Genomic DNA, 56,358 nt, shown 5'->3' on the forward strand with positions numbered 1-56,358 from the left:
GGCGTGGCGGCGCTCACCACGGTGTTCGTCTCAGTCACGGCGGTCAGCGGTGAAACCGGCGGTGTGGCAGCCGCGGTGCTCGGCGGCGCCGTGTTCGTGACCATCGCCTTCGTGCTCTTCGCCCTCTGGGGCAGCAGGGTGCCGCAGGGCCCGTCGGGAGAGGATGCCCAGGCGCCGGTCGCGCACTGAGCGCACCGCGCCGCACTTCGGGAGTGCACCCGAACGCCGTCTGCCTCGGCAGACCTGGTCGTTCGGGTGCACTCCCGCTTTTGTGCTCGGGGGCTTTTGTGCTCGGGGCGCGGTGTTGATGGTCCGGGTGCGGTGCAGGTGCACGACGCGGCGGCTGCCGAGAGTCGCAGGCGACGGGTTTCGGGAATGCCGGAGCGCAATATGCGTTTGCATAGGCAGTAGGCAGCGCCGCCGCGTTCCGATCAACCATCGAGGGTCGAGTGCGCGCGGGCATCCGTCGGCGCGTCGGCTCTCACCGTCCCAGAGGAGAGCAATGTCCATTTCGCTCGCGTCAGACCGCATCGCAAACACCAGCGCCCCCATCCACCCCGTACTCGCCGAGCGATTCAGCCCCCGCGCCTACGACCCCACCGCCGAGGTGGAGGAGACGAAGCTGACCGCGGCGCTCGAGGCGGCTCGCTGGTCGCCGTCGGCCGCCAACACCCAGCCGTGGCGCTTTATCGTCGCTCGCCGCGGAACGGCCGCGTTCGAGTCGATCGTCGCCAACCTCGCCGGCTTCAACCAGCACTGGGCGGCGAACGCCGGAGTGCTCGTCGTGGGCCTCACGCAGCGCTTCGACGCGAATGGACAGCCGATGAAGTGGGCCCAGTACGACCTCGGTCAGGCGCTCGCTCACTTCAGCGTGCAGGCGCACGCCGACGGACTGCACGTGCACCAGATGGGTGGACTCGACGAGGCCGGCCTGCGCGCGGCCTTCGGGGTCGACGAGGGTTACGACATCCTGAGCGTCACAGCGGTCGGCGTGCTCGGCGACGTCGACGACCTTCCCGAGAACACTCGGGAGCGCGAGCGTGCACCTCGCACGCGCCTTCCGCTCGAGGACCTGCTGCTCGTCAACGCCTGAGCTGTCGCGCTTTCGGCGACAGCGCTGCACACCAACGCGTGAGTCCGGGAGGGCGCGTCAGCGCCCTCCCGCCACACGCAGCGTCGTCGCCGTGACGTAAGAGGCCTCGGCCGACAGCAACCATTCGACTGCCGCCGCGATCTCGTCGGGCTCGGCTGCACGCTGCAGCGGGATGCCGGCCGCCATGCGCTGCGCCCGCGTCGCGTCGCCGGTGCGCGCGTGAAGGTCGGTATCCACCAGCCCAGGCGCGACACCTGCGACGCGGATGCCGAGCGGGCCGACCTCCTTGCCGAGGCCCATCGTGAACGCGTCGACGGCCGCCTTCGCCGCCGCGTAGTGCACGTACTCACCCGGGCTGCCGATGGTCGCCGCGCCCGACGACATCGTGACGATCACTCCGGGCGTGCCCCTGCGAGTGAACTCCCGCACGGCACGGCGTGCAGTGAGCACAGTCGCCGTGAAGTCCACGTCGATCGTCTGCCGGATCTCCTCGACCGGCGTCTCGACCAGACCGGCGTACCTCGTCGTCAGACCCGCATTCGCCACGACCGCGTCGAGCCGGCCGAAGCGCGAGATCGCGACGTCGAACGGGGCGTCGATGCCGGCATCCGTCGCGAGGTCCGCCTGCACGGTGACGATCTGTGCGCCGGCTTCGCGCGCGGATGCCGCCACCCGGCCGGCGGCATCCGCCTCCGTTCTGAACGTCGTCACGATGTCGTAGCCGGCCCGCGCCAGCCTCAGCACGATGGCCGCACCGATGCCGCGCGAACCCCCGGTCACGATGGCGACCGGCCGGGATTCCGTGGGCGCGCCGGCCTCACGGATCGCGCTCGGGTCGGTCTCGGACATGGTTCGAGCGTACGGTGCCGAGCGCCGCGCCGAAGCGCGGAGCCAACCAGCCCCGCCGGTTCAGTCGCCGTCGAGCACGCGCTGCGCGAAGGCATCCACGTGCCCACGCAGTGCGGAGATGCGCTCGGCGCGGGCGGCCTCGACGTCGAACCCGGGATACGGGGCAGGATGCCTGCGCCGCACGTTCGCCGAGCACTCGAAGTGCTCGCACACGAGGGTACCGACGGTGTCGCCGTTGCGCCCTGCCTTGCCTGCGAGCTTGGCGCCGTAGAACACGACGTCGTTCGACAGATACACGTCTTCGCACCACGAGCACTGAGTCATGCGCCGGCTGCGCGCCTCGGCCTGGCGGAGCAGGATGCCGACCGGTCCCTGCTGGTGCGGCACGATCACGTAGGCGATCCCGTCGTACTTGCGATCACGCCAGCCCAGGTAATCGATGGCGTCCCAGTCGATGCCGGCGAAGTCGTTCGGCAAGTTGAGGTTGTTGCGTTCGCGGAGAGTGGCGTTGACGAGGCACGCGCGGATCTCCCGCTCGGTCACGGGGTACATGGATGTTCCTTCTGCTTTCGTCGGCATCACCGGGCAGGCTTTGCCCGGCGGGACAGGCATCCGCTGGGGATGCCTGTGCCGATGTTTCGTTCGGTGGAGGCGGCCGAGCCGCCGCGGCGCTGGCGCGTAGCGCGTAGCGAGAGTGAGCGCACGCCCGACCGGCGTGCGCGCGCCGCTATCTGCCGCCGGCGCGAACGCCGGCGACCTCCCCACGCCCCGAGGGCGGAACGAAAACCACAGAATGCATCGCGGTCGAGTGTACCCGCCCTGTGCGGCGCGGGGCGGTGCAGTGCGGGCTCGACTACCGCACCGCGCGGAGCGGGCCGGATGCGACACGCCGACATGCGTCGAAAAAGTGCGCGGCAGCATCCGGTCGCCTCTTCCGTCGGCCGCTGGTGCGTCCTAAGGTGTCACCCAGACTCTGTGAACGACGCTGGGGGAGCGACGACATGGCGAGAAGAAACCCGGGGGGTGCGCGCGCTGTCACGCGGCGCACGGTGATCGTGGCTGGGGTGCCGCAATACGCGGGCGTTGCGATGGCGACGGGGGTGGTGCCGGCAGTGGCGCAGGCATCCGTGCCCGCCATCGATGCGTATGCAAGCTCCGTCGGACGCCGGTTCGAAGCGGTCGGCGAGTACGGGAGCTACGAACTCACGCTCTCGTCGGTCGAGCCCTTGGCAGACGGCACTGATGCTCGCACCCGCTTCGGACTCATGTTCACGGCAGCGCCCGCAACGCCTCCAGCCGGTGTCTATCGGCTCACGTCCGGCGCGCACTGCGAGATGCAGGATGCCCAGCTCTTCGTGGCCGGCTCGGTGCACTCCAGGCGAGCACCGGCGCGCCGCCTCCCGTCGTCTCGCATCACGGGCCGACGTCCGTGATCGCGGCGGCCGAGCTGCGCTACCGTCCCACGATCGACACCGACGGTCCCGCGCTCTTCAGACTCTTCCAGCAGCTGCACTCTGCCGAGATCGCGACGCTCGCCGCCGACGCGACGACGCGCGCGGCGCTGGCCAGCATGCAGTACGTCGAGCAGCGGGTGCGCACGTGTGCCGAGTTCCCGGATGCCGTCGACATCGCCATCGAGCGCGGCGGTGCACTCTGCGGCCGCATGGTGACGGTGATGCGCGATGGGGGCATCCAGCTGATCCAGCTCGGGGTGCTCGTCGAGCACAGGGGCCACGGCATCGGCACGCTTGCCATGCATCGCATAGCTCGGATCGCCGAGGAGCACGGATGCCCCATCTGGCTTCGCGCGGATGCCACGAGCGGCGAGTGCCGGGGCTTCCTCGAGCGAGTCGGCTACAGCGTCACCGGACACGGCGGCCGCCTGCACGTTGAACCGCTGCGAGCCGTCGCCGCAGCCTAGTCGGCACGGCACTGGGTTTCGACTGCAGAAGTGGTTCCAAACCCGGTCGTTTAGAACCACTTCTGCAGTTCAAACCCACGGTGGCGCGCGCAGCGCGCCTACTCGACCGGGGACACCTCGAGGTGGTCCCCGTCGGCGGCGAGGTCGACGCGCACGATGCTGCCGTCGCGGATGCGTCCCTCCAGCAGAGCGGTCGCGAGCCGGTCGTCGATCTCGTGCTGCATGAGACGACGCAACGGACGCGCGCCATATATGGGGTCGTAGCCGCGCTCGGCGAGCCAGGCGCGGGCATCCGGTGTCACCCCGAGGTCGAGCCGGCGCTCGTGCAGGCGGGCCTGCAGCCGGTCGATGTAGAGCGAGACGATCTCTCCCAGCTCTTCTTCGCTCAGGGCCGAGAACACGACGATGTCGTCGAGCCGGTTCACGAACTCGGGCTTGAACGCCTGGCGCACCAGCGCCTGCACCTGCTCCTCCTTCTCGTTCCACGTGAGCGTTGGGTCGATCAGGATGGGCGAGCCGAGGTTCGACGTCAGGATGAGGATCGTGTTGCGGAAGTCCACCGTGCGGCCCTGACCATCGGTCAGACGACCGTCGTCGAGCACCTGCAGCAGGATGTCGAACACCTCCGGATGCGCCTTCTCCACCTCGTCGAGAAGGATCACGCCGTACGGGCGCCGTCGCACCGCCTCGGTCAGCTGACCGCCCTGCTCGTAGCCGATGTAGCCGGGAGGTGCACCGACCAGGCGAGAGACCGTGTGCTTCTCGCCGTACTCGCTCATGTCGATGCGCACCATGGCGTGCTCGTCGTCGAACAGGAACTCGGCGAGCGCCTTCGCCAACTCGGTCTTGCCGACGCCCGTCGGACCGAGGAACAGGAACGAACCGGTCGGACGATTCGGGTCGCTGATTCCCGCGCGCGACCTGCGAACGGCATCCGCGACCGCGTGCACGGCACGCTTCTGCCCGATAAGCCGCTTGCCCAGCTCGGTCTCCAGGTGCAGCAGCTTCTCGGTCTCGCCCTGCATCAGCCGCCCGAGCGGGATGCCCGTCCACGCCGAGATCACGGCGGCGATGTCTTCCTCGGTGACCTGCTCGTTCACCATGCGCGGCTCATCAGGGGCGTCCTCAGCGCGTTCGGCCTCGGCCAGGTCGCGCTGCAGCTGCTTGATGGTCTCGTACTCGAGTTTGGATGCCCGCGCATAGTCGGCCTCGCGCAGCGCGCGGTCACGCTCCGTGACCGCCTCGTCGAGCTTCTTCTTCAGCTCGCCCACGCGGTTGAGACCCATGCGCTCGCGCTCCCACCGCGCCTCGAGCTCAGCGAGTTCGCGTTCGCGCTGCACGAGGTCGTCGCGCAGCTTCGCAAGACGCTCCTTGGATGCCTCGTCCTTCTCCTTCTTGAGCGCCAGCTCTTCGAGCTTCATGCGGTCCACCTGCCGCTTGAGCTGATCGATCTCGACGGGAGACGAGTCGATCTCCATCTTGAGCCGGCTCATCGCCTCGTCGATGAGGTCGATCGCCTTGTCGGGCAGCTGTCTGGCCGTGATGTATCGGTTCGAAAGCGATGCGGCAGCGACCAGGGCGGCATCCGAGATGGTCACACCGTGGTGCGCCTCGTAGCGCCCCTTCAGGCCGCGGAGGATGGCGATGGTGTCTTCGACGCTCGGCTCGCCCACGTAGACCTGCTGAAAGCGGCGCTCGAGCGCGGCATCCTTCTCGATGTACTCGCGGTACTCGTCGAGCGTCGTGGCTCCGATCAGGCGCAGCTCACCACGCGCGAGCATGGGCTTGAGCATGTTCGATGCCGCGACCGACCCTTCGCCGCCGCCAGCACCCATCAAGAGGTGCAGCTCGTCGACGAAGGTGATGACCTGTCCGCCCGCCTCGTTGATCTCCTTGAGCACGCTCTTCAGCCGCTCCTCGAACTGTCCGCGATACATGGCGCCTGCGACCAGGGCGGAGATGTCGAGCGAGACGAGCCGCTTGTTCTTCAGCGACTCGGCGACATCGCCGGCCACGATGCGCTGCGCGAGGCCCTCGACGACAGCCGTCTTGCCCACGCCGGGCTCGCCGATCAGCACCGGATTGTTCTTGGTGCGCCTCGTGAGCACCTGGCTGACCCGGCGGATCTCCGAGTCCCGACCGATCACAGGGTCGAGCTTGCCGGCTTTGGCGAGTTCGGTGAGATCGACGCCGTACTGTTCCAGCGCGCTCTTCTGCTCTTCCTGGCTGGATGGTGCACCCTGCATGTTCGCCATCTACTTCTCCCCTTACGGTGGCGCGGCATCCGTGCATGGAATCGTGTCGGATGAGCACGATTCTGCGCCGACCGGATGCCCGTACAAACTTGAGTCTATACGGCTCAACTTTGGCATGGGGCTGATTATTCCTGCAGGGTGCTCCCGGGAGACGGTAAGCACGTCCGGACGGGCAGCAGTACCTTCGGAGCCTTAGCCGGCGAGCGCATCCTCCTCGACGATGCTCCCCTTCCACGACCAGGGGAAGTCGATCCAGAGGCTCGTCTCGCGCCAGGAGTAGTCCGGCATCGCGATCGATCCGGGTTTCGTGTAGATCGTCGCGGAGCGCACATCCGCCCCCTGCTCTTCGAGTAGTCGAACTGCCAGGGCGAGGGTGTGGCCGCTGTCGGCGACGTCATCCACCAGTAGCACCCGACGGCCGGACAGGAACTCGAGGTCGAGCTCGGGCGGGAGCACCGTCGGCGCTGCAAGCACGGTGCCGATGCCGGTGTAGAACTCGACGTTGAGTGCCCCGCAGCTCTTCACGCCCAGCCCGTAAGCGACGGCGCCGGCGGGAAGCAGACCGCCGCGCGCAATGGCGACCACGACCTCGGGAAGGAATCCATCGGCGAGGATGCTTCGAGCAAGTTCGCGGGTCGCGTCGCCGAACCGGTCCCAGCTCAGGTGCTCTCGCTCGGGCGTCGCCTCGTCCACGCTTCCTCCGCTCGTCAGGATCCAGCGTACGGGCGCCTCGTGCCTGTGCCACGGCTCCAAGGCGTCATAGATAGGCGGAGGCGAGGCGATCCCACTCGCCGTCTCGCAGCGGCAGGACCACCCCGTGCTTGGTTCCGGCCGGCAGGCTGAAGTCACCATCTGCGAGAGGCGTCCAGGTTCCCGACGCCAGATCGTCGGAGACGAGCGGGATGTAGCCCTGCGGCCTCACGGAGTACTGATCCACCCAGAGGTGCCACTTGCCCGTCACGTGATCTCGGAAGATCAGCGGGCCCTCGACGTCGGCGAACTGGTCATCGGCGATCCGCCTGGCGACGATCGAGAAGTCGTCTGAAGTGATGCCGGATCCCACCTCCTGGAACACCTTGTCCGAGTCCGGCAGGTCGCCGTCATCCTTCGAGAACCGATGCACCCGCCCTTCGTGGTGCACAAGCGTCGTGTCGATGACGGAGTGTCCGCGATCGATCATGACCGACGGTGCACTGAACGAGCGGAAGTCCTTGGTGCCCGAGACGAGCACGCGGCTGTACGAGTCCCCACGATGTCCCGGATCGTCTTCGGAATAGAGGTGAGACGACCAGTAGACGTGGAAGATCTTGGTCTCGGGGTCGAACATCGCTTCCGGCGCCCACGCCATTCCCGCTGTCGGCGGTGCCACCTCCGCCAGCCACGGTTCGGACCAGTGAACCAGGTCCTCGGAGCGCCAGACGACCAGGCTCCGGCTTGCGACGCGGGTCCATTCGGACCAGCCAAGGTCGTCGCCGCCGACGACCCGCAGATCCGTGGCGATGAGATAGAACTCTCCGTCGCCCCGTACCAGATAGGGATCGCGTACGCCCGTCGTGCCCAAGCGGGATTCCAGGATCGGCTCGCCGTGATTCATCCGTGTCCAGAGCAGCGGCGTGTCCCCGTCGCTCAGACTGAAGTAGATGCGCTCGCCGTGGCCCACCGGATTGTCGATGAAATGCACCAGCAGGTATCCGTAAGGCCTCGCGGCCTGTTCCCCGTCGACGACGTGATCGCTGTTCATTGGGTCTCCTCGAATTCAAGAACGGTGAACGAATAGGGCGGGATCGAAAAGGGCGATCCGAAGGGTGGCGCCTCGGTCTCTAGCGGCTCGAACGGCGCCGGCTCGAAGGCCCTCCCCGCGTCCGGATCGGGACCAGCGAGTTCCGTGCGTCGCACGGGGCGGAGAGGGTGCTGTCCCGTGCGACGCAGCAGGATGACCTGCTCGCCCGGGAGCGCGTTCACCAACCTCACGAACACTCGCTTCCCGCTCGAGTTACGGACGGCGGAGGCGACGAACCTGTTCTCGGCAGGATGGCCGCTCACGTAGTCGAAGATCTCCTCGCCGTCCAGCAGGCACGTGACGCGGTTGCCGGCATCCCGGACCCGGATCACGACGTCGAGCTCGTCGCCCTCTGCGACACTGAACGGAATGCGGTCGACCACGTCGTGCCGGAACCCGTCGCTGTTCGACAGCAGGGCGAGGCTGCCCCACGAGCCGATGCTCCAGTCGAACCATTCACCCGCCGCCTGGTCGCCGAAGCTCACCACGAAACCGGTCGCCCCTTCTCTGACGGTGAAGTGCCCAGCGATGTCGTAGTCGGCCGTATCGTTCCGGTTCCCGATCTCGTGCACTTCGCCGGCCAGCAGCTCGAGGCTCTGTGGCGGCATGCCCGTCACCGCGAGCGACGACACGTCGACGCTCCCCGTTTCGGTGCGGAGGCTCACGCGCACGCCCCCTCGAGGCGGCCTCGCGAATCGGGACGGCGCGTCGACGACATCCACAGGGAGTGACGCGTCGCCGCTCGTTGCCGCGTACATGCGCTGCACGTGGTGGTTGAGGGTGAGCATGATCCGGCGATTGTCGAAGTAGACGAGGTCGGGAACCCACTGGGTCCGGCCGGTCTTCGCCAGTAGCGGTGCGTAGGAAGCCAGGCGGACGATGTCGCCGTTCCGCTCCAGGCCCGACATGAATGCGGCCTCCGAGAGTGCGTTGAGCAGGGTGTTCCCCTGGCTCGCATACTCACCGAGGTAGACCCCACGACCCTCGCGAGGATACGAGTCGTAGCGATGGACGTTCTCGAAGAACCATCTCGGCGATGGGTACATATGCTCGTCGACGAGTTCGATGCCCTGGCTTCTGGCGAAGGCCCAGCCGTCGTCGAAGTCCTTGCCGAACGGGCTCGGTCCCGAGGTGCCGACGATGCGGATGTCCGGGTGCGCCGCGCGCACGGCCTTGGCGATTCTGTCGAATCGGTTTCGGAAAAGCGCGGTTTGCGCGTCCTCGTTACCGATTCCGAGGTATTCGAGTCCGAACGGCTCCGGATGCCCGTCTCGCGCGCGAACGGATCCCCACCGACTGTCGGCGCCGCCGTTCGCCCATTCGATCAGGTCGAGCACGTCCTGAATGTAGGCGTCCATCTCCGCTTCGGGTACGGCGTGCTGGCCACCCGGCGAGTTCTGGCAGCACACCCCGGCGGCCACTACGGGGAGCGGCTTCGCCCCGATGTCTTCGCAAAACTCGAAGTACTCGAGATACCCGAGTCCCATGCTCTGGTGATAACCCCAGATGTTGAACTGCTCTTCGCGGTCTTCGACCGGGCCGATCGTCGACTTCCAGCGGTACATGTTGCGCAGTCCGTAACCATGCGCCAGGCATCCACCGGGGAATCGCAGGAACCGAGGGCGAAGCACTTCGATCGCTTCAGCGAGGTCCTTCCTTAGGCCGTTGCGCCGGCCCCTGAAGGTGTCGATGGGGAAGAGCGAGACGAAGCGCAACTCGATCGCCCCTGGCTCTGCGAGCGCGATCCCGAGGCTCCCGTCGGCGGTCGCCGGCGCCATGAGCTCGCCCTCGAGCGAGCGCCACGAGGCGTCGAACGTGCCGGCTTCGCATTCCACCTGCACGGATGCCCCGGCGAGAAGCGAGATCCTGACGCGATGCCGTCGGCCGTCCACGGCGCGCGCGATCAAGCGATAGCGATAGCCGGCGCCCGCGGTAAACGGAATGCCGTCGAAGCCGTCGTTGAGCAATCGAGCATCGGCGGCAGACGTCGCGAAGACGGCCGAGGCCCCTGACGACCGCTGGGTGAGTGTGGAGTCCTCCGGGCTATCCAGCCGCCAGTGGGAGAGGGCGTCCCAGAACTCTCCCTCCGCGTACGGCAGCGGGTTGGCCGCATAGCGAAAGCAACGGTTCTGAATGAGTTCGGCGTAGAGGCCTCCGTCCGCCGTGTGGTTGAGGTCTTCGATGAACGCACCCCACAGGTCGGCGCTGATCGGTGTTCCGCTCGTCGAATCGTCGATCACGATCGTGGTCATGTGCGCTCCCTCACCTTCTTCGCGCCTCGTGCGGACGGTCGATCCTCGCCTTCCTTCGGCGCCGATGCGGTCAGGGGCGTCAGTGCAAGCGGGGTGGCGACGTCCCGGTTCGCGTGGAGCGTTCCGTCGATGACGCTCAACGCCGCCACCTGGATCGCACTGACTCGTTTGTCGTGGTCAGCGTCTTCTCGCGGCTCGCCGTTCGGATGGCTGAAGTAGAAGAGGACGGCCGTGTCGCGTTCCGGGTCATCGGCTTCGAGCACGACGACATCGGCGTGGTGGCCGACCGATCTGTCGAGCGGATGAAGGCCCGGCCGGTCCAGGATCAGCCCGTCGCGGTGCACCTGACGCCTCCAGTCGACACCGTCGGGGGAGCGGTAGACGCCCAAGCCGCGCCACTCGTCGACTATGAGCCAGAACCAGCCGGCAAGCTCGAACACGTTCGGTCCCTCGTGAGCGGGAGCAGGGGGGATCGCGCGGCCCTCCACCCGCCAATGGTCCAGATCACTGCTGACCGCCGACCAGGTCGTCGAACCGTCGTGTTCGTTCTTGTACCACAGCCGCCAGTTGCCGTCGGCGCAGGACGCGACAGCCGCATCGATGACCCGTTCCGATCCGAGGTCGATCGCCCCGATGCGTCGCCATCTCTCGAGGTCGCGGCTGCGGAACTCGACGATGCGCGCCCGGGGCCCCGCCCAACGATCGGGCACACCGTCGACGACTGTCAGATACATGCGGTAGCCGTCGGGAGCGGCGACTACCTCGGGAGCCCAGAGGGTATCGCCCGAACCGAGCCCCTCCACGATCCCCCGGTACGCCCAGGATCGGCCGTCGTCTTGCGACACGGCCGCACCGATCTCGGTGCCGTGCACCCATCGATGGCCAGGTGACCGGTCCGTCGTACGGCGCTGCGTGTAGAACATCCACCACACGCCGGTCTCGAGGTTCTTCACCACGGTCGGGTCTGTCGCCCCGTCGTACACGGGGTCGCGGTAGATCGGCGCGCTCACCTGTTCCTCTTTCCTGCGACGACGCGTCTCCGAGCCGTCGGTGTATCGTTATAAACTTCCCAAGGGGCGGGCGCTGCAGCGGCTGGAAGGGAGTCGTCGATGGTCACGATTCGCGATATCGCCAAGGCTGCAGGGGTATCACCCATGACGGTGTCGAACGTGCTGAACAGCCGCCCCCACGTCAAAGAGTCGACGCGGGCCAAGGTTCTCCAGACCATCGACGACCTCGACTACCGCGTCAACGTCGCCGCTCGCAACCTCCGTCGCGGTCGAACCCACACGATCGGGCTCGCCGTTCCAGAAGTGGACAGGCCGTACTTCGGCCAACTGGGTGCCGCGGTCATCGAGCAGGGACAGCGGCACGGACTCCACGTGGTGATGGAGCAGACCGGGCGTTCGAGAGAGAACGAGCTCAACGCCCTGGCACTTTCTCGACTCCGCATGTACGACGGCCTCATCCTGAGCGCTGTCGGTCTGGGCGAAGCGGATGTCGACCTGCTGCGCGTCGACTTCCCCATCGTCATCCTCGGTGAGCGCATCTTCCAGGGTCCCGTCGATCACGTCGCGATGCCGAACGTCGAGGGCGCCCGCGCGGCCGTGAGGCACCTCATCGAGCGCGGATGCCGCCGCATCGTCGCGCTTCACGGCGCACTGGGCGCCGCAACCGACGTGTCGACGCTTCGTCACGAGGGCTACCGGTTGGCACTTGAAGATGCGGGGCTGCCTGCCGACCCTGAACTCACCGTGATCGTCGAAGACTTCTCCCTCGAGCGCGCCGCAGCCGCGACGAGGAGAATCGCCGACGAGGGCCTGCGCTTCGACGGCTTGTTCTGCGTCACCGACTATGTCGCGCTGGGCGCCATACGCGGGCTCAGAGACGCCGGACTGGCCGTTCCAAGCGATGTCAAGGTGATCGGGTTCGATGATGTCGACATCAGCCGCTATCAGACGCCCTCGCTCTCCAGCATCAATCCTTCCCATGAGGAGATGGCGATCAAGGCCGTCGATCTCCTGGTTCGCAGGATCGAAGGGGACACCCGTGCTCCTGAGGAATACACGAGCCCGTACACGGTGATGGAGCGCGAATCGACCGCAGCAGAGTGAACGGCGGTGGCCCGCGTCGCGCGCACCCGTCATCCCTTCACACTGCCGTTGACCAGTCCTGACACGATCTGGCGCTGGGCGACGATGAAGAACACGATCATCGGAATCAGCACGATGACGGTCAGCGTCATGAACGTCGGCCAATCCGTCGTGAACTGTCCTACGGCCGTATAGACCTGCAGCACGAGCGTCTGCTTGTCGGGCGAGTTGATGAAGACGTTCGGCGTGATGAAGTCGTTCCAGACCCACATGGTCTGGAAGACGCCGACCGTGACCAGGATCGGCCGGATCAGCGGAAGAGCCACCGACCAGAACACTCGAAAGGCTCCCGCGCCGTCGATCCGCGCCGCCTCGAACAGCTCGCCGGGGATCGTGCGCATGTACCCGAGGATCAGGAAGTAGCAGAAGATCGACCCTGCGGCGTACATCACGATGAGTCCGTTGAGCGAGTCGACGAGCTGCACGCCCGCGAGCATCCGGTATAGCGGGATGAGCGTTGCCTGCCCCGGCACGACGAACGCAATGACGAGGATGACGCCGAGCACGGACGCGAATCTGGCCTTGCCCATCAGCACTCCGAACGCCGCCATCGACCCCACCAGGAGCATCACGACGATCGAGATCACGGTGACGTAGAGCGTGTTGAAGAACGCCTGCACGATCGGAAGCGTCTGGAACACCCTGACGTAGTTCTCGAAGTCCAGGCTGGTCGGCAGTCCGAGCGGACTGGCCGTCGTCTCCGGCTGGGTCTTCAGCGTGTTGACGATGATGTAGTAGAACGGCACGGCCACGATGCACGCGAGCGGGATCATGACGATGCTCAGTACGAGACCACGGCTCTGTCTCATGAGAAACGCTCCTCGAGTCGGCGCGAGATGAACAGCTGCAGGAGGATGACGAGGCCGACCGCGAGAAGGAAGAGCACGCTCAGAGCGGATGCCTTGCCTACTTGCGACTGCGCGATTCCGTTCTCGATGATCGCCTGTGTCAGCGACCTGGTCGCGAAGCCCGGTCCGCCATGGGTGAGCGTGTAAGGAAGGTCGTAGACCTTGATGCCCCCGGTCAAGAGCAAGAGGCTGCTCACCGAGATCGCCGGCGTCAGCATCGGGAGTGTGAGGAACCGGAATTCCTGCCACCTGCCGGCGCCGTCGATGCGCGCCGCCTCGAACATGTCCTTCGGGATCGACTGGAGATATGCCAGATAGAGCATGGCGTGCCACCCGGTCTGCGCCCAGACGGCCACGACGATGACACACAGCTGTGCGAGGGTCTCGTTCGCCAGCCACGGCACCGCAGGGATCCCGAACCAGCCGAGCACCGAGTTGACGACCCCGGAGCCGAGCGGACTGAAGATGAATGTCCAGACCAGCCCGAGGATCGCCACGCTGGGCACTGCTGGGAAGAAGAAGACGCTGCGCACGAAGCCGCGGCCGAAGAACCGGTTGTTCAGGATGACGGCCAACGGTATCGCGAAGAGAGTCACCAGCAAGGTGGTGCTGATCGCGTAGAACAGCGTGAATCCGAGCGCAGACAGCATGGACGGATCGGCCCAGATCGACAGGTAGTTCTTGAGCCCGACGAAGGTCACCTGGTCGGAGTACCCGTTGTAGTTCGTGAAGCTCCAGTACAGCGACTGGGCGAGCGGAACCACGTAGAGCGCCACGAAGACGACGAGGATCGGAAGCACGAACCAGTACGCGGCGAACCCGTCGCGATTACGCCGTCGGCGGGGTCGCGTCAGCTGTTGGACTGCAGATCGCACGTCGGGCGGTGCGAGAACGGTGGTGTCGGCCACGACGCCCTCCTTTCTTCTGTTGGAGACCCGAGGCCGCTCGTCTGACGAACGGCCCCGGGTCGACCCGAATCACTTCACGGACTGGAGCTCCGTGTCCATGCCCTTCGCGAACTCTTCGGGGGTGATCTTGCCGAGGATGTTCTGCTGCAACAGCGAGACCGACGTCGTGCTCAGCACGTCGGAATTCGTCGGCCAGCTCACGGCGGGAAGGTAGAAGTCGCCGTCTCGCACCGGCGTGATCATCTGCTTCAGAGATGGGTCGACGGTGGGAGTGAAGTCCTTCGTCGTCATGATCGTGCCGGTTGCCTTGTTGTACATCTGGGCCGCCTTCTTCGACTGCAGGAATTCGACCCACTTCTCCGCAGCCTGCGGGTCCTTGGCCTTGGCGTTGATCGCGTAGCCAGGCGACACGGCCCCGGCCCAGTACCCCTTTCCTGTGGCACCTGGCACGGGCCAGAACTCGAACTTCAGGCTGGGAGCCGCTTGGCGAATGCCTCCCGGGGTCCACGAACCGGTGCCGATCATCGCGACCTTGCCCTGGTTGAACTCCTGCTGCACCTGGTCACCTGTCAGGCCCGCGACCGAGCGCGATTCCAGGCCCTGGTCGAACAGCTCGTTCCAGGTCTTGAGCGCGGGCGTCCAGGACTTGGCGAACGTGGACTTCCCGGCCCAGATGTTCGCGTCCATCTTTCCGCCGTCCGCCTGGTTCTGGAGTCCGAGCAGCGCGGCGAGGGTGACCGGGATGCCGTCACCCGCCTCGTAGAACGGCGTGATGCCTGCGTCCTTGAGCTTTTTGCACAGGTCGAGGAACTCCTGCCACGTCTTCGGCTCGCCCGTGTACCCGACCTTGGCCAGGAGATCCTGGTTCACCAGCAAGCCACCGCCCCACGATGATGTGGCCGCGCCGTAGACCTTGCCGTCCTTGGTGTAGGTGGCCTTGGCCGCCGTCGCGATGTTCGAGATCCAGGACTCGTTCGACAGATCCTTCGCGAAGTGGCCCTGCATGATCTGCGACTTGTTCTCTGCCGTGATGATGAACACATCGGGGGCGGTGCCTGAGCCCAACTCCGTCTGCAGCTTCTGGATGTACCCGGTCACCGGCTGCGCGAACGAGAACTTCACCTTGTAGCCGGCGTTCTCCTTCTCGAACTCGTCGATCAGCGGCTGCATGGTGGTCTTGTTGTCCCAGGAGAGGAACGTGACCGTCTTCGATCCGGCGGCTCCTCCCTGGCCTGCGCATCCGGTGAGTGCGGAGCCGGCAAGGGCGGCTGCGACGGCGACGGCCGCCACTCTGGCCATCGTCCTCTTCCGAAGGGGACGCTCGAGGCGTGATTTCAGCGACATTGCTCTTTTCCTTCTCTGTGTGTTGGGTGGATTGCTCAGCTGCGGGGAAGCACCGGCGCAGCATCCGGGGTGATCTGCTGCAGGTCGCCCTGCGGGAGGTGGTGCAAAGGCTGGATCACGAGCTCACGATGGAACCCGTCTCCCTCAGGCAGGGCGAACCGGTGATAGGCGATCAGCCAGTCGTCTGTGCCGGGGATCTGAAGGATGGAGTGGTGCCCGGTGCCGGCCACGCCGAGTTCGGCGTCCTGCTCGACGAGCACGCCGCGAACATCCCACGGTCCGAACGGGCTGCTGCCTACCGCCCAGCGCACCCGGTACTCGGGATCACGCGTGTCGTTCTCAGACCAGGTGAGGTAGAAGAGGTCGCCTCGGCGGTGAATGTGCGCGGCCTCCCGGAAGCTGTCGTGGCGCCACGTGGTGTGCGTGCCTGGGACGATCTCGATCATCGAGGGAGCCAGCTCGGCGACGTTCGCGACGCTGTTGCCCCAGACCAGGTACGAGCGCCCGTCCGTGTCGGTGAACACAGACGGGTCGATCGCCCGGCCGGGATACCGATCGGCTGGCACGAGGGGGCGGCCGCTGTCGACGAACGGACCTGCCGGAGAGTCTGCGACGGCGACCCCGATGTTGTCGTCTGCGCTGAAGTACAGATAGAAGCGACCGTCTGGCCCCTGAGCTGCGGCCGGTGCCCAGGCGTTGCGATCCGCCCACCGCACGTCCCGTCCTAGCCGCAACACTTCTCCGCCGTCGCGCCACGTCGTGAGGTCGTCGGACACAAGCACCCTGAACGCCGTGCTTCCCCAGTTCGGGATGCCGTCGGTCGTCGGGTAGAGGTAGAAGCGGCCGTCGAAGAAGACAAGTGCGGGGTCCGCGTAGTAGAGACCGGAACCATCGAACGCAGCCACCGCGCAGTACCTTTCGTCGCCCTTGATGAACGGAAAATGTATCGATACAGATCCCAGTGCATGTATCGTTACACATGAGGGCCGCACGCACAAGACGAGCCCGGAGAAGATGACACCGACACCGTTGATCGGGGCTCGTTGTGTCTCCACAACGGATGCCAGCACGCCGTCTGCGACGTACCCTTGGTCCCCTGATCAGATCGCGGCGGACGCCGCCGCGATCAACCGCCGAGGGTGAGGTCGACCTGGATCTCGCCCGCGAGGCGCTCGAGGTCGTCCACGACGTCCGAGGCTTCGACGCCCTCTGGCACCCGCGCGGCGACCCTGGCTTCGAACAGCACTCCGCCTGCCATCGGCGCCTCGCGCGTCTGGCTCGAGAACAGGTCGATGGTCAGGCCGTGACGCACGAGGATGCCGGTGACATCGCGCACGATGCCCGGCCGATCGTTGCCGAGCACCGAGAACGTGAATCGGTCGCCCGCGCCGGCGGGCTCTGCCGCCGCACCGCCGTGCACCGTGATGCGAAGCAGGCCGTCCAGGCCCTGGAGCGCGTCGCGGAGCTCGTCGAGGCGGGCATCCGGAACCGACACGAGCACGATGCCGGCGAAGGCTCCAGCCAGCTCGGCCAGCTCGCTGGTCTCCCAGTTGCCGCCGTGCGTGCTCACGGCATCCGCGAGCGATTGCACGAGTCCGGCGCGATCGTCGCCGACGACGGTGAGCACGAGCTTGGCCATGCTCAGAGCTTAGGCCGCCTCTTTCGCACGTTCGGTGCCTCCTGACGGTTCTGCACGAGCATGCCTCGATCCGTAAAGTCGTACGCATGCGTGCACATCCCCTGCGTGGATCGAAATTGGCCGGACTCGGGCACTACCAGCCGAAGCGTGTGCTCACCAACGAGGAACTCGCCAAGAGCGTCGACACGAGTGACGAATGGATCCGCACTCGCACGGGCATCCGTGAGCGTCACATCGCCGACGCCTCGGAGACCGTCGCGAGCATGGCCACCGAGGCGGCCCGCATGGCGCTCGCCGACGCCGGCCTCGAAGCCGTCTCGCTGATCGTCGTGGCTTCGACCACGCTGAAAGACCGCACGCCTTTCACAGCAGCGCGAGTCGCGGCAGACCTCGGGATGCCTGGGCCCACGGTGATCGACATCAACACGGCATGCTCCGGCTTCGAGCACGCGATCGCTATCGCCGACCAGGCCATCAGCGCTGGCACGGCCGACAGCGCACTCGTGATCGGCTCGGAGCGCCTCTCGGACGTGACCGACTGGACCGACCGCCGCACGTGCATCCTCACGGCAGACGGCGCGGGTGCTGCCGTGCTGACGGCGTCCGACGAGCCGAAGATCTCACCCGTGGTGTGGGGATCCGTGCCAGGCATGACGAACGCCGTCGTGATCGACGGCGACCCTGAGGTGTTCTCGCAGGACGGGCAGGGCATCATGCGCTGGGCGCTCACGAAAGCGGCGCCGCACGTGCGCCGTGCGTTGGAAGCAGCGGACGTGACGATCGACGACCTCGACGTTGTCGCCTTCCACCAGGCGAACCTGCGACTCATCGAGCCCCTGGCCAAGGCGATCGGCGCGACGGAGCGGCACATCGTGATCCACGACATCGAAGAGTCGGGGAACACGTCGGCCGCTAGCGTGCCGCTCGGGCTCTCGAAGGCGTGGCACCGCGGAGAGCTGCCGCGCGGCGGCCTGGCACTGCTGTTCGGCTTCGGCGGCGGGTTCGCCTACGCGGGCCAGGTCGTCACGCTGCCGGAGTAGCAGGCGGGGCCTGTTGCCTCAGTTGAGCGCCGGCAGGTCGGTCGGGATGACCCCTTCGCCGTAGAGGTCGGTGGCCAGGTCGCGCAGGGCGAGCAACGCCGCGCGCTGCGGCAAAGGACCGTACGAGATGCGTGCGACGCCGAGCCTCTCGTACTCGGATGCCTGCAGTGCGCCGGGCAGGCCGATCACGGATACCTTCCCCCACCCGATGCCGTCGACGAGTCGCTCGACGACCTCGCGGGTCACTGCGCCAGGTACGAAGACGAGCGCCGCTCCCGCGTCGAGGAAGGCCCTTCCCCGGGAGACGGCCTCCGCGATGCGCTCGTCGGGCGAGAGGTTCTCGCCGAGGAACAGGGCATCCGTTCGAGCGTTCAGCTGAAACGCCACGCCTTCCTCCTCCGCAGCCTTGGTTATGGCACGAACGCGGGCGACCGCCTCGTCGAACGGACGCATCCGATCTTCGACGTTGGCGCCGACTACACCGAAGCCGATCGCGCGGCGCACCGTTTCGCCCGGCTCGTCGTATCCGTCGTCCAGGTCGGCCGTCACCGGCAGGTCGACGGCCTCGGCGATGGTGCGCGCGCCCGAGAGGGCGAGCTCGAGGGGCATCCCGCCGTCCTCGTAGCCGAAGCTCGCCGCGATGGAGTGGCCTGCAGTGGCGATCGCCTTCGTCTGCGGAAGGGATGCCACGACGCGGGCGCTCACGGCATCCCACACGTTCACCACCCGCAGGATCTCCGGCGCCTCGTACAGGGCCTTCAGCGCGAGAGCGCGGTCGTTGGTGGTGGTGGTGGGAGCGTTGGCAACATCCGTCATGGTTCGACCATATTGTCTGGGTCGCGGAGCCGCGCCGCCTTCGCCAGCAGCACATCGCGCTCGCGCTCGTTGCCGGCCAGCTGGGCCGCCGACCGGAGCTCCGAGAGCGCCTCCCGGGTGCGCCCGAGCTGTGCGAGGAGCTCACCACGCACGCTGGGCAGCAGGTGCGAACCACGGAGAACGCCCTGCTCGCTCAGGCCGTCAATGATCTTCAAGGCAGTCGCGGGGCCGGTTGACATCGCGACGGCTGCCGCTCGGTTCAGCTCGACGACGGGGCTCGGTGCGATCCTTCCGAGCGCCTCGTACAACAGCACGATGCGCTCCCAGTCCGTCTCGTCTGCCGTGGGCGCCACAGCGTGGCATTCGGCGATCGCCGCCTGCAGAGCATATGGACCCCGTCCTCGGCCCAGGCTGTCCGCGCGCCAGAGCGCCGCGCGGCCCCTCGCGATCTGGGAGCGGTCCCACCGTGTTCTGTCCTGCTCCGTGAGCAGAACGGGCGTGCCGTCTGCGCGGGTTCTGGCCCCGAAGCGGGCGGCCTGCAGTTCCATCAGGGCCACGAGCGCGTTGACCTCCGGTTCGCGCGGCAGCAGTGCCGCAAGCGTGCGACCGAGCCGCAGCGCCTCGTTCGCCAGGTCGGTGCGCATCCAATCGGGTCCGGTCGTGGCCGCGTACCCCTCCGTGAACACCAGGTACACGACGCTGAGCACTCCGTCGAGACGCCCCTTCCACTCTGGCGGCCCTGGCGTCTCGAATGGGACCTTCGCGGCCGAGATCGTCTTCTTCGCCCGAACGATCCGCTGCTGCACCGTCGCGACGGGCACGAAGTACAGGCGCGCGATCTCCTCGGTGCTCAGCCCCGCGACGATGCGCAGCGTGAGCGCCACCTGCGCCTCACGCGAAAGCACGGGATGGCAGGCCGTGAACACGAGCCGCAGCACATCGTCGTCGATGGGCTCCCACTGCTCGTCCGTTGACTCCTCAAGGGTCGTCGCCAGCTGGCGGTAGCGGTCGTCCAGTCGCTCCCTTCGGCGCCACTGATCGATGGCGCGCCGCTTCGCCACCGCCGTGAGCCACGCTCCGGGGTTGTCGGGCACGCCATCCCTCGGCCACTGATGCAGTGCCTCGACGAGGGCATCCTGTGCGAGATCCTCGGCAGCACCGACGTCGCCGGTCATCTTCCCGAGAGTCGCAACGATGCGTGCGCTCTCGATGCGCCAGACGGCGTCGACGCGTGCCGAGATCCCGTTCATGCCAGATTCTCCGACGGATGCCTGCTCCCGCTTCGCCCGTGCGTCAGGCGTTCTCGGCGGCCTTGCGCCACTCCGCTTCCTTCTGGAGGTACTCGTTGTCCTCGAAGCCTGCGAAGTCGCTCTCGTCGGTCACGCGACGCACCTCGAGCTTCGAACCTGGGCCGAGGGGGCACCGGCTCGCCCACTCGGCGGCCTCTTCCTTCGAACTGACCTGGATGATCCAGAATCCGTTGAACAGCTCGTGCGTCTCTCCGTAGGGGCCGTCGGTGACGGCCGGCGGCGTGCTCGAGAAGTCGACGACGAATCCGGTGGTCTCGACGTCGTCGGAGAGACCGTCACCCGCCAGGAGCACGCCGGCCTTGATGAGCTGCTCGTTGTACTGGCCCATCTTGGTGATGATCTCGTTGAAGTCGGCGTTCTCATACGCCTTCTTCGCGTCGTCCGTGGCCCGCATGATCAGCATGTACTTCATGGATGTCTCCTTCATCGTCGGTGGACGCCATCGCGCCCTTCTACTATCGCGTCGAACCTGAAGGACGGCGATCGACATGGTTCCCGAAATTCCTGCAACGCCGGTCGCGCACCCCGACGGTCCCGCCATGAAATTCCGGCACCTCAGTCGCGCATATTCTTGAGGGCATGTCCAAAGTCCTCGCATCCCTTCCCGTCGGCGAACGCGTCGGCATCGCGTTCTCCGGAGGCCTCGACACCTCCGTGGCAGTGGCGTGGATGCGAGAGAAGGGTGCCATCCCCTGCACCTACACCGCCGACCTGGGACAGCCGGACGAGCCGGACGTCGACGCCATCCCCGGCCGCGCCGCCCAGTACGGTGCGGAGCTGTCCCGGCTCGTCGATTGCAAGCTGCCTCTGGTGGAAGAGGGGCTCGTGGCGCTGCAGTGCGGGGCGTTCCACATCCGTTCGGGCGGCAAGACCTACTTCAACACCACGCCGCTCGGCCGAGCCGTCACCGGAACCCTGCTCGTGCGCGCCATGCTCGAGGACGGCGTCGAGATCTGGGGCGACGGGTCGACGTACAAGGGCAACGACATCGAGCGGTTCTACCGCTACGGCCTGATGGCAAACCCTCGGCTTCGCATCTACAAGCCGTGGCTGGACCGCGACTTCGTCTCCGAGCTCGGCGGACGCAAGGAGATGAGCGAGTGGCTGCAGGCGCGCGATCTGCCCTACCGGGCATCCGTCGAGAAGGCGTATTCCACAGACGCGAACATCTGGGGCGCGACGCACGAGGCGAAGCTGCTCGAGCAGCTCGATACCCCGATGACGATCGTCGAGCCCATCATGGGTGTGCCGTTCTGGCGTGACGACATTCAGATCGCCGCAGAGGATGTCACGGTGCGGTTCGAGCAGGGACGCCCGGTCGCGCTGAACGGCGTCGAATACGATGACCAGGTTGCACTGGTGCTCGAGGCGAACGCGATCGGCGGACGTCACGGTCTGGGCATGAGCGATCAGATCGAGAACCGCATCATCGAGGCCAAGAGCCGCGGAATCTACGAGGCACCGGGCATGGCGCTGCTGCACATCGCATACGAGCGTCTGCTCAACGCGATCCACAACGAAGACACCGTCGCCAACTATCACAACGAAGGCCGCAGGCTTGGTCGTCTCATGTACGAGGGCCGCTGGTTCGATCCGCAGTCGCTCATGCTGCGCGAGAGCATCCAGCGGTGGGTCGGATCGGCGGTCACCGGCGAGGTCACGCTGCGGCTGCGGCGAGGCGACGACTACTCGATCCTCGACACGAACGGCCCGGCGCTGAGCTACCACCCGGACAAGCTGTCGATGGAGCGCGTCGGGGATGCCGCGTTCGAGCCGGAGGACCGCATCGGCCAGCTGACCATGCGCAACCTCGACATCGCGGACTCGCGCGCACGCCTGGAGCAGTATTCGTCCTCCGGCGTGATCGGTGGCGCCACGGCGCTTCTCGTCGGCGACCTGGGAACGGGCGAAGCCGCGGAGATCAGCGCAGGCGAGCCAGAGTCGGCCACTCAGGCCGGCGTGGACGCGGCCAACGAGGCCGCCGCCTTCGACCTGGGCGCCGACTGACACGGACACCGCGGGTTGAGCAGGCGGCAACGCCGGCGTATCGAAACCCCGGGCTCGAGCCACCGCTGAGGGGTTTCGATACGCGTCGCTGTGCGGCGCTACTCAACCCACGGTGGGAGATGCTGTGTGGCCGGCCGCCTAGCTCCCGTCAACATCGCGACGTTGCTCGAGTGCGGCTCGGCGCCGCTTGTCCTCCTCGATCTCGCGCTCGAGATCGGCCAGTTGCTGTTCCGTCGTGCGGCCGTCGTGTGAGGGAACGGGATGCACCGTGACGTTCGCCGTCGCCATGCCCGGCCGAGGCGAGGATGCCTGCTTGCCGGGGCGGGACATCCTCACCGGACGGGATACGGCCTCGTACGACCTGCCGAGCGCGAACCACAGAACCACGCCGACGAGCGGGATGAAGATGATCAGCAACACCCACGCGATCTTGGGCAGGTACTTGATGCGGCTGTCGTCGAGCCGGATCACGTCGATCAGGGCGATCACGAGAAGCGCCAGCACGACCACGGAAACCACGGGCATGCGTTTCACCATAAACGAGCGACGCGGCGCAGCATCGTTCCGCTGTCACGAATTGTGACTCGTGCGCGGACGCACTCGCGATTCGTGACAGCGGAACGCCGGGTGCGGCTTAGAAGAGTCCGGCGCGAAGGGACTGCACGCGGCGCAACGACTGCTTGAACTGGCCGGGGTTGAGCGTGTGGTCGTCGGCGGCTGCCGATACGGCGTCCACCGCGTCCCATCCCTGTTGCACATCGCGGCCGGAGCAGAGCAGCAGGTCCATGCCTGCTTGGGCGGAGAGCAGCGAGCGAGCGCCCGTGTCGCCGAATGCGTCGAGCGATCCTGCCTCGAGGGCATCCGTGATGGTCACGCCGTCGAAGCCCAGCCGGCTGCGCAGCTCGCCCTGCACGATCGTCGGCGACAGCCCGGCCGGATACACGGGATCGATCGATGGATAGATCGCCCAGGAGGTCATGACGAGCTGTACCCCCGCCGCGATGGCCGGCGCGAACGCCGACTCGTCGATACTGCGCAGCTCGTCGAGCGACTGTGTCAGGGTGACCGGTCCGAGGTCGGTGTTCTGAGCGGCCGTCGCTGCGCCGAGGCCGGGGAAGTGCTTGGCCGTGGCCGCGACACCCGCACCCTGCTGTGCCGTGACCATCTCCGCGCCGAGTCGACCGGCGAGCACGGGATCCGAGCTGTACGACCGCTCCCACTGGTCGTCGAAGTTGCCAGGCGTGCGGAAGACATCGAGCACAGGAGTCAGGTTCAGGTTCATGCCCACGTTGCGGAGTGCGGCCGCAGCACCGGCGCCTGCGGCGGTGGCGGCGGCATCCGGATCCGGCGACAGACCGATCTTCTTCTCCGACAGCACTGGTTCCTGGCCGCGCAGGCGCCGGATGTACCCGCCCTCCTGATCGGTCATGAACAGCAAGGGCTCTTTGACGGGCGAGGATGCCTGTGCCGCCCGCAACTGCGCGACCACGGCTGCGATCTGGCTGAGGCTCGCGATGTTCTCGCCGAAGAAGATGACGCCGCCGACCTCGCCTGCCGCGATGCCGTCGAGCAGCGACTGGGGCGGGGTCGCGCCTGGGTAGGAGAAGATCACTCGCTGGCCTGCCTGCTGCCTGGTGGAAAGCTTCGCCCACCACGGCGGAGCGGCGGACGCCGACAGGGCGCCTGACCCTGCGATCCCTGCCCCGGCGAGCGCCAGGCCGGCGACGGCGCCTGCTCCCGCCGCGAGCACGGCACGCCGCGAAATGCTCGGGCCGCGCGAAAACGCGGCGCCTCCAGCGCCGACGGAGTGCTGCATACGGATGCCGTCAGGTTCGGACGATGAGACGTTCATGCTTTCTCCTTCGATATCCCGCCACGCTGCGGGGCATGAATTCGACCCTTGTCGCCCTCCATACGGGTGTCAAGAAGCATTGGTAAGAATTTTCGTAATCTGCCGTCGACTCGGTGGAATTTTTCATCCTTGCGGCTCCACTCGTCCACTCGATTCCTTATCGCAACTTTTTGGCAACTTATTGCGACGTACTTTCGGTCTCGGATATACCTGTGCGCAAGCCCTCTGCCGCCTTGGCAGCGGGCTCCCTACGGATGTTTCAAAGGAGAGAGATCATGAGGAGATTCCGCTCGCGCGGCGTGATCGCGGCTGCGGCGATCGTGGCCATTGCGGCCGTGCCCGCCACGGCACAGGCCAGCGCACCGCCTTCCGTGGGCATTGACCTGCAGAACGATCACAAGTACCAGACCATCGAAGGCTTTGGATATGCGACCGCGTTCGGCCGCGCGCAACTCGTCTACAACCTGCCGGCCGCGGAGCGCGAGCAGGTCCTCGGACTCCTGCTCGACCGTTCAGGTGCATCACCCTCGATACTCCGCCTCGGCATCAGCTCGACCTCGAGCTCCATCGAGCCCACCAGCCCCGGAAGCCCGGATGCCGCGCCGCAGTACAAGTGGGACGGCTGGGACGACGGGCAGGCGTGGTTCAGCAAGGAGGCGAAGGCCCGCGGCGTCGACCGCTTCTACGCGGATGCCTGGAGCGCTCCCGGCTACATGAAGACCAACGGCACGGAGAACAACGGCGGCACCCTGTGCGGCCTCCAGGGTACGGCGTGCGCGAGCGGCGACTGGACCGAGGCGTATGCGAACTACCTCGTGCAGTACGCGAACTTCTACCGGAGCGAGGGCGTCGGCATCAGCGACATCGGTTTCGTCAATGAACCGGACTACACGACCTCGTACTCGTCTATGCGGCTGACACCAGCACAGGCGGCACAGTTCATCGAGACGTTCGGTCCCATCGCCCACGCCGCCGGTTACCAGGTGGCGGGCACCGACTCGTTCGGCTGGAACCAGGGCCAGTCGTACGCCGATGCCATCAATGCTGATCCCGCCGCCCTGAGCCAACTCGACGTCTTCACCGCCCACGGCTACGCGAGCCCCGCCGTCCACCCGCTCACGATCGACAAGCCGACCTGGATGAGCGAGTGGGCGCCGTCCACGTCGAAGGACGGCTGGAACGCTGCGTGGGACAGCGGGAAGCAGACCGACGGCATCGCCATCGCGCAGAACATCGAGGCGACCATGGCCGATGCGAGCGCGAGCGCCTACCTCTACTGGTACGGAGTCTCCTCGGGCGCGACCGCCGCACTCATCCAGGTGAACCCGACGACGCAGACCTACCAGGTCTCCAAGCGGTTCGACGCCTTCTCTGCATACAGCAGATTCATCCGGCCTGGAGCCGTAAGGCTGGGTGCGAGCTCTGACGTCGCTGGCGTGCAGGCATCCGCATACCGCAATGCGGATGGGAGCACCGTGATGGAGATCCTGAATCTCGGCCAGTCCGCAGTCTCCACGCGCACCGACTTCCATGGCGGCGTCACCGCCTACCTGACGGATGCCGCGCACAGCGTCGCCGCGACGAGCGGGATCGTCGACGCACGAGGTGACATCACGCTTCCCCCTCGCTCACTCGTGACCCTGGTGCGCCCTGCCGACCAGGGCGCGGGTGCGATCGCGCGCTGATCGGATCGCGGCGCGGATCACACTTCCCAGCCGCTGAGCGGGTCACCCGGCACCATCCGGTGACCCGCTCAGTGCTCGTCGCGGCCGGTTGAGAACACCGACCGGAACGCCGGCTTAGGCCGCAACCGCTCATCGAGCACGTGAGCGGCCCCGAATCCGTCGAATGTCTGGGGTATCCAGGAGTGCGCATCGCTCAGACCCCACAGCACGAACGCGGTGCAACCCGGAACGTCGCGCGCGGCATCGAGCATCACCCGGTAGTCGTCGGCCTGCGTGCGCAACCCGTCATCGGCGGCGGGCACGCGCATCCGGATGTCCACCTCGGTCAGTGCGACGTCGAGGCCCAGATCGGCGAAGCGCTGAAGATTCTCTCGCATGGTCGTCGGCGGATCACCGACCACGCGGTGCCCCTGCACACCGAAGCCGTGCACCGGAACGCCGTCGGCGAGCAGCGCCTGTACGAGCTCGTAGTAGGCGTCGGACTTGGGCCCGAGGTCCTCGACGTTGTAGTCGTTCAGGTAGAGGCGCGCTGCCGGGTCGGCTTCGTGCGCCCAGCGGAACGATTCGGCGATGTACTCGATACCCATGGCCTCGAACCAGGGGGACCTTCTCGGCTGCGCATCGTCGTCGAGCACCTCGTTCACGACGTCCCACTGCTCGATGCGCCCGCGATACCGGCCGACGACCGTGTGGATGTGCTCGCGCAGGATGTCCTCCCGCTCCTGCGGCTGCGCCTCCGACACCCAGCCGGCGAGTTGGCTGTGCCAAGCCAGGGTGTGCCCGCGCACGGCGAGCCCCTCCGCTTCTGCGAATCGGATGATCCGGTCGGCGGCCTCGAAGTCGTACGTGTCGCGATCCGGCCGCAGCGGTGCGAACTTCAGCGCGTTCTCTGGTGTGACGACCGTGAACAGTCTCGCCACGGTGCTGCGGTAGGACTCCTCGCCGAGTGCACGGGCGTCGACGGCGCATCCGATGCGTACGTCACTCGCCTGCATGGCACCTCCTGCATCGTGCCCTGCCTCGAGCTCCGACGCGGTGCCGGTCGTCATGCGCCCACCGCCGATGCCTCCGGCAGGCGTTCGCCGGCCCACGACGCACCGCTGCCCTCCATGCTGCGGTAGAACGCCGCGGAACTGTCGATCTCGCCGGCGTCGATGCGGTGCCCGGTGAACGCCGAAGCGTAGATGCCGGCGATCAGCTCGAGTGTGTTCCTGGCCTGCGTGATGGTGACGGGCAGCGGGGCGCCCTGTTCGAGGGCATCCAGGATGGCGGTGAACTGTGCTGCGTGCCCGCTCCCGCCCCCCGCCGGCCCGGTGGCCCAGGCAGCCGCCACCTCTTCTTCGTGGCCCGGCGCGGGCGTGATCGTCCACGAAGCATCCGAGTAGCCGTAAAGGTGCTCGAGTTCGACCGTCGCGTACTCGAAGTCGAAGCGCAGATAGCTCGTCTCGCGCGGCGACAGGAGGCTGTTGACCACACTGACCACCGCCCCGTTCTGCAGCGTCACGATCGCAAGCGAGAGATCCTCGGTCACGACGGGTCTCGCCTGCCTGGCGGCGACGGCGACCACCTGCGACCACGGACCTAGGACCGAGAGCATCGTGTCCATCTGGTGGATGCCATGGCCCATCGTCGGCCCGCCGCCCTCGACATCCCACTTGCCGCGCCAAGGTACGTCGAAGTAGGAGTCCGGTCGATACCAGAGCGTGTTGCAGACCGCGGTGAGCGGTCGGCCCAGCGATCCGTCGGCGACGCGCTCCCTGAGCCAGATCGCCCTCGAGCCGAACCGGTGCTGCGACACGGTGGCGAATTGCGCGCCGCCCGCGCGCTCCGCATCGGCGATCTCGTCGAGTTCGGCGAGCGAGAGCGCCGGCGGCTTCTCGCAGAGCACGTGGATGCCCCGCCTCAGCACCGCGACGGCCTGCGCCTTGTGCAGCCCGGGCGGTGAGCACAGGTGCACGATGTCGAGATCGGCGGAGTCGAGAAGCTGCTCGAGCTCGGTCGCACCGACGGGCACGTCCCACGCCTTCTGGAAGTCGCGCACGCGGTCCTCGTCGATGTCGCAGGCGGCGACGATGCGCGCCCTGCCGTCGAGGCGGGCCACGTTCTCGGCGTGCACCCTAGCGATGCCGCCCGTGCCGACGATGCCGATGCGAAGCGGGTTCTCGGGCGTGATCGCCCGCGGGGTCGAGATCGCGGTCATGTCACAGCACCCCCGCCGGCTCGGAGTCGTGCTGGGACATTGGCAGGGCATCGCCGGCCGCACCGGCGATGGCCGACATGCGCGAGGCATCCGAGGCGCCGTCCGCGATGGCCACGACATGCCGCAGCTCGATCGTCTCGTCCGCCGCGACGACGCGCACCCGGTCGAAGAACGGCGCGGGGTTGATGCACGCGAACGGTTCCGAGCGCACGAACCATTTGGTGTCGAAGTCCTGCTCGGACGTCTGGTCGACGAACACGACCGTCGACGACCCGCCGGCACCGTCGTGCCTGCCGGAGAAGCCCGCCCACTCACCTCGCGAGCCACGCACATCCTCACCGGTCACGCCGTTGGAGGCGATGAGCTCGCCGCCGGTGAACGACCGCGGGCCGCGCCAGAACAGGCCGCCATATCCGGCGTTCTCGCGTCCCTCCGTCGTGGGCGACCCCAGCTCGATGGGCGCGCCTGACACGTTCGTCAGAACACTGTGCCAGCCGAGTGCCCAAGCATCGTGCCCCGGCAACAGGGATGCCGTGAGCGTGCGTCGCTCGGTGAACACGGGCGCGCCGGAGGTACCGGGAGCGGCAGCGTCGTCCGGCTGCCTGTGCCAGGTGAGGTCGTGCGCGAAGATGGCGACGGCGCCGTCGATCCGCGCCTCCGTCACCCGGTCGTGGTCCTGCGAGCCGTTGTTCTTCAGGTCCGAGTACCAACCGACGGCGCGGGTATAGGTCGCGCCGCCCCAGAAGTTGTCCCGACCGACGTTCGGCAGCGCCAGCGTGATGCCCTTATGCCACACGTGATCCCATGGACGGAACACCGACACGAGGGCTCCGCCCGGCGTGCGAAGCGGATGCACGTACGGCCGAGGTGACTCGAACTGCGCCTCCGAAGGGGTGTAGACGTACTCCATGAGCTCGACGGATGTCCCGTCATTCACCTGTCCCGATACCCGCACCCGCCTTCCGACATCGTGAAGCATGCTGAGGTGAGTTGGGCTAGCGCTCATCGAAGTGGAGCCTTCCGTGGAGTCGTCATTGAGCTGCAACGGCAGATGGTGCAACCGCCGTCGAATCGCACAGCGAGTTGCGCCGCAGCCCGCAATGTTTTTCGATAGATTATCGGAACGGCAGCATACGACGCGGCACCTGCATCGTCAAGAATGAGCACGGGCACGACGCCGCCCTGTACCCAGGGCGCATAGACGGCGAGCCCCGTCGAGGAGGAAGCACGATGGCCGCATCGAAGGTCACCATGGCCGAGGTCGCCGCATACGCGGGGGTATCCATTCCTACCGTCTCGAAGGTGCTCAACGGCAAGTCCGACGTTGCGACCGTGACGCGGGACAAGGTGTTCGCGGCAATGGAAGCCATCGGCTACCAGGGCAGGCGGGTAGGCGCCACGACCTCCGGCGTCATCGAGCTCCTCATCGAAGGAGCGGATTCCCCCTGGGCGCTTGAGGTCATCAAGGGTGCTGAGCACGAGTCGGCGGCTCGCGAGGCGGCGCTCGTCATAACGAGTTCCGTACACGAGGAGTTCTCGATAGACCGCTGGATCGAGGCGGTACGCAGCCGTCGCTCGGCGGGGGTGATCGCAGCGCTCCCGAGCAGGGGCACAGGCATCCTCGAGGCCCTTGGCACCCTGACCGTGCCCGTTGTGCTCATCGACCCGCCACATTCGGGCGTGCCGTTCCCGGCCATCCGCGCCACCAACTGGGCAGGTGGCTTCGAAGCGACAAGCCGGCTGATCCAACTGGGGCACCGCCGCATAGGCCACCTCGCCGGCCGGAACGATCTGGACAACGCGGTGGAGAGGCTGGAAGGCTACGCGGCGGCGCTCAGGCGCGCCGGCATCCCTTTCCGGCCGGAGCTCGTCGTCGAGGCCGAGTTCCTGATCAGCGACGGTCACCGGGCAGCCGGGCAGCTGCTCGACTTGAACGAACGGCCCACCGCGATCTTCACGAGTTCGGATCAGCAGGCCGCCGGGCTCTACGAGGCGGCGCGTGAGCGCGACATCCGCATCCCGTCCGAGCTGTCGGTGATCGGATTCGACGACACCGTGCTGAGCAGGCATCTTGCGCCGGCACTGACGACGATCCACCAGCCGCTCGCGCAGATGGCCTCCGAGGCGGTGCGGCTCGTGTTGGATTCCAGCAACGGTGCCCGGGGACCGCAGCGACTCGAGCTACCGACCCATCTCGTCGAGCGCAGCAGCGCGATTCCCCATGTCGTCAAGGAGTCGAGCGAGCCCGCCGCGCAGGCGTAGGACTGCCGGAGGCGCGCGCTGGCGAGCTTCTCCGAACGGCCCGCACCTGGGCCGGCTCCGGCCTCGCCGCACGCTAGTCCGTTTCATCCAGGCCCCAGCGGCAAAATGGCAAACCTTTGCCATCTCGCCATGTCGGTGAGGCGGTTCTTCCCGCACGGCCGCCACGAGGGGCGAGATGCCTTATCCCGCCGTGTTCCGCGGGATTCCGCACGGGTTGCAGGGGCATCGCCGCCGGACACGCGCTGTGCCCCATTGGAGGGCAACCGGTTGCCAGTTGACACCGTGAGACCTCGTGGGTTACCGTCACCTTTCGATAGCTGATCGAAACGAATTTCGAGATCGATCGGGCGACCACAATGCGGTGGCCGGAGCAGCTCGCCACCGCACTAGTCCAAGGAAGGACGAGCGATGACCAGCACCACGGTCAGCGAACGAACGGATGCCGCCACACCGGTTTCCGTGGCACGCGCGCCACGCAAGCGGTCCCTCTGGTGGCGGAACTGGCAGCTCTACTCGCTGTTGGTGCTCCCCGTGATCTGGTTCGTGGTGTTCCGCTACGTGCCCATGGCAGGCAACATCATCGCCTTCCGCAACTACACACCAGGCGGGAACATCTTCGGTGAGGGCTGGGTCGGCCTCGACAACTTCACGATGTTCCTGTCAGACCCGTCGTTCTGGCAGGTGTTCCGCAACACCATCGTGCTGGGCGGTCTGACCCTCGTGTTCGGATTCCCGATTCCGCTCGTGCTGGCCCTGCTGCTCAACGAGGTGCGCCACCGCGGCTTCAAGCGCTTCGTACAGACCACGACCTACCTGCCGCACTTCCTCTCCATCGTCATCGTGGCCGGCATGATCATGCAGCTCACGTCGGCGACAGGTTCGATCAACCAGCTGCTGTCCACCATGGGCATGCACAAGATCGAGTTCCTGCAAGACCCCGCCTGGTTCCCGGCGATCTACGTGGTCAGCGAGATCTGGCAGACCGCCGGGTGGGGCACCATCCTCTATCTTGCGGCGCTCACCACGATCGACGAGAGCCTGTACGAGGCAGCACGCATCGACGGCGCCGGGCGGCTCAAGCAGATCTGGCACGTGACGCTTCCGGGCATCCGCCCCACGATCATCACGCTGCTCATTCTCAACATCGGCAGCTTCATGACCGTCGGTTTCGAGAAGATCCTGCTGCTCTACAACCCGGCGATCTACGACACCGCCGACGTCATCTCGACCTACCTGTACCGCGTGGGCCTGCAGTCCGGAAGCTTCAGCTACGCCGCCGCGATCGGCATCTTCGAGGCCGTCATCGGACTCGTACTCGTGGTCTCGGCCAACTTCATCTCCCGTCGTCTGATCGGAGCGAGCCTGTGGTGATCAACAATCCGACGCCCGTCGCGGTCGTCGACACATCGACTGCGAACGCAGACGAAGCGGAGTCGAGCGCCACCGTCGCGATCACGCTGGGAACGCGTGCATCCAGCAGACGCGGATCACGGCTCCACACCACCCGAGGCCAGCGAGCCTTCGGCTGGGTGAACGTCGTCATCCTGCTGCTCGCCGTCGCAGTGACGCTCTACCCGTTCCTCAATGTGGTCGCCGAGTCGTTCAGCAGTGAGAAGTACATCGACTTCGGCCAGGTCACCGTCTGGCCGCGCGGGTTCAACCTCGACACCTACAACGTGGTCGTCAGCGACAAGATGTTCTGGATCAACTACGGCAACACCGTGCTGTACACGGTGGTGGCCACGGCGATCTCGATCTTCTTGAGCACGATCTTCGCCTATGCGGTCTCGAAGCAGGAGCTGAGAGGGCGCAAGTTCTTCATCGGTCTCGCCGTGGTCACGATGTTCTTCTCCGGTGGCCTGATTCCGAACTACGTGCTGGTCAACGGACTGCACATGACGAACACCATCTGGGCGGTGGTGATCCCCAATGCGATCAGTGTTTACAACGTGCTGATCATGAAGTCGTTCTTCGAGAACATGCCACGCGAACTCGAAGAGGCAGCGGTGATCGACGGCCTGGGCGCCTACGGCACACTCTGGCGCATCGTTCTGCCGCTCTCCAAGGCCGTGCTCGCCACGATGCTGCTCTTCTATGCGGTCACGAACTGGAACTCGTGGTTCCAGGCATTCATCTATCTGGATCACTCGAACCTGTTCCCGGTGACGATCTATCTGCGAAACCTCATCGCCGGGGCGAGCAGTGCGCAGACATCCGGCGCGAATGCCGCAAGCGATCTGACTCAGATCAGCGCGAACATCAAGGCCGTCACCATGGTGCTCACCGTGCTGCCGATCCTGTGCGTCTATCCGTTCATCCAGCGCTACTTCGTCTCGGGCGTGATGCTCGGCTCCGTCAAGGGCTGAGTAGGTCCGGCCACCCCATCCATCAACGCATCTCACCCAACACCTGGAGGTTCACAGCCATGACCACCGAAATCTCGCGGCGCAACGTGCTCGCGCTCGGCCTTGCGGGCATAACCGTCGGGCTGCTCGCAGGATGCTCGTCCACCGACAGCTCGTCGGCGGGCAAGGATCCGTTCAGCGGCAAGACCAAGGGCGCGATGAAGTCGCTCGGCGTGAACGAGCAGTTCAAGGCGACCGCGCCGCTGGCGGTTTCGCTGCTGTTCCAGGACAACCCGGCCTATCCGGAGAAATCGTCGTGGGAGATCTGGCAGGACATCAACGACAAGACCAACGTGTCGTTCAAACCCACGATCGTGCCGTACGCCGACTACAACACCAAGCGGTCTCTGCTGATCAACTCGGGCAACGCGCCCGACATCATCGCCAAGACGTACCCGGGTTCAGAGACGCAGTTCGTGGGCGGCGGGGCCATCGTCGCGGCGAGCGACTACACGCAGTACATGCCCAACTTCACCGACAAGGTGAAGAAGTGGAAGCTCGACCCCGACCTGGCCACCATCCGTCAGGCCGACGGCAAGTACTACGTCTTCCCCGGTCTGCACGAGACGCTGTTCCTCGACTACACGATCGGCGGGCGCACCGACATCCTGAAGGCCGATGGGATCGACACCCCGACCACCTGGGATGAGTTCCGTGACGTGCTGAAAAAGGTCAAGCAGAAGCATCCGGAGGTCGAGTACCCGTTCTCGGACCGTTGGCTCGGGGCCAGCACACTGAATCTGGCGGCCACGGCGTGGGGCACCATGGCCGGAGCGAACTGGGGCATCGGCAGCGGCCTGCGCTTCGACAGCAAGTCGCAGAAGTTCTCGTTCGCGCCCGCATCCGCCGCGTTCAAGGACCTTCTCAAGTTCTTCGCCGGGCTGGTGAAGGACGGCCTGATGGACCCGGAGAGCTTCACGCAATCGGACGACCAGGCGCTGGCGAAGTTCGAGACGGGCAAGTCGTACTTCATCAACATGAACGCCCAGACACTCGTGCTGTCGCGCACCTCGATGGAGAAGAACCTCGGCGCCGGCGCGTTCAGCATCGCCAAGCTGCCGGTGCCAGCAGGGCCCCTCGGCAAGGTCGTCTCCGGTTCACGGCTCGAGAACGGCATCATGGTGTCGACCTCGGCGACGAAGAGGCCCGACTTCAAGGCGCTGCTGCAGTTCATCGACTGGCTGTGGTACTCGGACGATGCCCAGGCCTTCCTCAAGTGGGGCATCGAGGGCAAGACGTACGAGGTCAAGGACGGCAAGTACGAGCTGCTTCCCGGCTACAAGCTGTCGGCATACGGATTCGGCGACCCGAACGCCAAGACGGATATCCGCAACGACATGGGTTTCTCGTGCGGCAACTTCATGTACGCGGGAACGACCAAGATCGTCGACTCCACCATGCCGCCAGAGGAGCTCGCCTGGCAGAAGGTCATGTCGTCGTACAAGCAGCTCCCGCCGTCGCCGGCCGTGCCGTATACGCCCACGCAATTGCAGCAGGCCACGCTGCAACAGACCGCGCTCATCGACACCGCGAACACGGCGACGCTGAACTTCATCCTCGGCAAGCAGGACTTCAGCGAGTGGGACTCCTATGTGTCGTCGCTGAAGAGCAAGGGCATGCAGACGTACGTCGACAACGCGAACCGGTACTACGCGAAGCTGCAGAAGAAGCTCGGCTGAACGGAAGGGATGCACACGCCATGAGCGACCAGCGGACCGTGAGCGCGTCTGTCACGCCATCGGCCCAACGGGACGTGTTCGGCAAGCCGTGGTTTCGCGCCATGACGGCCCTGTACGGGCTCCTCGGAACGACCGTTGCCTTCATCGTCGCGACGGCGCCGTTCAGCGCCGCCGTGTTCTTCTCCCCGCTGGTGCCGATCGGCGGCCAGTTCCTGGTGCTCATCGGCGGCTTCTCGATCGGGCCGGCCTGGGTTGCTGCGCTGTACGCCATGAGGGGATACGCCAAGAGCCGTGACATCGAGCCGTTCCGGCTGTTCGCGTACGGCTACCGGCTGGGCTGGCGGCAGTCGCTTGTGTTCTGGATGCCCTACTTCACCGTGCTCTGCGTGCTCGCTTTCGACCTGACGACCCTGAAGGGACTGCCGGCGGCCGTGTCATGGCTGCTCACGGCGCTCGGCGCAGCAGGCCTGCTCTGGGGAGCAACGGTGCTCGTCATCGTGGCGTTCTTCTCGTTCCGACTTCGCGACGTACTGCGCATCGCCGGGTACGGGCTGACCCGCTGCCCGCGCTGGCTGCTCGGCGAAGCAGTGCTGCTGCTCGTCGCGGGTGTGCTCGTCTTCGCGGGGAGCGAGGTGGCAGCAGGCATCCTCGCAGCTCCGTTCGCGCTGTTGACCGTTCTGGCGTCGCGGCCTCTGCTGCGTCGCGTGACCGATGAGTTCACATCGTGAGCGACCGTGCCGAGTCCGGTACCGAAGACCGGTCCCAGATCCGAATGGATGCCTTGCGCGGCCGCCTCGGCGGGTTCGCCTTCGGCGGCGACTACAACCCGGAGCAGTGGGATTCGTCCGTATGGCGCGAGGATGTCGAGCTCATGCGTCGCGCAGGCGTCAACCTCGTCACGCTCGGCGTATTCGCCTGGGCATCGCTCGAGCCGGAACCCGGCGTGTTCACGTTCGACTGGATGGACGAGGTCATGGACCTGCTCCATTCGGCCGGCATCAGCGTCGACCTTGCAACTCCGACCATGGCGCCGCCTGCGTGGCTCGCGCAGCGGTTCCCCGACGTGCTGCCCGTGATGGCCGATGGGGAGACATTCGGCTTCGGCAACCGGCTGCACTACGACCCTTCGTCACCGGTCTACCGTGAGCACGCGGCTGCGATCACGAGAGCGCTTGCCGAGCGGTACAGCGGTCATCCGGCGCTGGCGATGTGGCACATCAGCAACGAGTACGGCCCGACGGCGTACAACGAGCAGAGCTCAGTGGCCTTCCGCGCGTGGCTCCAGAAGCGCTACCACTCGCTGGAGGCTCTGAACGACGCCTGGTACACGCGCTTCTGGAGTCAGACGTACACAGCTTGGGAGCAGGTGGAGGTTCCAGCCGTTCCCCGCTCGTGGATGAACCCGGCCAGGCAGCTGGACTTCAAGCGATTCGTCTCCGACGCCCTCCTCGAGTGCTTCATAGCCGAGCGTGACATCGTGCGCTCCTACCGCGACGACCTGCCCATCGTCACGAACTTCATGCGGTTCTATCGCAACGCCGACTACTGGTCGTGGGCCGAGCACGAGGATGCCGTCGCACTCGACATCTATCCGAATCCGGGAGAGCCCGGCTCCTGGGTGGCCGCGGCATTCAACTTCGACCTCATGCGCTCGCTCAAGAACCGGCCGTGGGTGCTCATGGAGCAGGCGGCGAGCGCCGTGTCCCAGTGGCGCGTCAACAACGTGAAAAGACCAGGCATGATGCGTGCGGGCTCGTACCAGGCCATCGCGCACGGTTCTGACTCCGTGCTCTACTTCCAGTGGCGTGCAAGCCGGGGCGGCCAGGAACGCTTCCACTCAGCGATGCTGCCGCACTCGGGCACGGAATCCAGAACGTGGTCCGAGGTGGAGCGGCTCGGCAACGAGCTGCCCGCCATCGCGGCAGCGGCAGGCGCGACGAGCAGCGCGGACATCGCCGTACTGTTCGACTGGGATGCCTGGTGGGCGCTGACCGAAACGCACGGACTGCCGCGCAACGACTTCGACTATCCGCAGCTCGTGGTCGACCACTACCGTCCGCTGCTCGAGGCGCACCACGCGGTCGACGTGGTCTCGTTCGGATCGGATCTCTCGCGCTACCGACTGCTCGTGGTGCCGAACGCCTACCTGGTGACCGACGCGTTTCTCGAGAGGCTTACCCGGTTCGTCGAGGACGGCGGAGTGGTGGTGTGCTCGTTCTTCTCCGGAGTGGTGGACGAGCGGAACCAGGTGCGCCAGCCGGCCTACCCCGGTGCCCTCCGCGCACTCATCGGCGCCTATATCGACGAATACTTGCCGGCGAGGGAGGGCGAGACCTTCAGCATCGTGTTCACGGGTGAGCCGGGGCACGAGGCGACGGGCGACTGGTGGCAGGACAGCCTGCATCCCGAATCCGCGTCGGTGCGCGCCGAGTACACGTCCGGCCTGCTGGCCGGACGCGCCGCCGTCGTGGCGAACGCGGTCGGAGACGGCCACGTCGTATACATCGGCACCCGGCTCGAAGCCGCTGCGCTGTCCCGAGTGCTGCTGGGCGAGGCGGAGCGAGCAGGCATCCGCCCTGTCGTCGAGGGAGGGCCCGCGCACGTCGAGGCCACTGTGCGTCACGGGGACGACACCCGCTTCCTGTTCCTGGTGAACCACTCGGAGACGGATCCCGCAACGCTCACGCTGCCCTTCGCCGGACTCGACCTGCTCACGGGGCGCCGACTAGCGGATGCCGTGACCGTGGAGCCGCTGGGCGTCGCCGTCGTGCGCAGCGAACCGGCCCGGACCTGACGAACACAACACGGCGGCGCTCCGGGAGCCCTAGGATTTCGCGCATGAGCGGCCGCCGGATCCATGTCGAGCAGTTGCTGCCGCGCAACCAGTACCTCGTGGCGGAGCCGGTCGCGGCATCCGCGCTGCGCGGCGGGCGCTGGGTGGATGGTGAGCTCGGTCTCACGGAGGAGTGGCTCGTGTTCGCCTCGGGAGACCCGCACGATGCACCGGATTTCGTGCTGCTCGACGGCGAGGTGGAAGCGGATGTCATCACCTCCGCTGGCGTCGACATCGTCACGATCACGATCTCCCGCACCATGCATCGCTACCGCGCCGACTCCGGAAGCATGGCTCCCCTCGTCCAAGCGCTGCGCAAGCTTCGGGCAGAGCCGCCAAGCGGCACCCGGGTATGGCGGGCGGATGCCGGCGACGAGACCGCGCAGTGACGGGAGCGGGCGGACCTGGGGGCGCGGCAGGATCTGACCAGACGTCTACTGGGGCGGCACCGTCCGGTGCCGCGTCGAACGCACGGTATGCGGGGCTCGTTGTCGTAGGGCTGCTGTGCCAGGAAGTGGGGGCATCTATCGCGGTGCTCCTGTTCCCGCAGGTCGGCTCGCTCGGCATGGTTTTTCTTCGCGTGCTGTTCTCGGCCGCGATCCTCCTGCCGATCGTTCGGCCGCGAGTGCGGGGCATCCCCATCGGCTCATGGATGACCGTTGCGGGCTTCGGCCTCGTGCTGGCGCTGATGAACGGTCTGTTCTACCTCTCACTTGACCGCATCCCGCTCGGCGCCGCGGTCACCATCGAGGTGCTCGGGCCCCTGGTGCTCTCCGTGGTGGTCGCCCGCAAGGCGGTCGCGTGGGTGTGGGCAGGGCTGGCGGCGATCGGCGTTGTGCTGCTCGGCGACGGGAGCTTCGGGCACCTCGACCTCGTCGGTGTTCTCTTCGCGGCCGGCGCGGGCATGTCGTGGGCGTTCTACATCCTGCTGTCGCGCCAGACCGGGCGTCGGTTCGCGAAGTTCGACGGCCTGGCCATCGCCATGACCATCGGAGCCATCGCGTCGGCGCCGTTCGGCATAGCCTCGGCGGGATCCGTCCTGCTGCGGCCGCAGGTGCTGCTGCTCGGTGCGGCGGTGGCGCTGCTGTCGTCCACGATTCCGTACGGCCTGGAGCTGCTCGCGCTGCGGCATGTGCACGCTTCCACGTTCGCCATGCTGATGAGCCTCGCGCCGGCCACGGCGGCGCTCGCGGGCCTCGCGCTGCTCGGACAGCAGTTCACGTGGGTGGGTGTGGTCGCTGTGCTGCTCGTGATCGGCGCGAGCATCGGAGCGGTGTGGTCGGCGCGCGAGCCGGCGCCGGAGGCACCGGACGAGGTCGGATGAGAGACGATGCCCCGTGTCAAGCTCGGCCCGCGCAGGGCCGCCAGATTCCTTCCGGCCCTCAGCGGGCGCGGATCCAGGCCTTGAGCCGCTCGTAGTCCTCGTCGACGTGCTGCACGACGGCCGCCGCCGTGCCCGCCCGGTTGCCCAGGGCCAGCGCGGTGATGCGGGTGCTGCGCTCGCGGCCGCCGGAATCGGTCCATTCGAGCGAGGGCTTGTTGGTGGCCCGCGTGATGCTCGGGCGCGGCACTGTGGTGGTCACGAGCAAGCCGTGCACGACGGCGGCATCGTTCGTGAGCATGACGCACACTGTCTGTCCGCGCACCGCGACCACGACGCCGTAGGCGACGAGCAGAACGCCCATCACGGCCAGCAGCCAGACCGTACCGGACGAGAAGCCGACCACGAATCCGACCACGACCAGGAACACCCCGATCGCTGCGACGAACAGCCCGCCGACGAGGTAGCCGCGCCGCGTGACGGCAAGCGGGCGCAGTACGACGGCGTCGGACCCTTGGTCGGACGAAGGCGGGACGGGCACTGCAACACGCTACCGCTGCCGCTTGATCGCGGTCGCGTAGCGCCGACGACATCGCGGGTTGAGTAGCATCATCGCCACGTATCGAAGCCTCGACCATCTGCCAAGCGGTTTCGATACGCCTGCTTCGCGGGCTACTCAACCCGCGCCATCGTCAGAAGTCAGTCAGGTTGGCGCGCAGGCCCCCCGGTGCGTAGGCATCCCGCAGGATGCCGCGGCGCCGCAACTCGGGAACGAGACCGTCGAGCATGCGGTGCACGGTGACGGGGTGCAGGTCGCCGGAGAAGATGAAGCCGTCGTTGCCGGCATCCTCGCCGAGCTCCTCGATGAAGTCCGCCAGCTGGCCGGCCGTGCCCACGAAGCCTTCACGCTCGGCCACTGAACCCTTGCGCGCCTTGGCCGCCAGCAGGTCGCGCAACGGCTGCGCGTCGAAGCTCGGTGCCGTGCCGAGGAGTCCCTTGATCGTGCCCTGCGACACGTGCGGTCCGAAGACCGAGGGATCGAGCGGCTGGTCGAGGTCGAGACCGGTCAGATCGGTCTCGGAGTCGCTGGACTGGCCCAGCAGCACCGCACGCAGCTCGTCGTCTGAAGGGTGACGCGAGGCATCCACCACGCGACGTGCCTCGTCTTCGCTCGCCACGACCTCGGGCTTGAAGACGAAGAGTGTCTTGACATCGGATGCCCGCCGCCCGGCCGCCTCCGCGGCCTCGTTCACCTTCGCTCTGTACGCACGCACCGCCTCGACGTTCAGCGGGGCGAGTGCCAGTTGCACATCGGAGTTCGCGCCGGCGAAGCCCAGTCCACGTCCGGACCCTCCCGGAGAGACGATCGCGGGGTCACCCGCTGTGGTGCCGTAGGCATCCTTTCCGCCACCGGGGTGCGGGGTGAACGGGATGGCATTCAGGGGGCCGTCGACCCGGAAGTACTCGCCCTCGTGCGTGGTGGGGCGGATGCGCGACCCGTCGGCGAAGTGGCCGGTCGCGGCATCCGCGATGTATGCCCCGTCGTCCCAGCTGTGCCAAAGCTCACGGACCGTATCGAGCCACTCCTCGGCACGGTCGTATGCCGCGTCGTGGCCGAGCTCCTCGAGGCCGAAGTGCCTCGCACTCTTCACATCGGTGACGAGGTTGATGCCGAACCGTCCGTCGCTGAGGTGCTGCAGCGTCGCCGCCTGGCGTGCGGCGAGATACGGCGGGGTCGCTCCCGCGTTGATCGTGGGCACGATGCCGATGTGCTTGGTGGCCTGGAACAGGTAGGGCGCCAGCAGCAGTGGGTCGTGCTTGGGGCCGCCGTACGCCGAGCGCACCCGCAGATCGACCGTGTCGGGGGTTCCGATCGAGATGGCGTCTTCCATGATCACCAGGTCGAGCCCCGCCTGCTCGAGCTCGCGCACGGAGTGCTGGTAGAGATCCGGCTTCGTCCAGTCGTAGCCCCACCGCCAGTCCGGACGGCCCCACCCCTGCGGACCGAAGCCCCGCGAGAAGAACCAGCCGAAGTGCTGTTTCCGTGTCATGTAGGTCTCCTTACCCGCGTCATGCTCCCTGAGCGAGCGTCAGCGAGCGGGAGGCGTCGAGCGCGCGCACGGCTTCGAGGCCGCGAGCAAGGTCGCGGATGAGGTCGTCGGCGTCCTCGATGCCCACAGAGAGGCGCAGCAGGCCGTCCCCGATACCGCTGGCGAGTCGCTGCTGTTCGCTCAAGAGTGTGTGCGTCGTGGATGCCGGGTGCAGCGCGAGCGAGCGCACGTCGCCGAGGTGCGTCATGCGGCTGAACAAGCGCAGCGCGTCGTAGAAGGCCCGCGCCGCCGGCTCGCCGCCGTGCAGTGTGAACGAGAACACACTGCCCTGCCCCTCTGGCAGGTACTTGCTCGCGAGCGCATGATGCGGGCTGGATGCCAGTCCCGAGTAGTCCACGGATTCCACCTCGGGCTGCACCTGCAGCCACGCCGCAACGGCGAGCGCGTTGCGCGAGTGCTGCGCGACACGGAGCGACAGGGTCTCGAGACCCTGCTGCAGCAGGAACGCGTTGAGCGGCGATAGCGTCGGTCCGAAGCGCGAAGCCACCACCTGGCGCGCGTACGCCGCGTAGGCCGACCGGCCGTACGCCTCGACGTAAGAACGTCCGCCGAGCGCGGGGTGCGGGCTGTTCAGGTGCGGGAAGGCATCGGGGCGCGCGCTCCAATCGAAGCGGGCGGCATCCACCACGACGCCGCCGAGCGCCGTGCCGTGGCCGGCGAGGAACTTGCTCGCCGAGTGCACGACGATGTCCGCGCCGTACTCGATGGGGCGCAGCAGGTAGGGCGTCGCCAGCGTGTTGTCCACGATGAAGGGGATGCCGAACTCGCGTGCGACGCCGGCAACCGCCTCGATGTCGAGCAGGTCGTTCTTGGGGTTCGGAATCGGCTCGCCGAACAGGGCCTTGGTGTTGGGCCGGATGGCGCGGCGCCAGGCATCCGCGTTGTTGCCGCCTGTGCCTGCTCCCGCTGCGCCTGGACCGTTCGGCCCTGGCACGAAGTCGACCTCGATGCCCAGCCTGCCGAGGTTCTCCCGCAGCAACCCGCGCGTGCCTTCGTAGATGCTCGACGACGACACGATGTGGTCCCCGGCCTGCAGGATGCCCAGCAGCGCGACCGTGAGCGCCGCCTGTCCGCTGCCCACCACGATCGCCTGGGCGTCCGGTGCCGCCAGCCCAGCCTCGAGCACGGCGAGGCGCCGCTCGAGGGCTGCGGTCGTCGGGTTGCCCGTACGGGAGTAGGTGTAGCCGTCGTCGTCGCCCGCGAACCGCTCGCGCGCCTGGTCGAAGTCGTCAAAGACGAATCCCGCGCTGAGGTAGATGGGCGCGACTCGTGCGCCGAAGCCGCTGTCGGCATCCGCTCCGGCGTGCACCTGGGCCGTCGCGAAGCCGAACGGCTCGTCGAGTTCCGGCGCGGTGGGGGAGGCGGGTCGTGCGGTCATTGGTCAATGCTGCGGTGCAGGAGGCGGATCGCCCGCATCGACGGGTAACGATGTGAAGCCGTGTTACCCGGTGTTGCGGCGTAGGGTGACGGGTGGATCGCCGGAGGCCAGGAGGAGGCAGCATGTCTGAACCCATCGCTTACACCGCGCTCGAGAAGGGCGCACCCGTGAGCACTGCGGCCGGCGAGGAGTTCGGCACCGTCGAGCACGTGCTGCAGGATGCCTCGCTCGACCTCTTCGACGGACTGGCCGTTCGCACCGGCAACGGCCTTCGGTTCGTGGATGCGAACCAGGTCGCGTCCATCACGACCGACGGCGTGACCACCTCGCTCGACGAGTCGCAGGTGGCATCGCTTCCCGAGCCCGAAGGCGACGCCGTGCTCGACGCCGACCCTGAGCAGTACCAGGGCGAGGGCCTCACGGCGTGGTGGGGCCGAACGTTCCGTCGCTCGCACTGGCTGCGCGAGAAGGAGTGAGGCAATGACGCAGCTCGAGGGCATCGAGGAGTCCGTTCCACCGAGCGGCGCGGGCTGCGCGGAGTGCGAAAAGAGCGACGGGTGGTGGTTCCATTTGCGCCGCTGCGCCGTGTGTGGCCACATCGGGTGCTGCGATTCCTCTCCAGCACAGCACGCCACCGCCCACTTCCTCAGCACCGGCCACCGCTACATGCAGAGCTACGAGCCCGGGGAGGACTGGTACTGGGACTACGAGACCGAGTCCATGCTGAGCGGTCCGGGCCTCGCGGAGCCGACGAGTCACCCGGAATCCCAGCCTGCGCCGGGCCCGGAAGGCCGCGTGCCCGCTGACTGGCAGGAGCTGCTCCACAAGTGACGGCGGCGCTGCCTGACGTGTCGCGGTTCCTGGCGGCACTCGACGCGCTGGGCGAGGCGGGCGCGCATGGGGACCGCGTCGGCGGGGCATCCGACGACTCGGAGTTCCTCTACGACCCTGCGACTTCCGATGGCGCCTTACGCAGACGGAACCTGCTCAGCTACCTCCAGCTGATGGGCGAGATCGGCCCGCACGTGCTGCTGCTGGCCGAAGCGCCCGGATATCGAGGGATGTCCGTGAGCGGCATCCCCTTCACGAGCGTGCGCGAGCTCGCGGCGCGGCCCGGCCTCATCACCGGACGGCCTGGGGGCGACGGGTTCGAGGTGCCCGAGCATCCAGCCGCGTCGTGGGAGTCCTCGTCTGGCATCGTGTGGCGCGCGCTCGCGGCGTGGCGCGGGCCGCTTCCGTTGCTCTGGGGCGTCTATCCGAACCATCCGTTCGTGCGTGGCGATCGGGCCACGAACCGGGCACCCAGACCGGCGGAGGTTCGTGCGGGCGTACCTGTGGCACTCGAACTCGCGAAGGCGTTCGGTATCGAGACGATCGCGGCGGTCGGGCGTAAGGCGCAGGGCGCGATGGCGGCGGCCGGTGTCGATGCTCCCGCTCTTCGGCACCCGGCGCAGGGCGCAGCAACGGTGTTCACGGCTCAGCTCGCCGAGTTGAACGAGCGGATGCTCTCGTGACCACCGCGCACACACCGCTCGCCGACAGCGCCCCGTGCCCGTGCGGCAGCGGCGAAGCCTATGGCTCGTGCTGCGCCCCGCTCCACCGTGGACGCGCCGCCGCCACACCCGAGGCCCTCATGCGGTCGCGGTACTCGGCGTTCGCGGTGGGTGACGCGGAATACCTGCGCGCGACGTGGCATCCGTCGACTCGGCCGCCAGAGGTCGAACTCGATCCGGCCGTGCAGTGGCGTCGGCTCGACATCGTGGGATCCCTTGGGGGCGCTGTGGGTGACGATGCCGGCGAGGTGGAGTTCCGGGCGTTCTGGCGCGTGCTTCCCGTACCGGGGCGCGATCGCGACGGGGGCGTGCTGCACGAGCGCAGCCGTTTCGTGCGCGAGGGGCGCCGGTGGTACTACATGGACGGCGACATTCTCGGCTGACGCGCGCCGGATTCGGCGCCAGGACGCACGAGATCCCGTCTCGCTGACGAAACGCGTGAACGGCATGCGCTCTCTGCGCAGTTTCTGTCGGTGAAACGGGATCTCGGTATCGCGCGGGATGCGCGCTTGATCACTCGGCGAGGATCAGGTACAGCGCCTTGCGCAGTTCGTCGATCTTCTCGGCGGCCTGCTTGCGTTGCTCGTCGGTGGCGGCGAACCGGTACTGGTGCACCACACCCATCAGTTTGGCCGTGGCCTCGTGCAGTGCGGCATCCGCCTCGCTGCGACCGGGAGTAGCCTGCCACGCCGCGTCGAGCTCGGACTCGTGTTCGGCGACGTAGGCCTTGCCCGGGTCGGTCAGCGCGTAGTCGGTGCGGCGGCCGTCACCGGTCGCCTCCACCAGCTCCTCGTCGACGAGCTGCTGCAGCGTGGGGTATACAGAGCCGGGGCTCGGCTTCCACAGTCCGTCGGTCTTCTCGGCGATGGCCTTGATCAGCGCGTAGCCGTTCTTCGGCCCTTCGGCGAGCAGGCTCAGGATGGCGGCACGGATGTCTCCGCGCGACGCACGCTTGCGCCCTCGCGGCCCGAACGCGGCAAGCATCGCCGGATCGAAGCCTCGCGGGTCGAACGTGGGGCCGAAGCCCCGGCCCGGTCCGAACCCGCGGCCGAAGCCTGGGGCTCCCTGGGCCGCACCGTGGTGGTCGTGCTCGCCGCCGTGGTGGTGGCGGTGCGGACCGTTCCCCCAGCACTCGCTGGGAGCATTGTGATCGTGTTGGCGACGCTGTCGGTCGCCGGGGAAGTAGTCGTTCCTCATGGCAAATCTCCTATCGTGGACTATCTAAGACGTGTCAACGATATATCGCTAGGGTCTATTCCGCAAGAAGTGAGCAACGGCTGACGGGAATCATCCGTCCCGGGAGGTTGCGGCATCCGTCGAAATAGGGACATGACGTGCTTCGTGTCCCGTTGATCGATCGCCTACGGGGTGGGGCTGCTGGGTGTCGCTGTGGGAGTAGCCTGGCGCGCGTGAAGAGGATGGGTGAGCAGAAGGCTCGTTCACGTCGCCTGTCGCGTTGGAGTGGAGCGGGCGTCGGAGTTCTCGCTGTCGCCCTCTGTATTGGACTCACTGGTTGCGCCGACGCCCAGGCTCGCGTCGCCGCTTCTGTCCCTGCGGCACCGACACGAATCGGGACGCTCCCAACGACTCCGAGCCCTGTCCGGGCTCCTGCCGTCCCGTCGCCACGGCCCGGCGTCACCGCGGACGCGGCGTCAGAAGCGAAGGCGACGGCGTGGTTGGATGGCGCAGTATTGCCGCCGGGCGCCACCCGGGTGAAGGCGCCGCCTCCTGGTACGGCGATCGATGATCAGGAGCAAGCATGGTGGTGCGAGCCGATGGCGAAGTCCGAAGCGTATTGGACGGTCTCGGGCATGAGCATGGTCGATGCAGCGAATTGGTTGCGTGCGCATCCCAGTAACGGGCTGCGGGTCGTCTTCCCGAGCCTGGAAACGCCGAACCCGGATGTGACCAACGACTATGTGCATGACTTCCCCTCGCCGACCGCCTTCGAGGGCATGACGTTCAACCTCGCCAGCTTGGGTGACAACGGCGCCGTCATCCACCTCCAGATCGCGGTCCTGTCCTCCAACTCGACCTGCGCCACCGCCGGCCCCGGACAGCAACTCATGACCGCGGGCGGCTGAGCCTGCACTGAGTGCCATCGCCTTGTGAAACACGGTGCGGGCAGCAGGCCCGCGGTGGGAGACTTCCCGTGTTATGGAGCCCTATGTCGTGGCGTCTCACACTGCCGGAGCCGTATTCGATGTCAGCGTCGCGCTCTTTGCCGCCGGCGAATTGCAGCAGGTATTCCGCCTCCGCCACGGGGCCAAGACTTCAAGCTTTCGGGACGAGGCGGTCTTGCGGGTGATCTTCTTCGCCGGATAGATCGTGGTCCCGACGAGTCCGCCACCGATCAGGCGCCCTGCTGCTTGGCCCAGGCGGCGACGCGCGACGCGCTCTCCTCGGCCGAGAGGTCCTCGACGCGAGTCATCACGGCCCAGCGCACGCCGAATGGGTCGAGGATCGAGGAAAAGCGATCCCCGGTGACGAACGTGGCGGGCTGTTCGCGCACGGTTGCGCCCGCGGATGCCGCGGCATCCGTCACCGCGTCGCAGTCCTGCACATAGATCGCGAGTGTGAACGGCCGCCGCTCGGGGTCATCGAGCGCGACGAGCCCCACTTCTTCCATCGGATCGCTCAGCGTGATCATGCCGTGCCCGAAGTCGACGACTGCGTGGGCGATCGCGTCGCCGTCCGGGAAGCGCGTGACATCGACCACGCGCGCGCCGAAAACGTCGCGATAGAACTCGAGGGCGGCCGCCGCGTTGCGCACCACGATGTGCGGCGTGATCGAGGTGGATCCGTTCGGGATGCCGTCGGTCGTGTAGCTGCCGTTGGCCGCCGTCGGGTGCGTCGCCGTGGCAGGGCTCTGTGTGCCGGTGTCGTTGATCGTCTGATCTTGCGTCATGCCTTCGACGCTAGGAGCGGCACGCTGCACGGTCTTGTACTTTTGCGACAGCCCGCGAGTTTCGAGATGCGGCGAGGATGAGGACTCGATGACCGGCACCTCCCCGAAATCGCGAGGGCACCTCAACCCGGGTGATCCTCGCGTGGCCTTCGACCGTTTCGCACTGCCCCGGGAATTTGACGCCCTTGTTCGACACGTGTGGGTGGTGCGCTGGCATGTGCCCATCGGCGAAGAGGCCGCCCAACGCGTGCTCGCATACCCGGCGTTCAACGCCGTGCTCGAAACCTCGTCTCATCAAGAGCGGCCAGACCAGATCCGCGGCCTCGCCCTCTACCCGCCCACCGGGCGTGTAGCCGTGCGGCGCCTGTATGGCGAGGGCGCGGCGGTCGGGGTCCTGCTCCGGCCGTGCGCCGGCCGTGTTCTGCTGGAGGGCAGTGGGGTTCTGCCATCCGCCGTACCGGTTCAGGGGCTGCCTCTGACGGATGCCCACGGCATCGAGACCGCCCTCACGTCCGCCTCTCGCGATCGGGTGCGTGACGCGCTCGTGGACTGGCTGCGGCCGCATGCCGGGCTGGTGGGCGAGCGCGACCGTCTGGTCAACGAGGCGTGCCGGCTCGCGGAAGAGGATGCATCCCTCGAGCGGGCGGCCGACCTCGCGGCCGCGATCGGCGTAACGCCGCGAACCCTGGAACGCACGGTGCGCGAGTACCTGGGCCTGAGCCCGAAATGGCTCATCGAATGCCGGCGGCTGCAGGCGGCGGCCACCACTTTGTACACAGAGCCGCACACCGACCTCAGCGAGCTAGCGGCACAACTCGGGTTCGCGGACTACGCGCACTTCTCGCGCCGCTACCGATCCGTGCTCGGTGAGACTCCGGCGCAGACCAGGAACGCAGGACGCTCGCGCGCGACCGCCTGAGCCGCTCACGTGAATCGACGAGAAACGTCTGCAACTACCCGAGCAGCGTCGCTGCCTTGGCGTCGAGGAAGTCCACATGCAGGTGGTTGCAGGTGTCGTCGATCTGCTTGAAGTGCCCGAGCGAGAGGCTCGAGCGGCAATTCACCTGGCCGACCGTGGCATCCGTCGGCACGACCCCGTCGAGGTCTTCGATGAGCTTGATCGAGTTGGCATCCCCGCCCGTGAGCGACTGGCCGTTCAGGCGGAAGAAGTCGACGGCGTGGCCTCCGCCTTCGGTGTAGTGGGCTGACGCCGTTCCTGCGCCCTCGATCTGGCCGGTGCAGTGCCTGTTGATGTCGCTGACACCCACGGTGTTGAACTTGGTGAGCGCGAACGCGATGGTCTGGAGCACTCGGTAGTCGATCCCGCACCCCTGAACGGCTTCGCCCGCGGCGAGGTAGCGGATCTCGAAGATGTGGTCTGGCGTGCTGCCGGTGAGCCGCCCCTGCGCCACGGCGGACATCAGCTGCTGCGCGAGCGCCTGCACCTCGGGCGCCACGACGGATCCGGTCGTGGTGTCGAGCGCAGTCGAGATGGTGTGAGCGCCGTAGTCGTCGCGATCGACGACGCCCGTGTGAACGGCACCCACGGCGAGCGTCTGCGTCTTGCCGGTGGTCGGATCGACCCAGGTCGGCGTCTCGAACTGGGCGTAGGCGGGCACGGCAGTGGTGGCGACGAGGCCCGCAGCTGCGAACATGATCACGGCTTTGGCGAGGACGCGAGACAGCGGCGAGCGGCGGCGACCTACGACGGCCGGACTCGAGGTCTGTCGCTTCGAAGGCCGGGCGAGCAGCTTGGTCTTCGCTTGCTTCTCGGGCTTCGCGGACGGCCTGGTCTTGGCAGGCTTCGTGGACGAGGCGAGGCCCATCGCAGCCGGCCTCGACTTCGGGGCCTTCGCCTTGCTCCGAATCTGCGGCGTGTCCGCGGCCATTCTGGCGCTGCGCCTCGTGCCCGGAACGGATGCCTGCGGAACGGATGCCTGCGCATCGGTCCCCGCTCCGAAGCCGGCCGGCAGCGACACCGGTCCGGTGGGCGGCAGGGTCTCCGGCGCCGGGAGAGTGATCGGCACGGGACCTGAGTCGGTCGCTCGAGCGAGCTCATCCGGACGCAGCCGTACCCGGCCGGTCTGAGTGGTGATGGGGACCGTGTCGAGGCGGTGAGTGTGCGTCGCATCCAACACGCGCCGGGAATCGTCGCGGCGAGCATCCGTCTCGCGACCGTCGAGGTGGGCGACGCCGTGCTCGTGCCGATCGGCCGATGCGAGGCGCTCGGCGAAGGGGTCCGACTCCGCTCGGCGCCGTAGCGCCGCCTCTTCGAATGCGCGACGCGCCTTGCGGCTCGTGAACACCTGGCTGCCCGAATCGGGCGCATTCGAGCCGTCGTTCGTCCCCGGACTGGGGCGAGCGGCACGGGTAGGTTCAGTCACAGGGCGAGATCTCGGGCTGGCGGTCGGGCAAGCGGGCTTAGCACTGCGTGCTTTACGCCCGCAAGGCTACGGGCACAGTGGTCCATGTTATCCACCTGTTATCTGGATGTCACCTTGTTATGCACATCCGAGCATGCAAGGGACGGTTCAGAAGGCCCCGAACAGACCGGATTCCAGCGCAGCTCGTTTGTCCTGCAGCCGTTCCCGCTCGCGATCGTTGTCGCACAATGCGATGGCTTCGTCGTAGGCGAGAGCTGCGGCATCCAACCGCCCGATGCGCTGCAGCATGTCGGCCCGCGCCGCCTGAACGTAGGGGTAGCGCACGAGCTGGGGCTCGGCGGCGAGGGCGTCCAGCAGCGGCACCGCCTCCTCCGGGCCGCGCGCGAATCCGATGGCTATCGCCCTGTTGAGCTCGACGACGGGCGAGGGCCAGATCGCGCGAAGCGTGTCGTACAGCCCCACGATGCGGCGCCAGTCCGTGAGCTCCCAGCTGGGACTGCAGTCGTGCACGGCGGCGATCGCGGCCAGCAGCGTGAACCGGCCAGGTCGCGGCGCCTCCGTTGCCACAGCGAGCAGATCGAGCCCGTGTTCGATCCACAGATGGTCCCAGCGGCGCCTGTCCTGCTGATCGAGCAGAATCTCGGCACCGTCGGCATCCGTTCGCGCGGCGCGCCTGGCCTCCGTCAGGTAGACGAGCGAGAGCAGGCCCGCGACATCGGCATCGCCGGGCAGCAGCCGTCGCAGCAGCTCGGCGAGCTCGATGCCGCGTTCGCTCAACTCTCTGCGAATGAGCTCGGCTCCGGTCGGAGCGGTATGTCCCGTCGCATAGACGAGATGCACGACGTCGAGAACGCCGTCGATACGTTCACCGATGTCGTCCGCCGCGGGCAGGCGGTACGGGATGCCCGCCTCGGAGATCTTGCGCTTGGCCCTGGTGATGCGGGCGGCCATCGTCGGCTCGGAGACCAGGAAGGCGCGGGCGACCTCTGCGGTGCTGAGCCCGCACACCATGCGAAGCGTGAGCGCGACCCGGGAGTCGAAGGCGAGTGCCGGGTGGCAGCACGTGAAAATCAGCCGCAGACGGTCGTCGGCGACCGGCGAGTCCTCGTCGTCGGAACCAAGCGGCGACCCGGATGCCGCTGCGCGCTCATCCGGGTCCGCAAGCTTGGGCAAGGCGCGGCGCGAGACATCGGCTCGGCGCTTGAGGTCGAGCGCACGGCGCTTCGCCGTGGTGGTCAGCCAGGCGCCAGGGCTGGCGGGGATGCCGGCGGCCGGCCAGGTCTCGAGAGCTTTGGCGTAGGCATCCTGCACGGCTTCTTCTGCTTCGTCGAGGTCACCCGTGACGCGGGCGGTGGCCGCCAGCACGAAGCCCCACTCACGGCGGTGCGCGTCGGCGACCGCCGCCGCGACTTCCGCGGGTGGAACGTTCGTGCCGGCGTCGCGCATCTCAGCTCCGCACCGACACCGGGCGAACCTCGATGCCACCTCCCACCACTGGCACCTGCTTGGCGAGGGCGATCGCTTCGTCGAGATCGGCGACGTCGATGATCCAGTAGCCGCCGAGCACCTCCTTGCTCTCGACGAAGACGCCGTCGGTGACGGTCACGTTGCCTGAGGCATCCCTGCGCACAGATGTCGCGGTGTCGCGACCGGTGAGCCCGGCGCCGCTCACGAGGCGATCGGCGTTCTTCTCCATGAACTCCTGGAACGGCGAGCTCACGGCTCCCCCCCGCGCGCTTGCCATCTGGGACTCGTCGGTGTGAACCAGCAGAATGTATTCGGTCATGGCCTCATCCTTGTCTTCTCGTTGATGGTTGTCTCCAACCGATTGCCCTCTGAAGTTGGGCTCATCAATACCGACGCGAACGGTGCGGTGAAATCGACAGCGCTGAGGACGCGCTTCGATCCGGGGCTTCGCCGTTACCGTTCCTGAGGCTGTCGAAGGGCAACCCACCGAGCCGCCGGCGTCATTGCAGCAGGGAGCGGATGTCGTCAGCCGACAGCGCTTCCGAGAATGTGCCGTCATCGTCGAGCACGGCATCGAAGAGCTCGCCCTTGCGACGAGCCAGGGCCATCACCTTCTCCTCGATCGTGTCGGATGCCACCATGCGATAGACCATCACCTGTTTCGTCTGACCGATGCGGTGCGTTCGGTCGATCGCCTGCGCTTCGGCGGCGGGGTTCCACCACGGGTCGAGCAGGAACACGTAATCCGCTTCCGTGAGCGTGAGGCCGAAGCCACCGGCCTTCAGGCTGATGAGGAACACGGGTGCGTCCCCCTCGCGGAACGCTCGGATGACGTCGGCCCTGCGCCGCGTGGAACCGTCGAGGTATTCGTGCCGGATGCCCGCGGCATCCAGTCGCGCTGCCACCTTGCCCAGGTAGGAGGTGAACTGGCTGAACACGAGAGCGCGATGCCCCTCGGCGAGCACGTCGCCGAGCTGCTCGAGCAGCGCGTCGACCTTGGTGGACGGAACTCCCTCGTTTACCGGGTCGATGAGCGAGGCATCCAGCGCGAGCATGCGCAGCAGGGTGATCGAGCGATAGACGATGAACCGTTGCCGGTCGAGGTCGTCCAGCAAACCGAGCACTTTCTGGCGTTCGCGCTGCAGCCACGTGTCGTAGAGCGCGCGATGCCTCGGGGCGAGCGGAATGCTCAGCACCTGCTCCTGCTTGGGCGGCAGTTCGGGAGCAACGATCTCCTTGGTGCGGCGCAGCATGAGCGGGCGGATGCGCCTTCGCAAGCGCTCGAGGCGCGCGCGGCCGTGTGCGGCATCCGTTCCGTGTACGGGGCTCGCAGCAGCCGCGATGGGCTTGACGTACTCCTCGACGAACCGTGGCCGCGACGGGAACAACCCGGGCGCGACGATCTGGAACATCGCCCACAGCTCCAGCAGGTTGTTCTCCAGGGGAGTGCCCGTCACGGCGAGCCGGAACGGGGCATCCAGCTCGCGGGCGAGCCTGTGGGTCTGCGACGCGTGGTTCTTCACGAACTGCGCCTCGTCGAGCACGAGTCCTGACCATCGCTGTGCGGCGAACTCCGCGTGGTCGAGACGGAACACGGCGTAGGTGGTGATCACCATGTCGGCGTCGGCAATCACCTCGTGCAGCGGCGTGCGTTCCTTGCGCCGCGTCGCGGTCACGGATGCCACGCGCAGCCCCGGCGTGAATCTCGCGGCCTCGCTCGCCCAGTTCGCCACCACCGAGGCCGGCGCGACCACCAGGAACGGCGCCGCCGCCGACCCAACCGTGGGTTGAGTAGCACGCGAAGCGCGCGTATCGAAACCCTCCCCGCTCGTTCCGCCCACCTCCCTGGCGTACTGGATCAGGGCGAGGGTCTGCACCGTCTTACCGAGTCCCATGTCGTCGGCGAGCACACCACCAAGACCGTGGCTCCAGAGGAACACCAGCCATTCGTAGCCGCGCCGCTGGTACGGGCGCAGGTCGGCAGCGAGGCCGCGGGGGAACGGTACCTCGGCGACGACGTCCGACGACTCTGTTCGAAGAAGCCCTGCGACGGTCTCCCGCCACTCGACGGCCGGACGGGACTCGTCGGCGAGGTCTTCGAAGTCCGTCCAGAGGGATGCCTGGTAGCGGCTGATTCGCGGACCCGTGTCCCACTCGGCGAGCGCCTCCGCCTCGACCAGCAGGTCTCTGAGGCGGTCGAACACGGGCTGGTTGAGCGACAGGTAGCTGTGGTCGACGAGCAGCAGCTTCTTCCTGCCGGAGGCCAGCGCACGGAACAGCGGCATGAACGGTATCTGCTTGCCCGCCACCGTGACCATCACGCCGAGGTCGAACCAGTCCCTTTGGTCGGTGGGGACCGTCGTCACGGTGAGCTCGGGCGTCTCGGTGAGCTCCCGGTAGTCGATCCGCTGACCGACGGTGTCGATTCGGATGATGCCGCCAGCCAGCGCCTCCAGCACCGGCAGTACGTTGGCGGCCCATTCGGCGGCGTCCATGCCGGTGAGGGTGCGGGGTGCCAGGGCTTCCGCGGGATCGCCGGCGGCGGCGAGCACGTCGAGCACGGTCGCCACAACGGCGTGCTCCGCCTCGGTGTCTCGCCGCACGGGATCCGTCGGCGACCCCTGCATGCCGACCCGATCGACGCGATCGCCGGTCCGGTACTCCCAGGCGAATCCGAGCTGCAGCCGCTGCCGTGGCTCGAACGTGACGGTGACCACGAGCAGGGGCGCCTCCAGGGCAGGGAGGGCGCGCAGTGTTGGGTTCGACCCATCCGTTCGGTGCACCGAAACCGACCTGGCCAGCACCGGATAGACCTCGTGCGCGAACTCGGGCACATCCTCGGGAGGCACCTCGATGGGTCCTCCGGACAGCAGCGTCAGCTCGCGTGGACTCACGGGTCGCGTGGTGGGCGCGAGTGTCACGAGCGGTGACGCCGAACTCCAGTCGATCAGCGCGAGCCCGTGGTCGGAGATCCCGACCGCGCTGGCGCCGGCGGCAGCCTGCTCACCGTCGACGACAATGCGCGGTGTCAGCACAAGGGCGCCGTCTTCCCTGCCGCTTGCCACGACCTCGAGCTCGGCCGCGCCGGCGAGGCTCACCCGACCAGACGCGCCGGCGTACGCGAGCTGGATCCCGCGCGCCTGGGCATCCGCGAGCATGCGCCACAGCAGAGGGCTTGCGTAGTCGTCGAGCACGAGTCGGGAACCATCGCCGCTCGAATAGCGGCCCGGCTCGGCCCGCGACAGCACGTCGAACTCGACGAACCAGCGCACCTGGGCGGGGTCGAGCCCGAGCTCATTGGTGCGGTACTGCAGCCCGCTCCAGCCGAACGAGGCGCTCACCCAGCCGCCGCGCTTTCCGGGAACCCCGGGCCTGGCGGTGACGAGGAGAGGCCCAGTGGATGCCCGCGACGCCGCCCGCGTCGTGTCGCCCTTGTGCTCCCACCTGCTGCGTGCTTCGCGTCGAGCCTTCTCACGCACCTCGATGAGCAGTGCAAGCGGGATGCGCGCATCCCCGGCTCCTGCCGCACGTCCGGTCAGCGGTAGCAGCGCGTCGCGCCAGTCTCTCTGCGGTGCTCCAGGACCACCAAGATCACCGGCCCCCGCCGCCGGATCGGGAGAAGCAGCGGATCCGGGCACCCGCTCATGGTCTCACGTGCCCCCGACGGCAAGTGCCCGCAGCAGCGAGACGGCGGCCTCGGCATCCACGCCCGCGAAGAACCTGGCGTCGGCTTCTTCCACAACGGCTACCGCCCGTTCCGCGAGTGCCTTGCCCTCCGCAGTGACGCTGATCGCCTTCGCCCTGCTGTCGTTCGGATCAGCGCTGCGCGTAAGAAGTCCCTTCGCCTCGAGACGCCCGAACACCTCGGAGGCCGTCTTCACGTCGGAGCCGGCCTGGGCCGCAACCTTCACCTGGTTCGGTGCCTCACCGGCGCGCCCGAGCCACCACGAACAGGCGAGCAGCACGAACTGCACATGGGTCAGGCCGAGCGGGGCGAGAGCGGATGCCATCGCCCGCTGCCACGCACCCGTCACCCGCCAGAGCAGAAACCCGGGGCTCTCGGCCGGACCACCGGCGAAGCGGGTGCCCCCACCGGATTCCGTGCCGGTGGCGGCCGAACGCGCCTTGTTCTGCTCGCGTGGGTCAGGCATCCGTCGACTCCGGCTCCATTTCCTGAGAGCCGCCGGCTGCAGCGTCGAACAGGCTCTGCATCGACTCGGGGAAGTCGCCGGAGATCTGCGGCCCCAACTCGGGGCCGACCTCATCGGCCGAGGGCCCGTCGATCTCGAGACGGTGCGTCACCCGCGTGCCGTTCTCCGTCGGAGCCAGCGTGTGCCGGAAGCGCAGCGTCAGGTCACCGAAGACGGTCTCATCGGCGTACGTCTCGTTCTCCACCAGGTCGACGATGGTCGAGTCGAACGTCTCCTGACCCTCTGGCGTGACGGAGACACGGGTGCCGACGGCGAACGGGCCGTGCAGCACGAACTCGTCGGATCCGTCGTAGGCGAGCCGGCCCTCGTGCAGCGCCCGGAGTGCCGCCCAAACGGCGGCAGGCGACAGGGACGTCTCGGCGGTGTGCTCGGTGCTCCACATGGTGCTGTCCTTTCGAATGGGCGTCGCTCTCGGCGTCCGCCTTATTTGATCTGTATAGAGATTATCCGTACATGGATTAAATCGCAACGCCTACGCGGCATTTCGATCTCAGCGCCGAAGGCAACTCTTGCTCAGCGCCGAAGGGCGAGTCCGGGCTCCGTTCTGTCGCCCTTCACGCTCAGGGCGCCGTGTACAACGGTTCGACGCCCTCGAGGTCAGCGGACAGCCCGATGTCGACGAGCACGAGCCTGCCGACGTACGCCGTCGCGGGGCCGTGCAGCAGCCCGGCCTTGTGGGCCCCGAAGGTCACGGTGACGTCGGCGGGCAGAACGGTTTCGTCGGGAACGTCGCCGGTGTCGACGTCCACGCCGCTCGGCAGGTCCACGGCAACGACCCGCCGACGCGGCGAAGCCACCAGTGGGCGAAGCGCCGCCACCACATCCCGAGCAGTCCCACGCAGCGCAGGGCTGCCGTGCGCGCCCGTTCCGAGGATGCCGTCCACCACGACGTGCGCATCCGTCGCCGTTTCCAGGACGGCCCCCACCGGGTCGTCGCCGAGCTCCGCGACCTGGCCACCCGCAGCGAGCGCGGCCTGCAGCCCGGCCTCGTGAACGCGCGATCCGAGTTGCGCGATGACCACATGGCATCCGGATGCCGCCAGTTCCGCCCCTGCGAACAGTGCGTCGCCGCCGTTGTTGCCCGACCCGACCAGCAAGAGCACGCCGGCCGCAGTGACAGGCTCGTCGAGTGCTGCGAGTTCGTCCCTGATCACCGATGCCAGCCCAGCGGCGGCCAGCTTCATGAGCGGTTCGCCCGCCTTCAGGTGCGGCTCCTCGGCGGCCCGGATCTGTTCTGCGGAGTATCCCCGGATCACGTCAGTGACGATACGCCGCGTGCCCGCTCCGTCGGTGATGCGCCCCCACCGCGCACCGATGCCGTGATCGTGAACTTCTGGTTGCGGTCCACCTGCCGCGTCGGCCCGACGAGGCGACGCAGCGACGGCCTGTAGTCCAGGTGCGAGTTGTACACCGTCCACAGCTCGCCGCCCGGGCGGAGGATGCGCGCGGCCGCTTCCACGAGCATCCGTCCGATGCGCAGGTCGAGGGCTGCACCGTTGTGGAAGGGCGGGTTGAGCAGCACGAGGTCGGCCGAGGCATCCGGGATGCCTTCTCCCGCGTCCTCCCGGCGCACCTCGATGCGGTCCCCGACACCGTTCGCCTCGGCGGTCGCTCGTGCGGATGCGGCGGCGGCAGCCGATTGGTCGCTTGCGACGACGCGCACTCCCGGGCGCCGCAGTGCGAGCGCGGCGGCGAGCACTCCGGTGCCGCAGGCCAGGTCGACCGTTATCCGCGCATCGGGGACGGCCTGGTCGAGATGTGCCAGCAGGAAGCGCGTTCCGATGTCGATACGGGTACCGGCGAAGGCGCCGCCGTGGGCACAGACCCAGAGCCCGGGCGGTACATCGGCGTGGAACTGTTTGCGGGGCCAGCCGGCGTCTTCGTCGTGGAGGTC

55 protein-coding genes (2 of these 55 running past the window's edge) are annotated in these 56,358 nt (G+C 67.2%); 22 read left to right on the forward strand and 33 right to left on the reverse strand.

What is annotated here, in order from left to right:
• Positions 1–189: the end of an MFS transporter gene (locus tag ACO2Q7_RS09610; protein WP_423355388.1), read on the forward strand. 1,326 nt of this gene lie to the left of the window's left edge; the window shows 189 of its 1,515 coding nt (coding positions 1,327–1,515); its start codon lies off the left edge, out of view; the stop codon is at positions 187–189.
• 313 nt (positions 190–502) lie between these two features.
• Positions 503–1,093 (forward strand): nitroreductase family protein, encoded by a 591-nt coding sequence (locus ACO2Q7_RS09615; protein WP_423355389.1) that lies wholly within the window; start codon positions 503–505, stop codon positions 1,091–1,093.
• Positions 1,094–1,150: 57 nt separating this feature from the next.
• Here ACO2Q7_RS09615 and ACO2Q7_RS09620 read toward each other — a convergent pair whose 3' ends face one another.
• Both ACO2Q7_RS09620 and ACO2Q7_RS09625 read right to left on the reverse strand, forming a co-directional pair.
• A complete protein-coding gene (locus ACO2Q7_RS09620) occupies positions 1,151–1,942 on the reverse strand; it encodes an SDR family NAD(P)-dependent oxidoreductase (protein WP_423355390.1) in 792 nt (263 codons plus the stop codon).
• 60 nt (positions 1,943–2,002) lie between these two features.
• Positions 2,003–2,494, reverse strand: a complete 492-nt coding sequence (locus ACO2Q7_RS09625) for an FBP domain-containing protein (protein WP_423355391.1) — start codon at positions 2,492–2,494, stop codon at positions 2,003–2,005.
• A gap of 449 nt (positions 2,495–2,943) precedes the next feature.
• Between ACO2Q7_RS09625 and ACO2Q7_RS09630 the strand changes: the two genes are divergently transcribed.
• Positions 2,944–3,375, forward strand: a complete 432-nt coding sequence (locus tag ACO2Q7_RS09630) for a DUF6916 family protein (protein WP_423355392.1) — start codon at positions 2,944–2,946, stop codon at positions 3,373–3,375.
• On the forward strand, positions 3,372–3,863 hold the full coding sequence (locus tag ACO2Q7_RS09635) for a GNAT family N-acetyltransferase (RefSeq protein ID WP_423355393.1): 492 nt from the start codon (positions 3,372–3,374) through the stop codon (positions 3,861–3,863). The genes ACO2Q7_RS09630 and ACO2Q7_RS09635 overlap by 4 nt, the downstream gene beginning before the upstream one ends.
• Before the next feature lie 98 nt (positions 3,864–3,961).
• Here ACO2Q7_RS09635 and ACO2Q7_RS09640 read toward each other — a convergent pair whose 3' ends face one another.
• The 5 genes from ACO2Q7_RS09640 to ACO2Q7_RS09660 all read right to left on the reverse strand — a co-directional run bounded on the left by ACO2Q7_RS09640 (position 3,962) and on the right by ACO2Q7_RS09660 (position 11,160).
• Positions 3,962–6,118, reverse strand: coding sequence for an ATP-dependent Clp protease ATP-binding subunit (locus tag ACO2Q7_RS09640; protein ID WP_423355394.1), 2,157 nt, complete (start codon positions 6,116–6,118; stop codon positions 3,962–3,964).
• A gap of 192 nt (positions 6,119–6,310) precedes the next feature.
• Positions 6,311–6,811 carry a phosphoribosyltransferase gene (locus tag ACO2Q7_RS09645; protein ID WP_423355395.1) on the reverse strand — a complete coding sequence of 167 codons (501 nt, stop codon included), beginning with the start codon at positions 6,809–6,811 and terminating at the stop codon, positions 6,311–6,313.
• Between the two features lie 64 nt (positions 6,812–6,875).
• Complete coding sequence (locus tag ACO2Q7_RS09650; protein WP_423355396.1) at positions 6,876–7,859, reverse strand: glycoside hydrolase family 43 protein; 984 nt, start codon at positions 7,857–7,859, stop codon at positions 6,876–6,878.
• Positions 7,856–10,150, reverse strand: coding sequence for an alpha-L-arabinofuranosidase C-terminal domain-containing protein (locus ACO2Q7_RS09655; protein WP_423355397.1), 2,295 nt, complete (start codon positions 10,148–10,150; stop codon positions 7,856–7,858). The genes ACO2Q7_RS09650 and ACO2Q7_RS09655 overlap by 4 nt, the downstream gene beginning before the upstream one ends.
• Entirely contained in the window at positions 10,147–11,160 is a 1,014-nt protein-coding gene (locus tag ACO2Q7_RS09660; protein ID WP_423355398.1) for a hypothetical protein, read from the reverse strand. Before ACO2Q7_RS09660 ends, ACO2Q7_RS09655 begins: the two co-directional genes overlap by 4 nt.
• A 99-nt stretch (positions 11,161–11,259) precedes the next feature.
• Here ACO2Q7_RS09660 and ACO2Q7_RS09665 point away from each other — a divergent pair, with 99 nt between their 5' ends.
• Complete coding sequence (locus tag ACO2Q7_RS09665; protein ID WP_423355399.1) at positions 11,260–12,264, forward strand: LacI family DNA-binding transcriptional regulator; 1,005 nt, start codon at positions 11,260–11,262, stop codon at positions 12,262–12,264.
• Between the two features lie 29 nt (positions 12,265–12,293).
• Here the strand turns inward: ACO2Q7_RS09665 and ACO2Q7_RS09670 are convergent, their stop codons facing one another.
• From ACO2Q7_RS09670 to ACO2Q7_RS09690, 5 genes are all read right to left on the reverse strand, one after another.
• On the reverse strand, positions 12,294–13,112 hold the full coding sequence (locus ACO2Q7_RS09670) for a carbohydrate ABC transporter permease (RefSeq protein WP_423355400.1): 819 nt from the start codon (positions 13,110–13,112) through the stop codon (positions 12,294–12,296).
• Entirely contained in the window at positions 13,109–14,059 is a 951-nt protein-coding gene (locus ACO2Q7_RS09675) for a carbohydrate ABC transporter permease (protein ID WP_423355401.1), read from the reverse strand. Before ACO2Q7_RS09675 ends, ACO2Q7_RS09670 begins: the two co-directional genes overlap by 4 nt.
• A gap of 69 nt (positions 14,060–14,128) precedes the next feature.
• A complete protein-coding gene (locus ACO2Q7_RS09680) occupies positions 14,129–15,358 on the reverse strand; it encodes an ABC transporter substrate-binding protein (protein WP_423355402.1) in 1,230 nt (409 codons plus the stop codon).
• 80 nt (positions 15,359–15,438) lie between these two features.
• Positions 15,439–16,308, reverse strand: a complete 870-nt coding sequence (locus ACO2Q7_RS09685) for a family 43 glycosylhydrolase (RefSeq protein WP_423355403.1) — start codon at positions 16,306–16,308, stop codon at positions 15,439–15,441.
• A gap of 221 nt (positions 16,309–16,529) precedes the next feature.
• Positions 16,530–17,042 (reverse strand): glycine cleavage system protein R, encoded by a 513-nt coding sequence (locus ACO2Q7_RS09690; protein WP_423355404.1) that lies wholly within the window; start codon positions 17,040–17,042, stop codon positions 16,530–16,532.
• A gap of 86 nt (positions 17,043–17,128) precedes the next feature.
• On the opposite strand from ACO2Q7_RS09690, the gene ACO2Q7_RS09695 reads away from it, so the two are divergent.
• Positions 17,129–18,082 (forward strand): beta-ketoacyl-ACP synthase 3, encoded by a 954-nt coding sequence (locus ACO2Q7_RS09695; protein ID WP_423355405.1) that lies wholly within the window; start codon positions 17,129–17,131, stop codon positions 18,080–18,082.
• Between the two features lie 18 nt (positions 18,083–18,100).
• Here the strand turns inward: ACO2Q7_RS09695 and ACO2Q7_RS09700 are convergent, their stop codons facing one another.
• The 3 genes from ACO2Q7_RS09700 to ACO2Q7_RS09710 are packed head-to-tail and all read right to left on the reverse strand — an operon-like array spanning position 18,101 to position 20,620.
• The gene (locus ACO2Q7_RS09700; RefSeq protein WP_423355406.1) at positions 18,101–18,898 is read right to left on the reverse strand and encodes an isocitrate lyase/PEP mutase family protein; all 798 of its coding nucleotides are present in this window, start codon (positions 18,896–18,898) and stop codon (positions 18,101–18,103) included.
• Positions 18,895–20,148, reverse strand: a complete 1,254-nt coding sequence (locus ACO2Q7_RS09705; RefSeq protein ID WP_423355407.1) for an RNA polymerase sigma factor — start codon at positions 20,146–20,148, stop codon at positions 18,895–18,897. Before ACO2Q7_RS09705 ends, ACO2Q7_RS09700 begins: the two co-directional genes overlap by 4 nt.
• A 43-nt stretch (positions 20,149–20,191) precedes the next feature.
• The gene (locus tag ACO2Q7_RS09710) at positions 20,192–20,620 is read right to left on the reverse strand and encodes a YciI family protein (protein WP_423355408.1); all 429 of its coding nucleotides are present in this window, start codon (positions 20,618–20,620) and stop codon (positions 20,192–20,194) included.
• Positions 20,621–20,787: 167 nt separating this feature from the next.
• On the opposite strand from ACO2Q7_RS09710, the gene argG reads away from it, so the two are divergent.
• Positions 20,788–22,215, forward strand: a complete 1,428-nt coding sequence (gene argG / locus ACO2Q7_RS09715; RefSeq protein ID WP_423355409.1) for an argininosuccinate synthase — start codon at positions 20,788–20,790, stop codon at positions 22,213–22,215.
• A gap of 138 nt (positions 22,216–22,353) precedes the next feature.
• Here the strand turns inward: argG and ACO2Q7_RS09720 are convergent, their stop codons facing one another.
• A complete protein-coding gene (locus tag ACO2Q7_RS09720; protein ID WP_423355410.1) occupies positions 22,354–22,740 on the reverse strand; it encodes a PLD nuclease N-terminal domain-containing protein in 387 nt (128 codons plus the stop codon).
• A gap of 109 nt (positions 22,741–22,849) precedes the next feature.
• Positions 22,850–24,067: a glycoside hydrolase family 3 N-terminal domain-containing protein gene (locus tag ACO2Q7_RS09725; protein WP_423355411.1), complete on the reverse strand. Its 1,218-nt coding sequence runs from the start codon at positions 24,065–24,067 to the stop codon at positions 22,850–22,852.
• A gap of 275 nt (positions 24,068–24,342) precedes the next feature.
• Here ACO2Q7_RS09725 and ACO2Q7_RS09730 point away from each other — a divergent pair, with 275 nt between their 5' ends.
• Positions 24,343–25,752 carry a glycoside hydrolase gene (locus ACO2Q7_RS09730; RefSeq protein ID WP_423355412.1) on the forward strand — a complete coding sequence of 470 codons (1,410 nt, stop codon included), beginning with the start codon at positions 24,343–24,345 and terminating at the stop codon, positions 25,750–25,752.
• Between the two features lie 68 nt (positions 25,753–25,820).
• On the opposite strand, the gene ACO2Q7_RS09735 is transcribed toward ACO2Q7_RS09730, so the two are convergent.
• The 3 genes from ACO2Q7_RS09735 to ACO2Q7_RS09745 are packed head-to-tail and all read right to left on the reverse strand — an operon-like array spanning position 25,821 to position 28,958.
• The gene (locus ACO2Q7_RS09735; protein ID WP_423355413.1) at positions 25,821–26,801 is read right to left on the reverse strand and encodes an endo-1,4-beta-xylanase; all 981 of its coding nucleotides are present in this window, start codon (positions 26,799–26,801) and stop codon (positions 25,821–25,823) included.
• Positions 26,798–27,952 carry a Gfo/Idh/MocA family protein gene (locus ACO2Q7_RS09740; RefSeq protein ID WP_423355414.1) on the reverse strand — a complete coding sequence of 385 codons (1,155 nt, stop codon included), beginning with the start codon at positions 27,950–27,952 and terminating at the stop codon, positions 26,798–26,800. Before ACO2Q7_RS09740 ends, ACO2Q7_RS09735 begins: the two co-directional genes overlap by 4 nt.
• Position 27,953: 1 nt before the next feature.
• Positions 27,954–28,958, reverse strand: a complete 1,005-nt coding sequence (locus tag ACO2Q7_RS09745; RefSeq protein ID WP_423355415.1) for a PmoA family protein — start codon at positions 28,956–28,958, stop codon at positions 27,954–27,956.
• A 224-nt stretch (positions 28,959–29,182) separates the two neighbouring features.
• Here ACO2Q7_RS09745 and ACO2Q7_RS09750 point away from each other — a divergent pair, with 224 nt between their 5' ends.
• The 8 genes from ACO2Q7_RS09750 (at position 29,183) to ACO2Q7_RS09785 (ending at position 38,455) form a co-directional block, all read left to right on the forward strand.
• Entirely contained in the window at positions 29,183–30,214 is a 1,032-nt protein-coding gene (locus ACO2Q7_RS09750) for a LacI family DNA-binding transcriptional regulator (protein WP_423355416.1), read from the forward strand.
• Positions 30,215–30,622: 408 nt separating this feature from the next.
• A complete protein-coding gene (locus ACO2Q7_RS09755; RefSeq protein ID WP_423355417.1) occupies positions 30,623–31,585 on the forward strand; it encodes an ABC transporter permease in 963 nt (320 codons plus the stop codon).
• Positions 31,586–31,671: 86 nt separating this feature from the next.
• Positions 31,672–32,580 carry a carbohydrate ABC transporter permease gene (locus tag ACO2Q7_RS09760; RefSeq protein WP_423355997.1) on the forward strand — a complete coding sequence of 303 codons (909 nt, stop codon included), beginning with the start codon at positions 31,672–31,674 and terminating at the stop codon, positions 32,578–32,580.
• A gap of 59 nt (positions 32,581–32,639) precedes the next feature.
• Entirely contained in the window at positions 32,640–34,298 is a 1,659-nt protein-coding gene (locus ACO2Q7_RS09765) for an extracellular solute-binding protein (protein ID WP_423355418.1), read from the forward strand.
• Between the two features lie 20 nt (positions 34,299–34,318).
• Positions 34,319–35,026 carry a DUF624 domain-containing protein gene (locus tag ACO2Q7_RS09770; RefSeq protein WP_423355419.1) on the forward strand — a complete coding sequence of 236 codons (708 nt, stop codon included), beginning with the start codon at positions 34,319–34,321 and terminating at the stop codon, positions 35,024–35,026.
• Positions 35,023–37,092 (forward strand): beta-galactosidase, encoded by a 2,070-nt coding sequence (locus ACO2Q7_RS09775; protein WP_423355420.1) that lies wholly within the window; start codon positions 35,023–35,025, stop codon positions 37,090–37,092. Before ACO2Q7_RS09770 ends, ACO2Q7_RS09775 begins: the two co-directional genes overlap by 4 nt.
• Positions 37,093–37,136: 44 nt before the next feature.
• Positions 37,137–37,520, forward strand: coding sequence for a hypothetical protein (locus ACO2Q7_RS09780; RefSeq protein ID WP_423355421.1), 384 nt, complete (start codon positions 37,137–37,139; stop codon positions 37,518–37,520).
• A 125-nt stretch (positions 37,521–37,645) separates the two neighbouring features.
• Positions 37,646–38,455, forward strand: a complete 810-nt coding sequence (locus tag ACO2Q7_RS09785) for an EamA family transporter (protein WP_423355422.1) — start codon at positions 37,646–37,648, stop codon at positions 38,453–38,455.
• Positions 38,456–38,513: 58 nt separating this feature from the next.
• Here the strand turns inward: ACO2Q7_RS09785 and ACO2Q7_RS09790 are convergent, their stop codons facing one another.
• From ACO2Q7_RS09790 to ACO2Q7_RS09800, 3 genes are all read right to left on the reverse strand, one after another.
• Positions 38,514–38,993: a hypothetical protein gene (locus tag ACO2Q7_RS09790; protein WP_423355423.1), complete on the reverse strand. Its 480-nt coding sequence runs from the start codon at positions 38,991–38,993 to the stop codon at positions 38,514–38,516.
• Between the two features lie 151 nt (positions 38,994–39,144).
• Positions 39,145–40,503, reverse strand: coding sequence for an LLM class flavin-dependent oxidoreductase (locus tag ACO2Q7_RS09795; protein WP_423355424.1), 1,359 nt, complete (start codon positions 40,501–40,503; stop codon positions 39,145–39,147).
• A 19-nt stretch (positions 40,504–40,522) separates the two neighbouring features.
• A complete protein-coding gene (locus ACO2Q7_RS09800; protein ID WP_423355425.1) occupies positions 40,523–41,941 on the reverse strand; it encodes an O-acetylhomoserine aminocarboxypropyltransferase/cysteine synthase family protein in 1,419 nt (472 codons plus the stop codon).
• 122 nt (positions 41,942–42,063) lie between these two features.
• On the opposite strand from ACO2Q7_RS09800, the gene ACO2Q7_RS09805 reads away from it, so the two are divergent.
• The 4 genes from ACO2Q7_RS09805 to ACO2Q7_RS09820 are packed head-to-tail and all read left to right on the forward strand — an operon-like array spanning position 42,064 to position 43,877.
• Complete coding sequence (locus ACO2Q7_RS09805; RefSeq protein ID WP_423355426.1) at positions 42,064–42,417, forward strand: hypothetical protein; 354 nt, start codon at positions 42,064–42,066, stop codon at positions 42,415–42,417.
• 4 nt (positions 42,418–42,421) lie between these two features.
• The gene (locus ACO2Q7_RS09810) at positions 42,422–42,772 is read left to right on the forward strand and encodes a UBP-type zinc finger domain-containing protein (protein WP_423355427.1); all 351 of its coding nucleotides are present in this window, start codon (positions 42,422–42,424) and stop codon (positions 42,770–42,772) included.
• Positions 42,769–43,455 (forward strand): uracil-DNA glycosylase, encoded by a 687-nt coding sequence (locus tag ACO2Q7_RS09815; protein ID WP_423355428.1) that lies wholly within the window; start codon positions 42,769–42,771, stop codon positions 43,453–43,455. Before ACO2Q7_RS09810 ends, ACO2Q7_RS09815 begins: the two co-directional genes overlap by 4 nt.
• Positions 43,452–43,877, forward strand: a complete 426-nt coding sequence (locus ACO2Q7_RS09820; protein WP_423355429.1) for a YchJ family protein — start codon at positions 43,452–43,454, stop codon at positions 43,875–43,877. The genes ACO2Q7_RS09815 and ACO2Q7_RS09820 overlap by 4 nt, the downstream gene beginning before the upstream one ends.
• A gap of 130 nt (positions 43,878–44,007) precedes the next feature.
• On the opposite strand, the gene ACO2Q7_RS09825 is transcribed toward ACO2Q7_RS09820, so the two are convergent.
• Positions 44,008–44,691 (reverse strand): PadR family transcriptional regulator, encoded by a 684-nt coding sequence (locus tag ACO2Q7_RS09825; RefSeq protein ID WP_423355430.1) that lies wholly within the window; start codon positions 44,689–44,691, stop codon positions 44,008–44,010.
• A gap of 479 nt (positions 44,692–45,170) precedes the next feature.
• On the opposite strand from ACO2Q7_RS09825, the gene ACO2Q7_RS09830 reads away from it, so the two are divergent.
• Entirely contained in the window at positions 45,171–45,578 is a 408-nt protein-coding gene (locus tag ACO2Q7_RS09830) for a hypothetical protein (RefSeq protein WP_423355431.1), read from the forward strand.
• Positions 45,579–45,847: 269 nt separating this feature from the next.
• Here ACO2Q7_RS09830 and ACO2Q7_RS09835 read toward each other — a convergent pair whose 3' ends face one another.
• Positions 45,848–46,402: a VOC family protein gene (locus ACO2Q7_RS09835; protein WP_423355432.1), complete on the reverse strand. Its 555-nt coding sequence runs from the start codon at positions 46,400–46,402 to the stop codon at positions 45,848–45,850.
• 88 nt (positions 46,403–46,490) lie between these two features.
• On the opposite strand from ACO2Q7_RS09835, the gene ACO2Q7_RS09840 reads away from it, so the two are divergent.
• Positions 46,491–47,321 carry a helix-turn-helix domain-containing protein gene (locus ACO2Q7_RS09840; protein ID WP_423355433.1) on the forward strand — a complete coding sequence of 277 codons (831 nt, stop codon included), beginning with the start codon at positions 46,491–46,493 and terminating at the stop codon, positions 47,319–47,321.
• Between the two features lie 34 nt (positions 47,322–47,355).
• On the opposite strand, the gene ACO2Q7_RS09845 is transcribed toward ACO2Q7_RS09840, so the two are convergent.
• The 8 genes from ACO2Q7_RS09845 to ACO2Q7_RS09880 all read right to left on the reverse strand — a co-directional run.
• Positions 47,356–48,786: a hypothetical protein gene (locus ACO2Q7_RS09845; RefSeq protein ID WP_423355434.1), complete on the reverse strand. Its 1,431-nt coding sequence runs from the start codon at positions 48,784–48,786 to the stop codon at positions 47,356–47,358.
• Positions 48,787–48,933: 147 nt separating this feature from the next.
• Complete coding sequence (locus ACO2Q7_RS09850) at positions 48,934–50,232, reverse strand: RNA polymerase sigma factor (protein WP_423355435.1); 1,299 nt, start codon at positions 50,230–50,232, stop codon at positions 48,934–48,936.
• A 1-nt stretch (position 50,233) separates the two neighbouring features.
• Positions 50,234–50,572 (reverse strand): YciI family protein, encoded by a 339-nt coding sequence (locus ACO2Q7_RS09855; protein WP_423355436.1) that lies wholly within the window; start codon positions 50,570–50,572, stop codon positions 50,234–50,236.
• A gap of 181 nt (positions 50,573–50,753) precedes the next feature.
• A complete protein-coding gene (locus tag ACO2Q7_RS09860; RefSeq protein ID WP_423355437.1) occupies positions 50,754–53,891 on the reverse strand; it encodes a DEAD/DEAH box helicase in 3,138 nt (1,045 codons plus the stop codon).
• A gap of 12 nt (positions 53,892–53,903) precedes the next feature.
• Positions 53,904–54,404, reverse strand: coding sequence for a MarR family winged helix-turn-helix transcriptional regulator (locus tag ACO2Q7_RS09865; protein ID WP_423355438.1), 501 nt, complete (start codon positions 54,402–54,404; stop codon positions 53,904–53,906).
• Positions 54,397–54,846: a polyketide cyclase gene (locus tag ACO2Q7_RS09870; RefSeq protein WP_423355439.1), complete on the reverse strand. Its 450-nt coding sequence runs from the start codon at positions 54,844–54,846 to the stop codon at positions 54,397–54,399. The genes ACO2Q7_RS09865 and ACO2Q7_RS09870 overlap by 8 nt, the downstream gene beginning before the upstream one ends.
• Before the next feature lie 178 nt (positions 54,847–55,024).
• Complete coding sequence (locus ACO2Q7_RS09875) at positions 55,025–55,720, reverse strand: NAD(P)H-hydrate epimerase (RefSeq protein ID WP_423355440.1); 696 nt, start codon at positions 55,718–55,720, stop codon at positions 55,025–55,027.
• A protein-coding gene (locus ACO2Q7_RS09880; protein ID WP_423355441.1) for a class I SAM-dependent methyltransferase crosses the window boundary here: on the reverse strand, positions 55,717–56,358 show its 3' portion. Its footprint extends 615 nt past the window's final position; only the last 642 of its 1,257 coding nucleotides appear in the window; its start codon lies off the right edge, out of view; it ends in the stop codon at positions 55,717–55,719. The genes ACO2Q7_RS09875 and ACO2Q7_RS09880 overlap by 4 nt, the downstream gene beginning before the upstream one ends.

It is taken from the genome of Rathayibacter sp. KR2-224 (assembly GCF_049446075.1).
Taxonomy (GTDB): domain Bacteria; phylum Actinomycetota; class Actinomycetes; order Actinomycetales; family Microbacteriaceae; genus Humibacter.

Coding starts and splice junctions, on each gene's coding strand:
- ACO2Q7_RS09640 (WP_423355394.1), bottom strand. CDS start 6,118: ATGGCGAACATGCAGGGTGCACCATCCAGCCAGGAAGAGCAGAAGAGC.
- ACO2Q7_RS09725 (WP_423355411.1), bottom strand. CDS start 24,067: ATGAACGTCTCATCGTCCGAACCTGACGGCATCCGTATGCAGCACTCC.
- ACO2Q7_RS09700 (WP_423355406.1), bottom strand. CDS start 18,898: ATGACGGATGTTGCCAACGCTCCCACCACCACCACCAACGACCGCGCT.
- ACO2Q7_RS09655 (WP_423355397.1), bottom strand. CDS start 10,150: ATGACCACGATCGTGATCGACGATTCGACGAGCGGAACACCGATCAGC.
- ACO2Q7_RS09835 (WP_423355432.1), bottom strand. CDS start 46,402: ATGACGCAAGATCAGACGATCAACGACACCGGCACACAGAGCCCTGCC.
- ACO2Q7_RS09680 (WP_423355402.1), bottom strand. CDS start 15,358: ATGGCCAGAGTGGCGGCCGTCGCCGTCGCAGCCGCCCTTGCCGGCTCC.
- argG (WP_423355409.1), top strand. CDS start 20,788: ATGTCCAAAGTCCTCGCATCCCTTCCCGTCGGCGAACGCGTCGGCATC.
- ACO2Q7_RS09740 (WP_423355414.1), bottom strand. CDS start 27,952: ATGACCGCGATCTCGACCCCGCGGGCGATCACGCCCGAGAACCCGCTT.
- ACO2Q7_RS09720 (WP_423355410.1), bottom strand. CDS start 22,740: ATGCCCGTGGTTTCCGTGGTCGTGCTGGCGCTTCTCGTGATCGCCCTG.
- ACO2Q7_RS09665 (WP_423355399.1), top strand. CDS start 11,260: ATGGTCACGATTCGCGATATCGCCAAGGCTGCAGGGGTATCACCCATG.
- ACO2Q7_RS09620 (WP_423355390.1), bottom strand. CDS start 1,942: ATGTCCGAGACCGACCCGAGCGCGATCCGTGAGGCCGGCGCGCCCACG.
- ACO2Q7_RS09840 (WP_423355433.1), top strand. CDS start 46,491: ATGACCGGCACCTCCCCGAAATCGCGAGGGCACCTCAACCCGGGTGAT.
- ACO2Q7_RS09730 (WP_423355412.1), top strand. CDS start 24,343: ATGAGGAGATTCCGCTCGCGCGGCGTGATCGCGGCTGCGGCGATCGTG.
- ACO2Q7_RS09690 (WP_423355404.1), bottom strand. CDS start 17,042: ATGGCCAAGCTCGTGCTCACCGTCGTCGGCGACGATCGCGCCGGACTC.
- ACO2Q7_RS09770 (WP_423355419.1), top strand. CDS start 34,319: ATGAGCGACCAGCGGACCGTGAGCGCGTCTGTCACGCCATCGGCCCAA.
- ACO2Q7_RS09825 (WP_423355430.1), bottom strand. CDS start 44,691: ATGAGGAACGACTACTTCCCCGGCGACCGACAGCGTCGCCAACACGAT.
- ACO2Q7_RS09755 (WP_423355417.1), top strand. CDS start 30,623: ATGACCAGCACCACGGTCAGCGAACGAACGGATGCCGCCACACCGGTT.
- ACO2Q7_RS09810 (WP_423355427.1), top strand. CDS start 42,422: ATGACGCAGCTCGAGGGCATCGAGGAGTCCGTTCCACCGAGCGGCGCG.
- ACO2Q7_RS09750 (WP_423355416.1), top strand. CDS start 29,183: ATGGCCGCATCGAAGGTCACCATGGCCGAGGTCGCCGCATACGCGGGG.
- ACO2Q7_RS09695 (WP_423355405.1), top strand. CDS start 17,129: ATGCGTGCACATCCCCTGCGTGGATCGAAATTGGCCGGACTCGGGCAC.
- ACO2Q7_RS09865 (WP_423355438.1), bottom strand. CDS start 54,404: ATGCCTGACCCACGCGAGCAGAACAAGGCGCGTTCGGCCGCCACCGGC.
- ACO2Q7_RS09735 (WP_423355413.1), bottom strand. CDS start 26,801: ATGACGACCGGCACCGCGTCGGAGCTCGAGGCAGGGCACGATGCAGGA.
- ACO2Q7_RS09670 (WP_423355400.1), bottom strand. CDS start 13,112: ATGAGACAGAGCCGTGGTCTCGTACTGAGCATCGTCATGATCCCGCTC.
- ACO2Q7_RS09745 (WP_423355415.1), bottom strand. CDS start 28,958: ATGAGCGCTAGCCCAACTCACCTCAGCATGCTTCACGATGTCGGAAGG.
- ACO2Q7_RS09615 (WP_423355389.1), top strand. CDS start 503: ATGTCCATTTCGCTCGCGTCAGACCGCATCGCAAACACCAGCGCCCCC.
- ACO2Q7_RS09855 (WP_423355436.1), bottom strand. CDS start 50,572: ATGACCGAATACATTCTGCTGGTTCACACCGACGAGTCCCAGATGGCA.
- ACO2Q7_RS09800 (WP_423355425.1), bottom strand. CDS start 41,941: ATGACCGCACGACCCGCCTCCCCCACCGCGCCGGAACTCGACGAGCCG.
- ACO2Q7_RS09765 (WP_423355418.1), top strand. CDS start 32,640: ATGACCACCGAAATCTCGCGGCGCAACGTGCTCGCGCTCGGCCTTGCG.
- ACO2Q7_RS09630 (WP_423355392.1), top strand. CDS start 2,944: ATGGCGAGAAGAAACCCGGGGGGTGCGCGCGCTGTCACGCGGCGCACG.
- ACO2Q7_RS09650 (WP_423355396.1), bottom strand. CDS start 7,859: ATGAACAGCGATCACGTCGTCGACGGGGAACAGGCCGCGAGGCCTTAC.
- ACO2Q7_RS09705 (WP_423355407.1), bottom strand. CDS start 20,148: ATGAACGGGATCTCGGCACGCGTCGACGCCGTCTGGCGCATCGAGAGC.
- ACO2Q7_RS09795 (WP_423355424.1), bottom strand. CDS start 40,503: ATGACACGGAAACAGCACTTCGGCTGGTTCTTCTCGCGGGGCTTCGGT.
- ACO2Q7_RS09625 (WP_423355391.1), bottom strand. CDS start 2,494: ATGTACCCCGTGACCGAGCGGGAGATCCGCGCGTGCCTCGTCAACGCC.
- ACO2Q7_RS09850 (WP_423355435.1), bottom strand. CDS start 50,232: ATGCGCGACGCCGGCACGAACGTTCCACCCGCGGAAGTCGCGGCGGCG.
- ACO2Q7_RS09710 (WP_423355408.1), bottom strand. CDS start 20,620: ATGAAGTACATGCTGATCATGCGGGCCACGGACGACGCGAAGAAGGCG.
- ACO2Q7_RS09805 (WP_423355426.1), top strand. CDS start 42,064: ATGTCTGAACCCATCGCTTACACCGCGCTCGAGAAGGGCGCACCCGTG.
- ACO2Q7_RS09870 (WP_423355439.1), bottom strand. CDS start 54,846: ATGTGGAGCACCGAGCACACCGCCGAGACGTCCCTGTCGCCTGCCGCC.
- ACO2Q7_RS09780 (WP_423355421.1), top strand. CDS start 37,137: ATGAGCGGCCGCCGGATCCATGTCGAGCAGTTGCTGCCGCGCAACCAG.